The organism is Pseudomonas rubra, from assembly GCF_028656935.1.
GTDB lineage: Bacteria > Pseudomonadota > Gammaproteobacteria > Pseudomonadales > Pseudomonadaceae > Aquipseudomonas > Aquipseudomonas rubra.
In genome coordinates, this window is sequence record NZ_JAMDGZ010000023.1 from 1 (window position 1) to 56227 (window position 56227).

The following is a 56227-nucleotide window of genomic DNA, read 5'->3' on the forward strand; positions in this document are numbered from 1 at the left end:
ACACGGGGGGTGGAAAAAGTAAGCAAAACCGCTCGCTCAATCATCCGGCCCTGCGCTGCGCTCCGGGTTCCCTCCTTACGCACCGACTCCGGGGGCCGCGCCGAAGGGACATCCATGTCCCTCGGCGCTTTGCGGCCCATCCATGGGCCTCCACCCCCTCCATCGGTGCTCCACTCGGCCTCCTGAAATCGCGAAAAAATCAAAAGCCAGATCAACAGCACAATTCGCTTCGCTCTTGCTGGGTGAGGTCGCACACCACATTTGTGATCACACCGCGCTGTTGATCTTGATCTTGATCTGCAGCGACTTCAGTAGGCCGAGTGGAGCGCCGATGGAGGGGGTGGAGGGCCATGGATGGCCCGCAAAGCGCCAACGGGCCGGCAGCCTCGCCACATCAACTGGATAAGCACACATGCGCAGACCACCCCTGAGCCATCTTCATAGATCAGGATTAGAGATGTGTAGATACCGATGGCCATCGCGGGGCCCGCTCCCACAGGTTGCCGCTAGACGGGCTGCCGTCGGCTTTCAGACTCGGTTATACTCTCCGGCTTTTCTACAGAATACGCACGAGAGCTGCCCGCCCATGGAAATCCAACCGATCCTGAACACCATCAAGGACCTGACCGAGCGTTCCGAGTCCATTCGGGGGTATCTTTGACTACGATCACAAGCATGAGCGCCTGATCGAAGTTAACCGCGAGCTTGAAGACCCAAACGTCTGGAACAAGCCCGAATACGCCCAGGAACTGGGCCGCGAACGTTCTGCGCTGGCACAGATTGTCGAGACCCTGGATGAGATGTCCAGCGGTCTGGCCGATGCTCGTGATCTGCTCGACATGGCCGTTGAAGAAGACGATGAAGGCGCAGCGGACGATGTCGTCGCCGAGCTGGCTCGTCTTGAAGAAGGTCTGGCGAAGCTGGAATTCCGCCGTATGTTCAGCGGCGAGATGGACCCGAACAACGCCTATCTGGACATCCAGGCCGGTTCCGGCGGCACCGAAGCCCAGGACTGGGCCAACATCCTGCTGCGTATGTACCTGCGCTGGGCTTCCAAGCGTGGCTTCGACGCCACCATCATGGAGCTGTCCGAAGGTGACGTCGCCGGCATCAAGGGTGCCACCGTGCACATCAAGGGCGAGTACGCCTTTGGCTGGCTGCGCACCGAGATCGGCGTGCACCGCCTGGTACGCAAGAGCCCGTTCGACTCCGGCGCGCGCCGCCACACTTCGTTCTCGGCCGTGTTCGTGTCGCCCGAGATCGACGACAAGGTCGAGATCGAGATCAACCCGTCGGACCTGCGCATCGACACCTACCGCTCCTCGGGCGCCGGTGGTCAGCACGTAAACACCACCGACTCGGCGGTGCGTATCACCCACGTGCCGACCAACACCGTGGTCAGCTGCCAGAACGAACGCTCCCAGCACGCCAACAAAGACACCGCCATGAAAATGCTGCGGGCCAAGTTGTACGAGCTGGAAATGCAGAAGCGCAGTGCTGCCTCCCAGGCTCTGGAAGACAGCAAGTCGGACATCGGCTGGGGTCACCAGATCCGTTCGTACGTGCTCGACGCCTCGCGAATCAAGGACCTGCGCACCAACATCGAGCGCAGCGACTGCGACAAGGTGCTCGACGGTGATATCGACGAATACCTCGAGGCCAGCCTCAAGCAAGGCCTGTAAGGCGACCGGCCCGTTCCCAGAGGGAGCGGGTTTGTCCCGCGATCCCCTGCCACAGGCAGGGGAGACTGAATCCAGATGGAAAAAATGACGACATGAGCGACGTACAACTCGACCCGCAAGACCTGCAACAGGAAGAAAACAACCTGATCGCGCTGCGCAAGGAAAAACTTGCAGCCGAACGCGCCAAGGGTAATGCCTTCCCCAACGACTTCCGCCGTGACAGCTACTGCAACGACCTGCAGAAACAGTATGTCGACAAGACCAAGGAAGAGCTGGAAGCTGCAGCGATTCCGGTCAAGGTTGCCGGCCGCATCATGCTCAACCGTGGCTCGTTCATGGTGATCCAGGACATGACCGGGCGCATCCAGGTCTATGTCAACCGCAAGACCCTGCCTGAAGAAACCCTGGCTGCGGTCAAGACCTGGGACCTGGGCGACATCATTGCCGCCGAAGGTACCCTGGCTCGTTCCGGCAAGGGCGACCTGTACGTCGAGATGACCAGCGTGCGCCTGCTGACCAAGTCGCTGCGTCCGCTGCCGGACAAGCACCATGGCCTGACCGACACCGAACAGCGCTATCGCCAGCGCTACGTCGACCTGATGGTCAACGAAGAAACCCGTCACACCTTCCGCGTCCGCTCGCAGGTCATTGCGCACATCCGCAACTTCCTGATGGCCCGCGACTTCCTTGAAGTCGAGACGCCGATGCTGCAAACCATCCCTGGTGGCGCCGCGGCCAAGCCGTTCGAGACCCATCACAACGCGCTGGACATGCAGATGTTCCTGCGTATCGCCCCGGAGCTGTACCTCAAGCGTCTGGTGGTGGGTGGCTTCGAGAAAGTCTTCGAAATCAACCGCAACTTCCGTAACGAAGGCGTTTCGACCCGGCACAACCCCGAGTTCACCATGCTCGAGTTCTACCAGGCCCATGCTGACTACGAAGACAACATGGACCTGACCGAAGAGCTGTTCCGCGAACTGGCGCAACTGGTACTGGGCAGCACCGACGTGCCGTACGGTGAGAAGGTGTTCCACTTCGGCGAGCCGTTCGTGCGCCTGTCGGTGTTCGACTCGATCCTCAAGTACAACCCCGAGCTGACCGCTGACGATCTCAACGACATCGACAAGGCCCGCGCTATCGCCAAGAAGGCCGGTGCCAAAGTCCTTGGCTTTGAAGGCCTGGGCAAGCTGCAGGTGATGATTTTCGAAGAGCTGGTCGAGCACAAGCTGGAGCAGCCGCACTTCATCACCCAGTACCCGTTCGAAGTCTCGCCGCTGGCCCGTCGCAACGACGACAATCCGAACGTCACCGACCGCTTCGAGCTGTTCATCGGTGGCCGCGAGATCGCCAATGCCTACTCCGAGCTCAACGATGCCGAAGACCAGGCCGAGCGTTTCATGGCCCAGGTGGCCGACAAGGACGCCGGTGACGACGAAGCCATGCACTACGATGCCGACTTCGTCCGCGCCCTGGAGTACGGCATGCCGCCAACCGCCGGTGAAGGCATCGGCATCGACCGCCTGGTGATGCTGCTGACCAACTCGCCGTCGATTCGCGACGTGATCCTCTTCCCGCACATGCGCCCAGAGGCCTGAGTGAACTGAACAAGCCGCCTTCCGGGGCGGCTTTTTCATGCCTGCAAGAAATTCATTTATCGGATCCAAGTTTTGGGGTAGACCAGCAGTGACTCCCGCAATGACTCAACAAGGTGCCGCCGGCGTGGCTACAGCGGTGGCCGAAAGCGTGCAGTACCAGGGCCGCAAGGCCAGCCGTGAAGGCAGCGAGCTGCGCCGCCAGCAGATTCTCGACGCGGCCATGCGCATCGTCGTACGTGACGGGGTACGCGGGGTACGCCACCGCGCAGTGGCGGCCGAGGCCGGGGTGCCCTTGTCGGCCACCACCTATTACTTCAAAGACATCGAAGACCTGCTCACCGACACCTTCGCCCAGTACGTCGAACGCAGTGCCGCGTACCTGGCCAAACTCTGGGAGAACACCGAGGTGGTGCTGCGCCAGTTACTCGCCCAGGACGATGGCAGCTCGCAGTGGCGGGCGCGCCTGGCCGATGAAGTGGCGAAGATGACCTGCGACTATGTGCAGCGCCAGTTGCATAACCGCCGCGACTTTCTCATGGCCGAGCAGGCCTTTCGCCAGGAGGCGCTGTTGTGCCCGCGCCTGGCTGAACTGGTCAAGCTGCACGAGCAGATTCTGCTGCGCGGCGCGGTGCAGATCCTGCAAGTGGTAGGCTCGTGTCAGCCACAGCAAGATGCCCTGGTGTTGACGGCGATTATCGAGCAGATGGAATATCAGGGCCTGCTCGACGCTGAACAGGCCCAGGCTGAAGCGCCGAAGCTCGCTATTCTTACCCGGTACCTGCATCTGGTACTGGCGTCGGTGTAAGGCGCGAACCTATTTCAAGGAGAGGTTGATGAAAGCCAGAACCCTGCTGTTGGCATTGTCGTTCTTGCTGCTGGGCGGTTGTCTGGTCACCTTCAACGAGCCGATTCCCAGCAACGAGGCGGCGCCCCGGGTGCTGCTCGGCAAATGGACCAGCAAGGACGCCTGGGGCGAGCCGCTGACCCTGCAGATCAGCCGTAGCGGCGGCAATGCCTACAAGGCGGTGACCACCGGCAAGGACAAGAAGCGCGACGAGTACGCCTTCACCGTGTCCCGGCATGGCAATCGCTGGTACCTCTCGGCCGGAGTGCCCAAGCGTCTGGGCGGCAACTTCCTGATCGGCGGCTTCGACGTCATCGACGGCAAGCAGTTGGTGATCTACAACCTCGACGTCGAACAGGTCAACCAGGCCGTGCAGAAGAAAGAGCTCAGCGGCCGTAGCTACACGGTGCCAGAGGACAACGGCGATGGCGTGCTGATCGACAGTCCGGTGGAGCGGGTCATGGCCTACCTGGATGACCCGGCCAACTCCGACCTGTTCATCGAAGTGGCGCGCTTTACGCGGGCCGGCAAGTAATAGAACCAATCAAGGAGTGTAGGGTGGACGAGTACCAGCAGACGATACGTGCCCTGTCAGACCGCATTGTCCTGGCGCAAACGCCCATTCGCGTGCTCGATGCGGTGAAGTGGGACGACAGCATCCGCCACGGGTTTCTCAAGGCCAAGGGCAAGCAGATGCCGGCGGTTGACCGCGCCTACTATCAAGGCCGGCCGTTGTCGTTCGACTCGGCGGCGGTCAAGCTCGAGTTCCAGAACATCGAGCGCGACATCACCCGCCAGCTTGGCCAGTTCAACCCGGTCGGGCAGATCATGCGGCGCATGTGCAAGGAATACCGCATGGTGGTGCGCATGCTGGAGGCGCGCGGCACCGAGGATTTCGGCCTGATTTCCCAGGAGCTGTATGGCGCCGCCTCCGACGCCTTTCATGCCGGGGACCCGACCCTGGCCGACCTGGGCCTGATGCTCTCGGACTACCTGAACAACATCGATGGCCGTGGCGACCTCAAGGACGAACCGAAGAACCTCACCGCCAAGCAAGCGGTGGAGCTGCTTCAGGGCCGTCTGAACAAGGTGTTCAACGAGGCCGAGGACACCATCCGGGTGTTCGAGTCCGACGGTATCGTTGCCGACGCCGCCGCCGGTGCCGACTATATCAAGATCCGCGCCGACGCCATGTTCAACAGCCGTGATGTGCGCGCGCTGGAGGTGCATGAAGGCCTGGTGCACGTCGGTACCACGCTCAACGGCCTGAACCAGCCGATCTGCACCTTCCTGGCCAAGGGCCCGCCGTCATCGACCGTGACTCAGGAAGGCCTGGCGATTCTCATGGAGGTGATCGCCTTTGCCTCCTATCCCAGTCGCCTGCGCAAGTTGACCAACCGCACCCGCGCCATCCACATGGTCGAGGAGGGGGCGGACTTCATGCAGGTCTACGAGTTTTTCCGCGCCCAGGGCTTCGAGATGGCCGAGAGCTACGGCAACGCAAGCCGGGTGTTCCGTGGATCGGTGCCCAACGGCTTGCCGTTTACCAAGGACTTGTCCTACCTCAAGGGCTTTATCATGGTTTACAACTATATTCAGTTGGCCGTGCGCAAGGGCAAGCTCGAACAGATCCCCTTGTTGTTCTGCGGCAAGACCACCCTTGAAGACATGCGCACCTTGCGCCAACTGGTCGATGAAGGCCTGGTGGAACCGCCCAAGTACCTGCCGGAGCAGTTTCGCGACCTCAACGCGCTGTCGGCCTGGATGTGCTTCTCCAACTTCCTCAACCACCTGAGCCTGGACCGGATTGAAGCCGATTACTCGAACATTCTCTGATGCATGGCGCAGGCCCCTGGGCCTGCTGCTGGTGCTGCTGAGTCTGGGTGGTTGCAGTTCGCTGTTGTTCTATCCCGAGCCTGGCCAGCCGTTTACCCCCGAGAAAGCCAAGCTCGCGTACCGCGACATTCCCCTTACGGCGGCCGACGGCACCCGCCTGCACGGCTGGTGGCTGCCGGCCAAGGCCGGTGTCGAGGTCAAGGGCACGGTGCTGCACCTGCATGGCAATGGCGGCAACCTGGCCTGGCACCTGGGCGGCAGTTGGTGGTTGCCCGAGCAGGGCTACCAGGTGCTGTTGCTCGACTACCGTGGTTATGGCTTGTCCGAGGGCAAGCCCAAGCTGCCTGAGGTGTATCAGGACATCGCCGCCGCGCTGGACTGGCTGGACAACGCGCCCGAAGTGCAGGGCAAGCCACAGGTCCTGCTCGGCCAGAGCCTGGGTGGTTCGCTGGCCATCCACTACCTGGCCGAACATCCGCGCCAGGCCGAGCGTTTCAAAGCCATGGTCTTCGATGGAGTGCCGGCCAGCTATCGCCAGGTCGGGCGCTTTGCCTTGAGCAACTCGTGGATGACCTGGCCGCTGCAGGTGCCCTTGTCATGGCTGGTGCCCGATGGCGACAGTGCGATTCATTCGATCGCGCGGCTCAAGACTCCACCCAAGCTGTTCTTTCACAGCATCGATGATCCTATCGTGCCGCTGGTCAACGGCATCCAGTTGTATCAGGCTGCGCCACCGCCAAGGGTGTTGCAGTTGACCCGTGGCGGGCATGTGCAGACCTTTGCCGACAAGACCTGGCGCCAGGTCATGTTGCGCTTTCTGGACGACCCGAGCCATTTCAACGGGCTGCGGCGCCTGGCCGAAGTCCCCAATTACCCTGACGAGAAGTCGCAATGAGTGAAGAACGCAACGCCATCCCGCTGATCATTACCGGTGTCTGCAGCATCATCGGTACCGTAGGTGCCCTGTGGTACTACGGGTACCTGCATTTCGCCAAGCCGGAGGATGCCTTGCTGTTGTCCGACTTCACCATGCTCAAGACCATTCCGGGTGAGGATTACAAGATATCCCTGCAGCCGGCTACTCAGGTTGCGCAATGCGTTGATGGCGTACTGGTGTTGTTCGACACCGCGCAGAAGGGCCTGACCGGCGTACTGGTGAATAGCAAGAAGCAGGCGGTGCGCTGCCTGGGGCAGGAGACCCCGCAAGAAATCCAGGAGTAAAAGCATCGCGTCACACTGTGGGAGCTGGCTTGCCAGCGATGAGGCCCGCAAGCCAAACAAGAATCCCGCCATACTCGGCGGGATTCTTGTTACTGCACAGCAACCCTCAATTCAACTGGCTGACCGAGCGCGGCGCCACCGGCTGGTTGTCGTTGGAGATGGTCACTTCCACCCGACGGTTCTGCGCACGCCCCGAGTTGCTGGTGTTATCGGCAACCGGATACTCCTTGCCGTAACCCTGGGCAACGATCCGCGCCGGATCTACCCCCGCCCGTACCAGCGCCATGCGCACGGCAGCCGCGCGCCGCTCGGACAGCGACTGGTTGTAGTTGGCGCCGCCCTTGCTGTCGGTGTAACCCTCGACGATCACCTTGCGGTCAGGGTTTTCCTGGAGGAACTGCGCAAGCTTGGTGATGTTCGGGTAAGCGCTGCTCTTGAGGGTGGCCTTGTCGAAGTCGAACAGCACATCACCAAAGGTCACCAGGGTGCCACGGTCGGTCTGTTTGGCATTGAGGCTGTCCTGCAGCTTCTTGATCTGTGCATCGCGGGCATCGAGGCGGGCTTGGGCACGCTGGGCCGCAGCGTTTTTCAGGTTGCCTTCGGCGGTGCGCAGGGCAATGGTCTGCTTGGCCACTTCAACCCGCTGGTTGGTCAGGTAGGCGAGTTGGTCGACCTTCTTCTGATCCTCCTTGTCCATGTAGGCCTTGTCGGCCTTGTTCAGCCAATCCTGGGCCTCCTTGGTTTCAAGGGCTGCGACCTTGGTCGCCTGGGGGTTGCTCTGCAGGGCAGAGAAGTTGTTCCGGGCCGACTCCAGGTTGGCGTTCGGCTGCGTCGAGCAGGCGGCCAGGCCAATGCTCAGGGCCAGAAGGGCTGGGATCATCACGTGGTTACGCATAATGGTTCATCCTTTGATCGATGACGAATACACGGGGCGGTTGGCGGGCGTCATTCGACGCTGCGCATGCCTTCCTCACGCAGGTCCTGAACTCCCTGATGGGCGTCCTGCACGGCTTTCTCGGCCTTGGCCGCCAGGGCCTTGCGCTCGGCGACGCGGGCATCCCACTCGGCCTGCTCGGCCAGGCGCTTGGCGTCGTCGTAGTGCTTGTCGTGCAGGGCTATTTCCGCCTGTTTGAGCTTGTCCTGCGCGGCCTTCATTTCGACGGCGGCGAATTCGGTACCGCCAGCGCTGACAGCGGAATTGACCGCCGATTGCGTGACAGCGTACTGCTCGGTGGGAGGGTTACCGGCACAGCCGGCCAGGACCAGGCTGCTGCCCAGTGCCAGCGCGGCCAGCTTGAGCCCGCGCAGGTGGGTGGATGAAGGGGGTGAGGTACGGGTCTTCATGGTGGTCAGCTCCATTGGATCACTCCTGATGAACAACGAATTCCGTAACAGTCCATCGGCGCGACCGATCAGCTTCCGGGGCTGCTCTGACCCGGTTCTGAGTGGGTTTTGCCGTGATGGCTATTGGCTGTGACCGAAGGGTTTTTTGAATAGTTCAGAAAAAATCACCGCGTGGTTGCGGCTTTTTCTGACTGATCGGTCAGTTGGTTTTTCGTTGAACTTTCAGGCGTGCCCGCGGTTCGCGAGCGCCTGCGCAGGCGCCCGCAACGCGGCTGGAGGCGGGATCAATCAGGGCTTTTTGGCATCCCCGGTGCTGCTCATCGTGTGCAGGTAGCGGCGTGACAGCGCGAGAAAACGCGGGGTCGGGCCGATGTCTTCATACAGCGGGTCACCTTCTTCGTCGCTGGCAATCACTTGCGAGCCCTGGACATAGGGAAAGCTGGCTTCCAGCTCTTCAAGCGCTGCCCCCAGCAGTTCGCCGAGCAGTTCCTCGGGCTGGCGCTTGGGGTACATCTCGGCCAGGGCCGCCAGGCGCGCCGCCGCTTCCATGTCCAGGTGCAGGGCATGGCCGGTAGGGCTCAGCGAGCCTTTGGCGTGCTGTTCCCAGTGCCGGGCAAGATCACGGATTTTCATGATGTTCTCCTGTGTGCCTGCGTTGAGCTTAGTTCAGCCATGGCTCTGCCTTGAAGCGCAAGCGCGACTGCGGCACTCTGGACCCAGAGCGGTTTTCCCGAATGCCGGAGACAGGGCTGATGACTGATATCGATGTGCGCTTGCGTGAAGATGTTCATTTGTTGGGCGAGTTGTTGGGCGACACCGTGCGCGAACAGCATGGCGAAGCGTTTTTGCAGACCATCGAGGACATCCGCCGCAGTGCCAAGGCCGACCGCAGCGGCGCTGCCGAGCAACTGAGCTCGACCCTCAATGACCTGGCCGAAGAGCAACTGCTGCCCGTGGCCCGGGCCTTCAATCAGTTTCTCAACCTGGCCAACATCGCCGAGCAGTACCAACTGATTCGCCGTCGCGACGCCGGCCAGCCCGAGCCCTTCGAAGCCCGGGTGCTGCCCGAGCTGCTGGCGCGGCTCAAGGCCGCCGGGCACAGCGACGATGCCCTGGCCCGGCAACTGGGCAAGCTCAGTATCGAACTGGTGTTGACCGCCCACCCCACCGAAGTGGCGCGGCGTACCCTGATCCAGAAGTACGACGCCATAGCCGCGCAACTGGCGGCCCAGGATCACCGCGACCTGACGCCCGCCGAGCGCGAGCAGGTCCGCGAGCGCCTGCAGCGGCTGATCGCCGAAGCCTGGCACACCGAAGAAATTCGCCGCACCCGGCCGACCCCGGTGGATGAGGCCAAGTGGGGCTTTGCGGTGATCGAGCATTCGCTCTGGCAAGCCATCCCGCACCACTTGCGCAAGGTCGATAAAGCCTTGCACCAGGCCACCGGCCTGCACCTGCCACTGGCAGCGGCGCCGATCCGCTTTGCCTCATGGATGGGCGGCGACCGTGACGGCAACCCCAATGTCACCGCGCGCGTCACCCGCGAAGTGCTGTTGCTGGCGCGCTGGATGGCTGCTGACCTGTTTCTGCGCGATATCGATGCCCTGGCTGCGGAGCTGTCGATGCAACAGGCCAGTGAAGCGCTCAGAGCCCAGGTGGGCGAGTCAGCCGAGCCTTACCGGGCGTTGCTCAAGCCGTTGCGTGAACGCCTGCGGGTTACCCGGGCCTGGGCCCATGCTTCGTTGACGGCCGCGCAAGCACCTGCGCCCGAGGTGCTGCAAGACAACCGCGAGCTGTTCGAGCCCTTGCAGCTGTGCTTCGAGTCGTTGCACACCTGTGGCATGGGTGTGATTGCTGACGGCCCGCTGCTCGATTGCCTGCGCCGCGCCGTGACGTTCGGCCTGTTCCTGGTACGCCTGGACGTACGTCAGGACGCCGCGCGGCACACGGCGGCGCTGAGCGAAATCACCGAATACCTGGGCCTTGGCCGTTATGCCGAGTGGGATGAAGAGGCGCGGATCGCCTTCTTGCAGCAAGAGCTGAACAGTCGCCGGCCGTTGCTGCCAGGCCATTTCCAGCCCGAGGCTGACACCGCCGAAGTACTCGCCACCTGCCGTGAGATTGCCGCCGCACCGGCGGCTTCGCTAGGCTCCTACGTGATCTCCATGGCCGGCGCCGCTTCCGACGTGCTGGCGGTACAACTGTTGCTCAAAGAGGCTGGCGTGCTGCGGCCTATGCGCGTGGTGCCATTGTTCGAAACCCTGGCCGATCTGGACAACGCTGGTCCGGTGATGGCGCGCCTGCTCGGTCTGCCGGGATATCGCGCCGGCCTGCATGGCCCGCAGGAAGTGATGATCGGTTATTCCGACTCGGCCAAGGATGCCGGTACCACGGCTGCGGCCTGGGCCCAGTATCGCGCCCAGGAAACCCTGGTGCGAATCTGTCGCGAGCAGCAGGTCGAATTGCTGCTGTTCCACGGTCGTGGCGGTACCGTTGGCCGTGGCGGCGGCCCGGCCCATGCGGCGATCCTGTCGCAGCCACCGGGTTCGGTGGCCGGGCGCTTCCGTACCACCGAGCAGGGCGAGATGATCCGCTTCAAGTTTGGCTTGCCGGATATTGCCGAGCAAAATCTCAATCTCTACCTGGCGGCGGTGCTGGAAGCCACCTTGCTGCCACCGCCGCCGCCACAACCGTCCTGGCGTGAGCTGATGGACCAGTTGGCCGCCGATGGCGTCAAGGCTTATCGCGGTGTAGTGCGCGACAACCCCGAGTTCGTCGAGTATTTCCGCCAGTCCACCCCTGAACAGGAACTGGGCCGCTTGCCGCTGGGCAGTCGCCCGGCCAAGCGGCGTGCTGGCGGCATCGAAAGCCTGCGGGCGATCCCGTGGATTTTCGGTTGGACCCAGACCCGCCTGATGTTGCCGGCCTGGCTCGGCTGGGAAGCGGCATTGAACAACGCCCTGGCTCGTGGGCAGGGGCCCTTGCTGGCCGAGATGCGCGAGCAGTGGCCGTTTTTCCGCACACGCATCGACATGCTGGAAATGGTCCTGGCCAAGGCCGATGCCGATATTGCCCGCTCCTACGACGAACGTCTGGTGCAACCAGAACTGCGACCTTTGGGTGCACATTTGCGCGACCTATTGTCGCAGGCGTGCCAGGTGGTACTGGGGCTGACCGGGCAGCCGGTGCTACTGGCGCACAGCCCCGAGACCCTGGAATTCATCCGCCTGCGCAACACCTATCTGGACCCGCTGCATCTATTGCAGGCCGAACTTCTGGCGCGCTCGCGTGGGCGTGAAGCCGCTCTGGATAGCCCGTTGGAGCAGGCCTTGCTGGTGACCGTGGCCGGGATCGCGGCGGGGCTGCGCAACACCGGCTGAGTGCTGAAGCCGACCGCGCGCGGCTTGCCACATGATAGGCAGAGTGCTTGTAAAGCAACAGGTTGCGCCCGGCGCAACCTGTGCTCAAGACGGTTACTGTGCACGGGTTTATCCGACTTTCGAGCGCTTGTGTGGCTTGCGGGCGCTGTGTATCTTGAGCAGCCTTTTGATCGAAATTACGATCATCACCCAAATTCCGGGATTGGCCCTGTGTGGCAAACCCACTGATTTGCTTACAAAAAAATGAGGAGCACAAGATGCGCGTAATTCTGCTGGGAGCTCCCGGGGCCGGTAAAGGTACTCAGGCAAAGTTCATCACCGAGAAGTTCGGCATTCCACAGATTTCCACCGGCGATATGCTGCGTGCAGCGGTCAAGGCCGGCACCCCGTTGGGCCTGGAACTGAAAAAGGTCATGGATGCCGGCCAACTGGTCTCCGACGAGCTGATCATCAACCTGGTCAAGGAACGCATCGCCCAGCCTGACTGCGCCAACGGCTGCCTGTTCGACGGTTTCCCTCGCACCATTCCACAGGCTGAGGCCATGGTGGCTGCGGGTGTCGAGATTGATGCCGTGGTCGAGATCGCCGTCGACGACGAAGAGATCGTTGGTCGCATGGCCGGTCGCCGCGTGCACCTGGCTTCGGGTCGTACCTACCACATCCAGTACAACCCACCGAAGGTGCAAGGCAAGGATGACGTCACCGGCGAAGACCTGATCCAGCGCGATGACGACAAGGAAGAAACCGTGCGTCATCGCCTGTCGGTCTACCACGACCAAACCAAGCCACTGGTGGACTTCTACCAGAAGCTCTCGGCTGCCAACGCTGGCAAGCCGAAGTACAGCCACATCGAAGGCGTGGGCTCGGTTGATGCCATTACTGCCAAGGTCCTGGCCGCACTGAGCTGATCGACGTTCGGTAGTGCAGACAACGGCCCGCTTGCGGGCCGTTGTTGTTTATAATGCCGCTCTTTTTTCTTGCCCCTGGAAGCCCCGATGACCACCTTGCTGGCCCTCGATACCGCCACTGAAGCCTGCTCCGTCGCCCTGCTGCATGATGGCAAGGTTTCCAGCCACTATGAGGTGATCCCGCGTCTGCACGCGCAGAAGCTGCTGCCGATGATCCAGCAACTGCTGGCCGATGCCGGCGTCACCCTGCAACAGCTCGATGCCATCGCCTTTGGCCGCGGTCCGGGCGCCTTCACCGGCGTGCGCATTGCCATTGGCGTGGTCCAGGGCCTGGCCTTTGCCCTGGAACGTCCGGTATTGCCGGTGTCCAACCTGGCGGTGCTGGCCCAGCGTGCCCTGCGTGAGCAGGGCGTGCAGCAAGTGGCGGCGGCGATCGATGCACGCATGGACGAGGTCTACTGGGGTTGCTATCAGAACGTCGACGGTGAAATGCGCCTGCAAGGCCTTGAGGCAGTGCTGCCGCCGGAGCAGGTCGCCTTGCCAACCGGCGCCAGCGGCGACTGGTTCGGTGCTGGCACTGGCTGGGGCTATGCCGAGCGTCTGGCGGTCAAGGTCAGCGGTCAGGATGCCAGCCTGTTGCCCCACGCCCAGGACCTGCTGAGCCTGGCGACTTTCGCCTGGCAGCGTGGCGAAGCGATTGTGGCCGACCAGGCACAACCGGTGTACCTGCGCGACAAAGTTGCTACGCCGAAAGCGCGCTGAGTGCAGTTCGTCGGTTATTCCCAAGCCAAATAAAACCTTTTGCCCGATCTGTGGTCCAGTTATCAATCGGGCATTAGCGAAGGATCAGCGATGCTGCTAAATTGCCATCATTGTTCCTGAGTAGATCGCCATGCGTATCGACGGTTTTTCCTCACAGTCCTACCCCATCAAGCGAGCCCCGCGCAAAGCGCCGCTGCGTAGCGATGACGTGGACGATGAGGCACTGCCGGGCGAATTCGAAGTGCAGGCGCAAACCAGCGCCAGTCATGGGCAGGCGCGTACTGGCGGCTTGCCAGCGCGACCTCAGGACATGATTTTCCCGCGGGCGCGCAACAAGCGTACCGCCCATGCCCTGGCCAGCTACCTGGCCACTGCCGGTTTCGTCGACTGGGAGATGGAAGTGCTGGGGCTGGACCTGTACATTTGATGGATGAGTCTGTCCACACTACCCTATTTTGTCGGTTGTCCGTCCTGGAGTGAAAACGCCTGGCGCGACTACCTGTATCCGTCTGACGCTAAAACCAGCGACTTTCTAGGCCTCTACAGCCAGGTCTTCAATGCCGTAGAAGGCAACACCACTTTTTATGCCCGCCCGGCGCCAGCGACCATCGAACGCTGGGCGCAGGTGATGCCTGCGCATTTTCGTTTTACCGCCAAGTTTCCCGGTGATATCAGCCATAGCGGTGACCTGCACGGTCAGTTGGTCGCAGCCCAGGCCTTCATCGAGTTGCTCAAGCCCCTCGGAGCGCGCGTTGCGCCGTACTGGTTGCAGCTGCCCGCAAGCTTCGGCCCGGCGCGCCTCGGCGAGCTGATGAGTTTCATCGACGAGGCAGGCGTGCCGGTCGCTGTCGAAGTACGCAACGCGGCGTTCTTCAGCAAGGGCGATGAAGAGCGCCTGCTCAACCGTTTGCTGCTCGAGCGGGGCGTGGAACGAATCTGCCTGGATCCCCGGGCCCTGTTCAGTTGCACCTCGCGCAGCCCCGAGGTGCTCCACGCCCAGTCGAAAAAGCCGCGGGTGCCGCCACGTCCAACCGCCTTTACCCAGCACCCGCAGATCCGCTTCATCGGCCACCCCGAACTTGCGGCCAACGAGCCGTTCCTGTTGCCATGGCTGGACAAGGTCGCGGCCTGGATCGAGGAGGGGCGTAGCCCTTATGTTTTCCTGCATACTGCCGACAATCGTCAGGCCGCAGCGCTAGCCCGGCGTTTTCATCAGGGCCTGATGGAACGCCTGCCGGGGCTTGCGGCCTTGCCTGAACTGGACCGGACGCCTGAAGCCGAACAACTCGGCCTGCTCTAAGCGTCCTGCCGCCTGCCCGGAAGTCGTGATCATGGATATGCAAACCCTGCTCGCCGAAGCCTTCAAAGCCCTGCATGAGCGCGACGGCGCCTTCGTCATCCCCAACCCCTGGGATGCAGGCTCCGCCAAGTTGCTGGCCAGCCTCGGCTTCGAGGCGTTGTCGTTCGCGCAACTCAACCAATTGTTCAGGCGTTGATCGATAATGCGCAAAGGATTGCTCGCTGTACTGTGCCTGCTGTTGATAGCCCTAAGCGTCGCTGCCTGGCGTCTGCCCGATGCCTGGAACCCCTGGGCTGCGCTGGATGTCCGCCAGCCGCCGAATCTGCTCACGCCGTACAAGCTGAGCCGTCTGGAGGATGACCCGCAGTTGTGTGCGCAGGCGCTGGCGACCTCTGATCTACGTTACCGCAAGCAGGCCGACAGCCCGGCCAATGTCCCCTGCCCACTGGAAAACGTGGTGCGGGTCGAGGGCTCGTCGGTGCGCCTGAGTAGCAGTTTCGTTGCCAGTTGCCCGTTGGCGGTGGCCTATGCGCTGTTCGAGCGCCATGCGCTGCAACCGGCGGCGCAGCGTGCCTTTGCCCAGCCGGTGGTGCAGGTCGATCATTTGGGTAGTTTTGCCTGTCGCAACATGTACAACCGCAAGATTGGCCGTTTAAGCCAGCATGCCACGGCCAATGCATTGGATATTGCCGGCTTTCGCCTGGCCGATGGGCAGCGTATTCAGTTGCTCAAGGACTGGCCGGGGGAAGGCGTCAAAGCGAAGTTTCTAAAGGATGTGCACGCCAGCGCCTGCGACAGTTTCAATACCGTGCTGGGGCCCGACTACAACGCCGCGCACCGTAATCACTTTCACCTGGACATGGGCTTCTGGCAGATCTGCCGTTAACGATCAGGCCGCGACGCGCACGTTGTTCAGCACCACCGGGCGGGCCCAGCGGTTGTCGAAGTCCAACTGCGATTGCTGCACGGCCATGGTCGCTTCGTCGAAGGGCTCGGCAGCCTTGTCCAGCAGGTCCATGTCGAACTCGGCGATCGGCAGGTAGAGCGGCTTGGCCTGTGGTGCCGGGCCAGGCTCGGGCAGCGGATGGCCCTGGCTCATAACGGTTGGGCGAACCCAGGTGTTGCTGATGTCCAGTTGGCGCTGTTGCTCGATCAGTTCGGCGGCGCTGAAGGGCGGGGCGAGTTTTTCCAGCAGCTCAGGTTCGAACTCGGCAATCGGCAGGAACAGCGGTTCAGGCGGTGCCAGTTCGGTGTCCTGCACATCACACAGACGCTGGTTGTGGATCTGCGCCAGCACCTGAGCGCCACCCAGCGGCTCGCCGGTGACCTTGTCGAACTGCTCGGCGGCCACGCTGGTTGCCGCGCCTTCTTCACCTTGCTGCTCAGCCAGGGCGCGGGCAAAAAAATCCTGCCACAGGTGGCTGACGCCACCCAGTGCCTGGGTATTGTGCCGGCCATAGTCGCCGACGGGCGAGATATAACCTGAGTTGAGCTGAAGAATGTCGGTCATGGCAGTCGCAGAGGGTGCTGGTCTGGCAAAATAGCGAATACTTCGTATATCGGCCGCGGCCGACGATCATTTAATTTTTTTGAGTACAGGATTTGATGGTGGAGCAACTGGCGGACAGCGGCATCCGGGTCGAGGCGTTGACGGCCGATTTTCAGGCTAAGGCTTGCGAGTGGGCGCAGCGCCTGGCGTTGCCACTTAGCGACGACAGCGCAGGCTTTGCCGTGCAGGTCGGCGCCGACGGCCTGCAGATTCAGCAGTTGGGCCCGCACGCACCGGGGCCGGTGCGGGTGGATTTTGTCGAAGGCGCGGCGGCCCACCGGCGGGTGTTTGGCGGCGGTAGCGGGCAGATGATCGCCAAGGCAGTGGGTATCGCCCAGGGTGTACGCCCGCAGGTGCTCGACGCCACGGCGGGGTTGGGTAAGGACGCTTTCGTGCTGGCTAGCCTGGGCTGCCAGATGACCCTGATCGAGCGCCAGCCGCTGGTTGCCGCCTTGCTTGAAGACGGCCTGGCCCGCGCTCGCAGCGATGCCGAGGTCGGCCCGATCGTCGCGCGTATGCGCTTGCTCACCGGCAACGCCATCGAACACATGCACAACTGGCAGGGCGAGCCGCCTCAGGTGATCTACCTTGATCCGATGTTCCCGCACCGCGACAAGAGCGCGTTGGTGAAGAAAGAGATGCGCGTGTTCCGCCCGCTGGTCGGCGATGACCTCGATGCCCCGGCGCTGCTCGAAGCGGCCCTGGCCCTGGCCAGCCACCGGGTGGTGGTCAAGCGCCCGCGCAAGGCGCCGATCATCGACGGGCCCAAGCCCAGCCACTGCCTGGAAGGCAAATCCAGCCGCTACGATATCTACCCGAAAAAAGCCCTCAAGGCTTAAGGCCGGTAGGCGCGCATGAACAGCGCCACCACTTCCTGTACATGGGCCTCGGCGGCTTCGGCATCCAGCGCCGGGGCATAGCCGAGCAGCAGGCGGAAGTTGGCCGCGCCCTTGAGCAGGCAGAAGAAGTGTTCGGCGGCATTGGCCGGCTGTTCGATACGCAGGACCCCGCGTTCATCGACCTGGCGCAGCAGCGCCTCCATCTCATGCAGGACCCGCATCGGGCCTGCCTCGAAGAAGATCTGGCTGAGCTTCGGGTCCTGGTTGCCCAGGGCCATGATCAGCCGGTGCAGCTTGACCGACAGGTCGCTGCTGATCAGCGCCTGAAAACCTCGACCGATCTTGAGCAGCACCTGATCCAGCGGCACGCCCTCGGGCAGCTCGAAAATCAGTTCGGGCAACTGCGCGGTGCAGGTGGCCACGACGGCCGAGGAGAACAGCGTCTCCTTGTCGGTGAAGTGGCTGTAGACCGTGAGTTTTGACACACCTGCCGCTGTTGCGACTGCATCCATGCTGGTGTTGGCATAGCCAAGGGTGAGGAACAACGCTTTGGCAGCGTCAAGAATGGCCTGGCGTTTTGCCAGGTCCTTGGGCCGGCCGGGGCCGGGAGCAGCGGTGACGTTAGGCATGAGTGAAAAATTACAGATTCCAGTAAGTGCACATGGTACATCGCGACCGGCTTTTCGGCGGGCAAATATCGACGCGCTGCTCTCGGGAAAATATGGGATTTCTCGCGCAGTGCTGCTTCCCCGGTCCGGCTCCCTGATTTAATATACCCGTCAGTATAAATATTCAAAGCGCCATTCGCGAAAGGTCATTCATCATGTTGCGCCATGCCTTGCCCCTCGCTTTGCCCGTCGGTCTTGTGCTGTTGCTTGCTGCCTGTGGGCAGGAAAGTGCACCGCAGACTTCCCTTCGTCCCGCCATGGTGGTGCAGCCGCAGCCGGCCAGCGCCGCCGCCGACAGCTACCCCGGCGAGGTGCGTGCGCGCTTTGAGCCAGAGCTGGCTTTCCGGATTGGCGGCAAGGTCAGTAAACGCCTGGTCGAGGAAGGGCAGCGGGTCAAGGCCGAACAGGCGCTGGCCGAGCTTGATCCCCAGGATGTTCGCCTGCAACTGGAAGCCAGCCGCGCCCAACTGGCTGCGGCCGAAGCCAACCTGACCCTGGTCAAGGCCGAGCGCGACCGCTACAAGACCTTGCTTGACCGGCAAATGGTCAGCCATTCGCAATTCGACAATGCCGAAAACCTCTACCGCGCCGGCCTGGCCCGGCTCAAGCAGGTGCGCGCCGAGTTCGATGTGGCGGGCAACCAGGCCGAGTACGCGGTACTGCGTGCCTCCCAGGATGGCGTGATCGCCAAGCGCCAGGTCGAAGTCGGCCAGGTGGTGGCCGCCGGCCAGACCGTATTCACCCTGGCCGCCGACGGCGAGCGCGAGGTGCTGATCGGCCTGCCGGAGCAGAACTTCGGGCGTTTCAAAGTCGGCCAGACGGTGTCGGTGGAGCTCTGGTCGCAACCGGATCAACGCTTCAACGGTCGTATCCGCGAGCTGTCGCCGTCGGCTGATCCGCGCTCGCGGACCTTCGCCGCGCGGATTGCATTTACCGCTGGCAAGGTGCCAGCCGAGCTTGGCCAGAGTGCCCGGGTGTACATCCAGCACGCCGAGCAGGTGCCCCTGGCGGTGCCGCTCTCGGCCCTGACCGCCGAGAACGGCCAGACGTTTGTCTGGCGTGTCGATGCCAATAACACCCTCAAACGCGTTCCGGTGCGGGTGGGTGCCTATGGCGAAAATACCGTACCGGTGCTCGAAGGCCTGAATGCCTCGGACTGGGTAGTGGCTGCCGGCGTGCATGTGCTCCAGGAGGGGCAGCAGGTGCGTCCGGTAGATCGGTCCAATCGCGTGGTGAATCTGGCGGCCAAGGAGTAAGTCCCGATGGGTTTCAACCTTTCCGCCTGGGCCCTGCGCAATCGGCAGATCGTGCTGTTCCTGATGATTTTGCTCGCTGTGGTCGGCGCGCTGTCCTACACCAAGTTGGGGCAGAGCGAAGACCCACCCTTTACCTTCAAAGCCATGGTCATTCGCACCCTTTGGCCTGGCGCCAGTGCCGAGGAAGTCTCGCGCCAGGTGACCGAGCGCATCGAAAAGAAGCTTATGGAAACCGGCGAGTACGAGAAGATCGTCTCGTTCTCGCGGCCTGGTGAATCGCAGGTTACTTTCATGGCCCGCGACTCGATGCATTCGGCCGATATTCCCGAGCTCTGGTACCAGATCCGCAAGAAGGTCGCCGACATTCGTCATACCTTGCCGCAAGGTATTCAGGGGTCGTTTTTCAATGACGAGTTCGGTACCACTTTCGGCAATATCTACGCGCTGACCGGCGACGGCTTCGACTATGCGGTGCTCAAGGACTACGCCGACCGGGTACAGATCCAGTTGCAGCGGGTCAAGGACGTCGGCAAGGTCGAACTGCTCGGGCTGCAGGACGAGAAAATATGGATCGAGCTGTCCAACCTCAAGCTGGCCACCCTCGGCCTGCCGTTGGCGGCGGTGCAGCAGGCGCTGGAAGAGCAGAACGCAGTGAGCACCGCAGGCTTCTTCGAAACCCCGAGCGAGCGTTTGCAACTGCGGGTCAGCGGGCGCTTTACCACGGTCGAGCAGATCCAGCAGTTCCCGATCCGCGTGGCTGATCGCACCTTCCGCATCGGCGATGTGGCCGATGTGCGCCGCGGCTTCAACGACCCGCCCGCACCGCGTATGCGCTTCATGGGCGAAGATGCCATCGGCCTTGCGGTATCGATGAAGGCCGGCGGCGATATTCTGGTACTGGGCAAGGCCCTGGAGAGCGAGTTCGCCCGCATCGCCCACAACTTGCCGGCCGGCATGGAGCTGCGCAAGGTGTCTGATCAACCCGCTGCGGTGAAGACCGGCGTGGGTGAGTTCGTCCAGGTGCTGGTCGAGGCCCTGGCGATTGTTTTGCTGGTGAGTTTTTTCTCCTTAGGCATGCGTACCGGCCTGGTGGTGGCCCTGGCCATTCCGCTGGTGCTGGCGATGACCTTTGCCGCCATGTACTACTTCGGCATCGGCCTGCACAAGATCTCCCTCGGCGCGCTGGTGCTGGCCCTGGGCTTGCTGGTGGATGACGCGATCATTGCCGTAGAGATGATGGCGATCAAGATGGAGCAGGGCTTTGACCGGCTCAAGGCGGCCAGCTACGCCTGGACCAGCACCGCCTTCCCGATGCTGACCGGCACCCTGATCACCGCCGCAGGCTTCCTGCCGATTGCTACCGCGCAGTCCGGGACAGGTGAGTACACCCGCTCGATCTTCCAGGTGGTGACCATCGCCTTGCTCGCCTCGTGGATTGCTGCCGTGGTGTTTGTGCCCTATCTGGGCGAGCGCCTGCTGCCGGACCTGGCCAAGCTGCATGCGGCCAAGCACGGCACCGCCGAAGGTGGCCCGGACCCTTACGGCACACCGTTCTACCAGCGTGTCCGCCGTGTGGTCGGCTGGTGCGTGGAGCGGCGCAAGACGGTGATTGTGGCGACCATCGCGCTGTTCATCGGCAGTATTCTGTTGTTCCGCTTTGTGCCCCAGCAGTTCTTCCCGGCCTCCGGGCGCCTGGAGCTGATGGTTGACTTGAAACTTGCCGAAGGCGCCTCGCTGAGCAATACCGCCGAACAGGTCAAACGCCTGGAAGGCATGCTCAAGGAGCGCACCGGCATCGACAACTATGTGGCCTATGTCGGCACCGGTTCGCCGCGTTATTACCTGCCGCTGGACCAGCAACTGCCGGCGGCGAGTTTCGCCCAGTTCGTGGTGCTGGCAAAAACCATCGAGGAACGCGAGCAACTGCGCAGTTGGTTGATCACTACCCTGGATGAACAGTTCCCCGACCTGCGTTCACGGGTCACGCGCCTGGAAAACGGCCCGCCCGTGGGTTACCCGGTGCAGTTCCGGGTGACCGGCGAGCACATCGAGCAGGTCCGTGCCCTGGCCCGCAAGGTGGCCACCAAGGTCCGCGAGAACCCCCATGTGGTCAACGTCCACCTGGACTGGGAAGAGCCAAGCAAGGTGGTCTACCTGAACATCGACCAGGACCGCGCCCGTGCCCTGGGGGTGAGTACGGTGAACCTGGCCAAGTTCCTGCAAAGCTCGCTGACCGGTTCTGCGGTCAGCCAGTTCCGTGAGGACAACGAGCTGATCGAGATCCTCCTGCGCGGCACTCCCCAGGAGCGCAGCGAGCTTGCCAACCTGCCGAGTCTGGCGGTACCGACCGACAACGGCCAAAGCGTGGCCCTGTCGCAGGTGGCAACCCTGGAATACGGCTTTGAAGAAGGCGTGATCTGGCACCGCAACCGCCTGCCCAATGTCACCGTGCGCGCCGATATCTACGGCAAGGAACAACCGGTGACCCTGGTTCAGCAGATCCTCCCGACCCTGGACCCGGTGCGCGCCGAACTGCCTGATGGCTATTTGCTGGAAGTGGGCGGCACGGTGGAAGACTCCACCCGCGGGCAGAAATCGGTGAATGCTGGCGTGCCATTGTTCATCGTCGTGGTGCTGACCTTGCTGATGTTGCAGCTGCGCAGCTTCTCGCGCACGGTGATGGTGTTCCTTACCGCACCGCTGGGGCTGATCGGCGTGACCCTGTTCCTGCTGGTGTTCCGCCAGCCGTTCGGCTTTGTTGCGATGCTGGGGACCATTGCCCTGTCGGGGATGATCATGCGCAACTCGGTGATCCTGGTCGATCAGATCGAGCAGGACATTGCCGCCGGGCTGGATCGCTGGCAGGCGATTATCGAGGCGACAGTAAGGCGATTCCGGCCGATCGTGCTGACCGCGCTGGCGGCGGTACTGGCGATGATCCCGCTGTCACGCAGCGTGTTTTTCGGCCCGATGGCGGTGGCGATCATGGGCGGCTTGATCGTGGCGACGGCGTTGACCCTGTTGTTCCTGCCAGCGCTGTATGCGGCGTGGTTCAGGGTGAAGAAGGCCTGAGGGCCTCATCGCGGGGCAAGCCCGCTCCTACTGTAGGAGCGGGCTTGCCCCGCGATGCATTTAGAGCGCGCCAAACACCTTCTTGGCAATGCTGGTAGCTGCAGCCGCCGGGTTCTGGCGGATGGTTTCTTCCTGCTTGGCAATCATCTCGAACAGGCCGTTGAGCGCCTGTTCGGTCACGTAGCCTTCGACGTTGGCGTTCTTGGCATCCAGCACACCCAGGGTCGCCGCCTGGCCGGCAAAGCTGTTGTATTGCTGGGCCAGGCCGACCTGATCGGTGGCCTTTTTGACGATCGGCAGGAACTTGGCGCGGATCTGCTCGCGGCTGGTCTTGCTCAGGTACTGGGTAGCCGAGTCGTTACCACCGCTGAGGATGCCCTTGGCATCGTCCACGGTCATCTTCTTCACGGCATCGACCAACAGTGCCTGGGCTTGTGGCACGGCGGCTTCGGCAGCCTTGTTCATGCTGGCTTCCAGTTGATCCACCTGAGCACCCATGCCGAAGGTCTTCATCTTCTTGGCCACTTTGCCAAGGTTGCCCGGCAATTCGATACGCACATCCGGGTTGTTGCTGAAACCACCCGGAGTGCCCAGTTGCTTCACTGCAACCTGGGCACCTTGGGTCAACGCATCTTTCAGGCCGGAAGAGGCATCTTTTTGCGAAAGATCGCCCAGCGACAGTGCCAGGGCACTGGCGGACAGCAGCAGGCCGGCGCACAGGCCGGTGAAGGTTAGAGCAGGGCGGAACATGGCAGCATCCTTATGCGAAGGAAAAACAATCAATCAACGAACGGCATCGACTTTGATCTGCAGCGGTTGCGGATCGTTGCCATCAAGCTGTACGCCATGGTGTTCGGTGTTGATGAACAGCAGCTTGCCGTCCAGTTCAATCCGCGCGCTGATCGCATAGCGGTGGCCGGGCTTGACCTGGGCCGGGTCGTAGCTCAAATGAAAGGGCAGCGGAACATTGCCTTTGACCGGGCCGCTCTGGCTGGCCAGGGTGATTGCCGGGGCGTCCATCAGCGAGACGTCCTGCAGGGCGACGCTGAGGGTCGCGGCGGGTGGTAGGGCCATGCGCTGCAAGTAGAAGACTTCGCCATCCAGACTGGCTTTGCCGCTGGGCGCAGATGTGGAACAGGCTGCGAGCAGGGAGGCGCAACACAGCATAAAGAGTTTTTTCATGGATTCTCCGTAGTCCGTACGTTTGCCAGGTGGGCAAGCGTACGGACTTTAACGGATTTTTCAGCGAACTTGTTTCAGTAGCATGGTCACATCGCCTTCAGAGCCATCCAGCACGACGGTTTGAGCATCGGTATTGGTCAGCAGGAGCTTGCCTTGGTGTTCAATCCGCGCCTGCAGGGCATAGGTATTGCGTTCATCCACCAGGTGGCTGTCGTAATGTAACTGCATGTTGAATGAGGTGGCGCGTCGGGCAGCAATCAGGGTCTGCTCGGCAAGCATGATAGCCGGGGCGTCTACCTGGGAAACATCAGCCAGGTTGAGGCTGACCTTGACGCCTTCGGGTAAGCCCAGGCGAGTTGCCGCAAACAGCAGGGTGACATTGAGGGTATTGAAATCAGTGTTGCTCATCGCAGGTATCTCCAGGAGGGTTGAATGCACGCGCATCCTGAGCCTCCTGGGGTTTACCGGGCAGGGAGAAGGATTACACCGTGGCAGGCTCCTGGCTGTCTTCGCGGTGCAAGGCCACCTGGCGAATCGACAAGCGCACTTCCGCTGACAGCACGCGCTTGGCTGCGCCTTCGGCCAGTTCGCTGAGTTTTTCGTGGTAGCCCAGCTTGCCGTTGGCGTCCGGGTGCAATACCCCTTGCTCGATCTGGGTCTGGATAAAGTGACGGAACAGGGTCTTGTCGAAGAACTCCGGCGCGTTCAGGCCATGCAGGATCGACAGGCGCTGGGCCATGATCACGCACAGGTCTTCCAGCGCTTCGGCGCTCAGGGTGTGCTGGCCGCTGTTGAGCAGCAGGGCAGTGGCCATGTAGAAACGCTGCAGGGTCTGGGTGATGGCCCGGGCCAGCAGGGTCAACAGCACGAACTGCCGCGAGCTCGGCGCCGGGCGCAGGTACACGCCGTTTTCGAAGCGCAGCAAGCCTTGTTCGACAAAGGCTTCCAGCCACTGGTCGATGATCGCGTCCAGTTCTTCAAGCTCCCAGCGAATGAACAGCTCCGACTGCAAGTACGGGTACAGGGCACGGGTGTACTGCAGGATCAGCTCGCGGCTCATCCGTGAACTGCTCTGGAAGAAACTCGCCAACAGGGCCGGCAGGGCGAAGATGTGCAGTACGTTGTTGCGGTAGTACGTCATCAGGACGGCGTTTTGCTCGTCCAGGTAGAGGATCTTGCCCAATGCATCGCTCTGCTCGGCCAGCAGGTCCATGCCCTTGACGTGGCTGATCAGGGCCAGGCCGTCGCCCTCCGGCAGGGTGGTGTGTGGCGAGTAGGGCACCTTGCGCAGCAGTACCAGGTACAGGTCCAGTACCCGCGCCAGGGCGCGTTCATCCAGGGCCAGGCGGCTGGTGGAAAGCAGCGCCAGGGCCACTAGGTTGACCGGGTTGATCGCCGCAGCCTCATTCAGGTGTTGGGCTACTTTCTCGCCCAGGCGCGAAGTGGTCTCGTTGAGCCAGGCTGGGCGGAATTGCGGGCCATGTTCCTGCTCGCGCCAGCCCGGTTGCTGCTGGTCGAGGAAGGCGCCGAGGCGGATCGGCTCGCCAAAGTTGACCGCCACCTGGCCAAAGCGTTGTTTGAGTGCACCGACGACCTTGAAGATGTCGAAGATCGACTCTTTCTTCTTGCTCGCCCCGCGCAGTTCGCCCAGGTAAGTGCGGCCTTCCAGGACCCGTTCATAACCGATGTACACCGGCACGAAGACGATCGGCGTGCGCGATGAGCGCAAGTAACTGCGCAGGGTAATCGCCAGCATGCCGGTTTTTGGCTGGAGCATGCGTCCGGTGCGCGAGCGACCGCCTTCGACGAAGTACTCGACCGGGAAGCCCTTGGTAAAGAGAGTGTGCAGGTACTCGTTGAACACTGCGGTGTACAGCGGGTTGCCCTTGAACGTTCGGCGCATGAAGAACGCCCCGCCCCGGCGCAGTAGGCCGCCGATCACCGGCATGTTGAGGTTGATCCCGGCGGCAATGTGCGGCGGGGTCAGGCCGTTGCGAAACAGCAGGTAGGACAGCAGCAGGTAGTCGATATGGCTGCGGTGGCAGGGTACGTAGATCACTTCGTGGCCCGGGGCAATGCCCTGTACCTGCTCGATATGGTTGACCTTGATGCCGTCGTAGATCTTGTTCCAGAACCAGCTGAGCACGACTTCAAGGAAGCGGATCGCGGTGTAGGTGTAGTCCGAGGCGATCTCGTTGCCGTAGCGCAGGGCCTGGGCTTCGGCTTTGGCCAGGGGGATCTTCTCGCGCTCGGCTTCATCAAGGATGGCCTGGCGTACCAGCGGGTCGTGAACCAGGCCCTTGACCAGGTTACGCCGGTGAGAGATGTCCGGGCCGATAACGGCGGTCTTGAGGTTGCGAAAGTGCACGCGTAGCAGGCGCTGGGCCATGCGCACGGTGCGCGCGTGGCCTTTGTTGTGTTGCACCAGCTCGCGCAGGTGGATCGGTGCCGAGAACTGCACGCGGGTCTTGCGCCCGAGGATCAGCACGGTGAGCAAGCGGCGCAGACGCCCGGTAACCGCCCAACTGTCGGCAAACAACAGTTTCCAGGGGCTGGATTCGCTGGCAGGCGACTGTCCCCAAAACACGCTGACGGGAATGATCTGCGCGTCTTCTTCCGCGTGCTGGCTTACAGCGTTGACCAGCCGTGCCAGGGTCGGTGGTGCGCCACGTTTGTCCTGGCGGCCGAGCCAGTCGGGCTCGGGAGTCAGGTAGAAGAACGCGGCGGGCTCGTGCAGCGTGCCGACGGCCACGGGCAGCACCGGGCGTGGCAGCCCGGCTTTGGTGCACTCGCGATCAAGCACGACCAGGTCGGTCAGCGATGGCGATTGCAGGGCATAGAACACCGGCCGGCTACGGTCCAGGTTCAGAGTGAAGGACGACTGGTTGATGGTCTCGGAGCGAACCCACAGGTACAACAGGCGACGCAAGGCGCCGAAAATCAGGCGGCGCAAGGGGGAACGGGTCATACGGAGTGTGCTCTGGATGAGATTTTCGAGTAATTGCTCAGGGCGTTAGTGTGCCGTATCTGCGCAAGTTCAGCAAAAAGCGCCCCGGTCATGAAAAATAATTTAAGTGTGGCATATACTCGGTCCGCCGCTTGCAGGAGCTTTGCGCAAGCTGCGCCCGCAGAGGGTGGTGACCCCTTTGCAAGCAAGGCGATTCCAAAATAAAAATCCGGAGTAGTTCAGATGTCGTCTCGTGAGACTGGAAGTGTGAAGTGGTTCAATGACGCCAAAGGGTATGGCTTCATTCAGCGTGAAGATGGCGCCGATGTGTTCGTTCACTACCGCGCTATCCGGGGTGAGGGGCATCGCACCCTGATCGAGGGGCAACAGGTCGAATACAACCTGACCCAAGGGCAGAAAGGCCTGCAGGCTGAAGATGTAGTCGGCCTGTAACGCTTAAAGCCCCAAGCTGCAAGCTGACCGTGCCAGGCTTGTAGCTTGAGGTTTATGGTGTGTGGTTATTGAGTGCGCCAGGTGATTTCTTCTTCACCGTCGGCACTGATGCGGATCCAGCGATCGGCATCTTCTTCACCTTCTTCCTCGACCCAGCTGCCCGGTGCGCAGCGCACTTCGACGTTCAGCGCGGCGAAGGCGGCGCGGGCGCATTCGATGTCGTCAGCCCAGGGTGTCTGGTCGCTTTCCAGGTAAAGACTGTTCCATTTACCCACAGCCTTCGGTAACCAGGTAACCGGAATGTTACCGGCCTTGCACTTGTAGGTCTGGCCTTTCTGTTGCCAGTCGCTGCACGGGCCGAGTGCTTCACCGAGCCAGGCAGCAATCTGCTTGTGATCGACATCAGCGTCTTTCAGGTAAATCTCGATATCGGGTTGGCGCATAGGGGCTCCGGGTACGCTCAGTCTTGGCGCACAAAATAATCGTAACGCATCGATACCGTGACCTCGAAAGGTTCGGCCTGTTCGATGACACGCGCGCGTTTTTCGGCACTGGCACGCCAGCCATGGGGGGTCATGGCCAGTAGGTCGGCGCGGGCCTTGCTGTCGGCAAGGCTCAGGCGGAACACGAGGGTTTCGCTGTGGGCGTGCTGCATGCCCGCGGGCACCAGTGCCAGATGCTTGTCGTCGGCATAGTCGCGCACTTCATCGTAGAGCTTGTGGCGCAATTCGATCAGGTGCTCGCTGGTCGGGCCAACGCGCATCAGGCCGCCGCCAGGGCTCAGCAGGCGCAGAGCCTCTTGCCAGTCCAGGGGGCTGAAGACACTGGCCAGGAACTGGCAACTGGCATCGGCCAGCGGCACCCTGGCCATGCTTGCCACCAGCCAAGTCAGCGCCGGGTCGCGCTTGCAGGCACGCTTGACCGCTTCGCGGGAAATATCCAGGGCGTAACCGTCGGCTTGCGGCAACGCTTGGGCGATTTGCGCGGTGTAGTAACCCTCGCCACAGCCGATGTCCAGCCAGCGCGCGGGTGCGCGTTCGGCGGCAAGTTCGGCCAGGCGTCGGGCTACAGGCGCGTAATGGCCAGCGTTGAGAAAGTCGCGACGCGCCTCGACCATGGCCTGGTTGTCGCCCGGGTCACGGCTGTTCTTGTGCTGCACCGGCAACAGGTTCAGGTAACCCTGGCGGGCACGGTCGAAGCGATGGCCGGCGGTGCAGGTGACGCCGTTGTCGACGGTGCTGAGGGCGGCGCCGCAGATCGGGCAGGTCAGCATCAGGCAAGCAACCGGGTCAGGGTCTGGTAGTAGATTTCGGTCAGCACATCGAGGTCGCTGGCCAGGATCCGCTCGTTGACCTGGTGAATGGTGGCGTTGACCGGGCCCAGCTCGACCACCTGGGTGCCCAGGGTGGCGATGAAGCGCCCATCGGAGGTGCCGCCGCTGGTCGAGGCCTGGGTTTCACGGCCGGTAACCGCCTTGATGCTGGCCGCGACCGCGTCGAGCAAATCGCCCGGTTCGGTGAGGAACGGCAGGCCCGACAGCGCCCAGTCCACGTGCCAGTCCAACTGGTGCTTGTCGAGAATGGCGGCAACCCGCTGCTGCAGGCCTTCGACCGTCGACTCGGTAGAGAAACGGAAGTTGAACAGCGCAGTCAACTCGCCCGGTACCACGTTGGTGGCGCCGGTGCCGGAGTTGAGGTTGGAGATCTGGAAGCTGGTGGGCGGGAAGAACGCATTGCCTTCGTCCCAGTGCTCGGCTGCCAGCTCCGCCAGGGCCGGGGCGGCCAGGTGGATCGGATTTTTCGCCAGGTGCGGGTAGGCGACATGGCCCTGGACGCCGCGCACGGTGAGCTTGGCGCCGAGGGAGCCGCGACGACCGTTCTTGACCACGTCACCGACCAGCGTAGTGCTCGAGGGTTCGCCGACGATGCACCAGTCCAGGCGCTCGTTGCGGGCGGCCAGTCGCTCGATCACGGCCTTGGTGCCGTGGTGGGCGGGGCCTTCCTCGTCACTGGTGATCAGGAAGGCAACTTTGCCACGATGGTTCGGGTAGTCCGCGACGAAGCGCTCGGTGGCAACCACCATGGCTGCCAGGCTGCCCTTCATGTCGGCCGCGCCACGCCCGCAGAGCATGCCGTCGGCATCGATCAGGGCGTCGAACGGATCATTCTGCCAGGCCTGTACCGGGCCGGTCGGGACCACGTCGGTGTGGCCGGCGAAGCACAACACCGGACCTTCCTGGCTGCCATGGGTGGCCCAGAAATTGTCGACGTCTTCGATCCGCATCGGTTCAAGCATGAAGCCAGCATCGCCCAGGCGTTGCATCATCTGTTTCTGGCAGTCGAAGTCCAGCGGGGTAACCGATGGACGGCGAATCAGGTCGCAGGCCAGTTCAAGGGTAGGCGAGAGGTCGGCTGGGGCCGTCATGGGGAACTCCGGGGCAAGGCAGGGCACGAATTCGAGGGGGGTTATCTTATAGCAAAAGCGGGGGCTGAGGACCTTGGATCTGTGCTGTTTGTCAGGGCCTCATCGCTGGCAAGCCAGCTCCCACAGGTATGTGGGAGCTGGCTTGCCAGCGATGGGCTGCAAAGCAGCCTGGGGGTCAGGAGACCTGGGCTGGCTGCGCGGCGTCCACAGGCTTGGGCAGCGACGACAGCATGGCCATGATCAGCGCCGCCAGGTACGGCAGCGACTGCACCAGCAGCATGGTTACCCAGAAGCGCATGTCGTTGCTCGGCAGGCCCTGGACCAGGTAGATCCCGGCCGCCGCGCCCCACAGCAGCAACATGATGAACAGCTCCTCACGGGCTTCGGACAGCGCCACCAGCAGGCCATGGCTGTCGGCGTTCTTTGGCGTGCGGAAGAACGGGATGCTGCTGGTGAAGAAGCCATATAGCACGGCCTTGGCAATGGTGTGCGACAAGGCAAGGCCGGCCAGGGCCGCGGCGAAGGCGTCCTTGAGGTTCACACCTACCGCGCGGCGGTAGAGGAACACGATCTTGCCAACCTTGAACACGAACAGTGCCAGCGGCGGAATCGCGAAGATCAGCAGCGGCGGGTCGACCCGTTGCGGCACGATGATCATTGCCGCCGACCACAGCAGGGCGCCGACGGTGAAGAAAATGTTCATGCCATCGGCGATCCACGGCAACCAACCGGCAAGGAAGTGGTAGCGCTGGCCACGGGTCAGCTCCGAGTCCTTGCCGCGCAAGAGGCTCGCGGCGTGGCGCTTGATGATCTGGATGGCGCCATAGGCCCAGCGGAAGCGCTGCTTCTTGAAGTCGATGAAGGTGTCGGGCATCAGGCCCTTGCCATAGCTCTCGTGGGAATATGCGGCCGAGTAGCCTTTCTCGAACACCCGCAGGCCAAGCTCGGCGTCTTCACAGATACACCAGTCGGCCCAGCCCAGCTCTTCGAGCACCGAGCGCCGGGTCATGGTCATGGTGCCGTGCTGAATGATGGCGTCGCGGTCGTTGCGGGTGACCATGCCGATATGGAAGAAGCCCTTGTACTCGCTGTAACACAGCTTCTTGAAGGTACTTTCGTACTGATCACGGTAGTCCTGGGGCGATTGCACCACGGCGATTTTCGGATCGGCGAAGTGCGGCACCATGTGCTTGAGCCAGTTGCGGTCGACGCAGTAGTCCGAGTCGATCACCGCGATCACTTCAGCATCCTTGGCGGTATGCGGGATCAGGTAGTTCAGCGCACCACCCTTGAAGCCGGCCAGGGGTGCGACATGGAAGAACTTGAAGCGCTCGCCGAGCATCTCGCAGTGAGCCTTGATCGGCTCCCAGACCGCCGGGTCCTTGGTGTTGTTGTCGATGATCAGGACTTCGTAGTCCGGATAATCCAGCGCCGCCAGGGCATTGAGGGTCTGCTTGACCATCTCCGGCGGCTCGTTGTAGCACGGCACGTGCACCGAGACCTTCGGCCGGTAGGCGGCGTCGGCCTGCACTGGCAGGAACTCCCGGCGGCGCTTGTGAATCCACACCGCTTCCGCCAGTTCATGGGCCTCGGTCAGCAGTACGATAAACACGCCGAGGGCACCCAGGGCGAGCAAGAAGCCCACGGTCAGGCTGAACCAGGTGCTGTATTGCTGGCTGTAGTCGTAGCCGATCCACACCAGTACCGAGCCGCAGAGAAAGGCGATGAAGGTCAGGAAGGTTCGCCCGCGCTGGCGCAGGGCCGAGCCGTCGATCAGCAGCAGGGTCAGTGAAAGCATCGCCAGTACCACCGAACCGACCGCCAGCACGCGCCACTGCGGAATGGCTACCACCGGGCCTTCGAAGTTGAATTTCTGTTGGCGGGCGGCGTTGAATACGCCCCAGTAGGCGCCTACCGAACCTTCGTCGCTGGCCTTCCACGGCTGGTCGTAGGCTTCGATGACAAAGTAGTTGTAACCCTGGCGGTTGAGCTTGTTGACCAGGGTACGCAGGTAGATGGCCTGGTCGGCCTGGGTGGCCTCGGCGCCGCCACGCATGCGGCCGTTGCTCGGCCAGCCGACTTCCGACAGCAGCAAGGGTTTGCGCGGGAATTGTTGCTTGAGGTCGCGGGCGCGGTCCAGCACGAACTGGCCGGCATCCTTCATCGGGATGAATTCCCAGTACGGCAAGATGTGCGCAGCCACAAGGTCCGCGTGCTTGGCCAGCTCTGGATTCTCTTTCCAGATGTGCCACTGCTCACTGGTGGTCACCGGCACCTTGACCGCCGCGCGCACCCGGTCCATGTACTGGATCAAGGCTTCTGGGGTGATCTCCTTGCGAAACAGCGCTTCGTTGCCGACCATCACCCGCACGACACTGCGCGAGCTGTTGGCCAGTTCGATGGCTTTGGCGATTTCTCGCTCGTTGCGCTCAAGGTCCGGGCTGATCCACACCCCCAGGGTTACGCGCAGGCCGAACTCTTCGGCCAGGCGCGGAATCTCTGCCTGGGTGCCTTCCACCGTATAGATGCGGATGCTGTCGGTCAGCTTGCTGAGCTGCTCCAGGTCCTGGCGCAGTTCATCCTCGCTGGGGTACTGGCCCTTCTGCGGGCTCTCGCCCAGGCGGAACGGCGAGTAGGAGAAACCGGAAATCTGCTCCGGCCAGTTGGGGGCGGAAACCGGGCGGTTGATCAGCGCCCAGAACCCGGTGAATAGCGCGGCGATTGCCATGACTATGACCAGGTTGATACCAAATTTACGCGATGACATAGATAGTTGGGGTTCCGAAAGGTGGAACGGGCTGGCGCCCGAGGGCGCGAATCCTGTGTGCTTCCTGCCCAGGCAGCGTGGGAACAGGTTGGCGCAGAAGATTGGATTGGCTTCAGCGCTTGAAGTTCTCAGCCCGTACTTTTGTCGTCCAAGTCTTTGGATTGCATAGGACATTAAAGCAGGATTACAACTACCTTGACCAATCCACGGCTCAGGCGTTGGTCGCCCGTGGGATGCCATTACGCCGCAAGGGGCCTATAATATGCGCCGGTTTTTTCGGGGTTGGGCCATGAGTACAGAAGATCCACGCTTTGCCGGTGTTGCCCGGTTATACGGTGACAACGGCCTGCAGCGCCTGCGCGAGGCCCATGTGGCGATCGTCGGCATCGGCGGGGGCGGCTCCTGGGCGGCCGAAGCCATGGCCCGTAGCGGCGTGGGCGAAATTTCCCTGTTCGATCTCGATGATGTTTGCGTCAGCAACACCAACCGGCAGTTGCATGCCCAGGAAGGCAATATTGGCCGGGCCAAGGCCGAGGTGATGGCCGAGCGCCTGCGGGCGATCAACCCGGCGTGCAAGGTGCATGCGGTGGTCGACTTCGTCACCAAGGAGACCCTGCCCGAGTACATCGGCGAGCATATCGACTGCGTCATCGACTGCATCGACAGTGTCATGGCCAAGGCGGCACTGATCGGTTGGTGCAAGCGGCACAAAGTGACCATTATCAGTACCGGTGGCGCCGGCGGGCAGATCGACCCGACCCAGATCCGCGTCGCCGACCTGAACAAGACCTTCAACGATCCGCTGGCCTCGCGGGTGCGTTCCACCCTGCGCCGTGACTATGGGTTTTCCCGCACGGTGACCCGTAATTACAGCGTGCCGTGTGTGTTTTCCACCGAACAGCTGCGCTACCCCAAGGGCGACGGCAGCGTCTGCCTGCAGAAGAGTTTCGTTGGCGAAGGGGTCAAGCTGGACTGCTCCGGCGGTTTTGGCGCGGTGATGATGGTCACTGCAACCTTTGGCATGGTCGCCGCCAGCAAGGCGGTGGAGAAGCTGGTGGCTGGCGCCCGTCGCCCGTCCGAGCGCAAGGCTCAGGCGTCGGCGGCGAGTTGAGCCATGCGTTGCAGCACGGCATTCAAGCCGTTGCTGCGTGATGGCGAGAGCTGGCGGCCCAGGCCCAACTGATTGAACCAGGCGGGCAGGTCCAGTTGCTTGAGCTCGGCGCTGGACAAGCCTTCGACCCGCACCAGCAGCAGCGCCAGCAAGCCACGGATGATCCGTGCGTCACTGGCGCCCTTGAAGCGCCACTGGCCATCCTGTTGCTCGGCCACCAGCCAGACCTGGCTTTCGCAGCCGTGCACACGGTTGGGCTCGGACTTTTCCTCTTCGCTCAAGGGCGCCAGGCGCTCGCCCCATTGCATCAACAGCCGTGCGCGCTGTTCCCAGCCAGCGGCTTGTTCGAAGGCGTCCAGAGCTTGCTGCGCGGCTATCGGTGGGCTCATCGCAGCAACTCCAGGGCCTGGTCCAAGGCTTCAAAGAAACGCTGCAGGTCGTCGGAGTCGTTGTACAGTCCCAGGGACACGCGGATCGCGCCGTCCAGGCCGAGGCTTTTCAACAACGGCATGGCACAGTGATGACCGGCGCGCACGGCAATGCCCTGCTCGGTGAGCATATGGGCCAGATCAGCGTTGTGCACGCCGTCGATCACGAAGCTGGCCAGGGCCACGTGCGGTTGGCCGAGCAGGCGGATGCCTTCGCGATCGTTCAGACCGCGCAGCAGATGGCGGTGCAGGCCGGCTTCATGCTCGGCGACAGCGTTGGCATCGAGCCCGGCCAGGTAGTCCAGGCTGGCGCCCAGACCGATCACGCTGGCAATTGGCGGGGTGCCGGCTTCGAAACCCAGTGGCGCCGGGCGAAAGCTTGCGCTGTGGTAGTCGGCGACTTGCACCATCTCGCCGCCGAACTGCCAGTGGCGCAGGCGCGCCAGGGCTTCGGGGCGGCCGTAGAGCACGCCGACACCGTCCGGGCCATACAGCTTGTGGCTGGAAAATACATAGAAATCGCAGCCCAATTGGCGTACATCGTGGCGGCCGTGGACCACCCCCTGGGCGCCATCGACCACGGTCAGCGCGCCTTGGGCCTGGGCGTGAGCCAGCAGCGGCTCCAGCGGCTGCCAGGCGCCGAGTACGTTGGATAGCTGGCTGAGCGCCAGCACCCGGGTGCGCGGGCCAATCAGTTGCAGGGCGATGTTGAGGTCGATCAGGCCGCGACTGTCCAGGGGCAGGACCACCAGCTTGAGGCCGCGGCGCTGCGCCAGCTGTTGCCAGGGCAACAGGTTGGCATGGTGCTCCAGGGCGCTGATGGCAATCTCGTCACCGGCCTCGAACAGTGGCTCAAGCCCGTAGGCGAGCAGGTTCAGGGCCGAGGTGGCGCCATGGGTGAAGACAATGTGTTGCGGGTCGGCGGCATTCAGCCAGCCGGCGACTTTTTCCCGGCTGCGTTCGAAGGCCTGGGTTGCCAGGGCGCCGGGCAGGTGCTGGGCACGGTGCACATTGGCAGCACCATGGCCGTAATAGTGGCTCAGGGCATCGAGCAGGACTTGCGGTTTTTGCGTGGTAGCGGCGCTGTCCAGGTAGGTCTGGTACTGCCGTTGCAGGGCGTCGATGGCTGGAAAGTCAGCGCGCCAGGGAGAGGGCTGGAACATGATGATCGGACCTGAAAATCGGGCCTGGCGTTAGGCCAGACCCGATGGTACCACTTAGTTGTGGGCGTGCAGCGCTTCGTTCAGCTCGATGGCCGACTTGTGGGTTTTGCACTCCACGGCGCCATTGAGCGAGTTGCGGCGGAACAGCAGGTCGGTCTGGCCAGCCAGGTCGCGGGCCTTGACCACCTTGACCAGCTGGTTGTTCTCGTCCAGCAGGTTCACCTTGGTGCCGGCGGTGATGTACAGGCCGGCTTCGACGGTGTTGCGGTCGCCCAGCGGGATGCCGATACCGGCGTTAGCGCCGATCAGGCAGCCTTCGCCGACCTTGATGACGATGTTGCCGCCACCGGACAGGGTGCCCATGGTCGAGCAACCGCCGCCCAGGTCCGAGCCCTTGCCGACGAAGACGCCCGCCGAGACGCGGCCTTCGATCATGCCCGGGCCTTCGGTGCCAGCGTTAAAGTTGACGAAGCCTTCGTGCATGATGGTGGTGCCTTCGCCGATGTAGGCGCCCAGGCGCACGCGGGCGCTGTCAGCGATACGCACGCCGGCAGGGACTACGTAGTCGGTCATCTTCGGGAACTTGTCTACCGAGAATACTTCCAGCAGTTCGCCCTTGAGGCGCGCTTCGAGTTGCTGTTCGGCAAGCTCTGCCAGGTCGACGGCGCCCTGGCTGGTCCAGGCCACGTTCGGCAGCAGCGGGAAGATGCCAGTCAGGTTCAGGCCGTGCGGCTTGATCAGACGGTGCGAGAGCAGGTGCAGTTTCAGGTAGGCTTCCGGCGTGGACGTCAGGGCGGCGTCTTCGGCCAGCAAGGTGGCCACCAGTGGCTTGTTGCTTTCGGCCAGGCGGGTCAGCAGCGCGGCTTGCGCAGCATCGACTCCCTTGAGGGCTTCGGCCAGCTGGGCGGCCTGGCTGGTGCTGAAGGCGATCGCCTGGTTGCCGCCTTCATAACCCAGAACCGGGGCGATGGCCGCGACCAGTTCGGCAGCCGGGTTGACCAGCGGTTGCGCGTAGAACACTTCCAGCCAGGCGCCTTGACGGTTCTGGGTGCCGACACCGAAGGCCAGGCTGAACAGGGTAGTGGACATGCAGTTACCTCTTGCGAAATTGAATGAAAGCTCGGCGCCGGGTTACTGAAGGGCGGCCGCGTACAGATCAGGCTTGAAGCCGACCAGGGTCCGCTCCCCGAGATCGAGCACGGGGCGCTTGATCATCGACGGTTGGGCCAGCATCAGTTCGATGGCTTTGCCCTGGTCGAGATCGGCCTTCTGGGCGTCTTCGAGTTTGCGGAAGGTGGTGCCAGCACGGTTGAGGACTGTTTGCCAGCCATGCTCATCGCACCAGCGCTCAAGGCTCGCACGGTCGATGCCCTGGGTCTTGTAGTCGTGGAAATCGTAGCCCAGGCCTTGGACTTCAAGCCAGGTGCGGGCTTTCTTCATGGTGTCACAGGCCTTGATTCCATAAAGGTGCAATGGCGTGTCGCGTTTGGTCATGTCTTGCCCCTCCTGGGAAAAAATGGTGAAGGATTATGCCACGGTCCACGGCTTTGGGTTGGCGCCACCCAGTCTCTTTGTAGCATTGTGTTACAGCTTCTGTGCAGTTCTGCGACTTTTGTGCAGCGGTGCGCCGGCAGCCTAAGCGGCTAATATGTCGTTTCAATGGCAGTGCCGCGCCCAGGCCAGCATCGGCTATTGAAAGCGTTTGAATTGAACAGGACTCGCTGCATGCAATCAGCCTACACCGTGCTCATCCTGCTGATGCTGGTGAGTGTTTCCAAACTGGTCGGGCGCATGATCCCGTTGCCGTTGCCGTTGGTGCAGATCGCTGCAGGTGCCTTGCTGGCGTGGCCGACTCTGGGCCTGCACGTAGCCCTGGACCCGGAACTGTTTCTGTTCTTGTTCCTGCCGCCATTGCTGTTTTCCGATGGCTGGCGGATGCCAAAACGTGACTTCTGGCGGCTGCGGGGGCCGATCCTGACCCTGGCCGTCGGCCTGGTGTTGTTTACCGTGGTCGGTGCCGGTTATTTCATTCACTGGATCCTGCCCAGTATTCCGCTGCCGGTGGCCTTTGCCCTGGCTGCTGTACTGTCGCCGACCGATGCCGTGGCGGTTTCGGCCATTGCCCAGGACCGCCTGCCGACGCCCTTGATGCACATGCTCCAGGGGGAGGCGCTGATGAACGACGCCTCGGGCCTGGTGACCTTCAAGTTCGCCCTGGTGGCGGCGATTACCGGCGTGTTTTCTCTGGCCGAAGCCAGCCTGACCTTTGTCCTGGTCGCGGTGGGCGGCCTAGCCATTGGTGTGGCCCTGAGCTGGCTGGTCGGGCGTCTGCGCGCCTGGATGATCGCCCGCGGCTGGGATGACCCGGCCACCCATGTAGTGTTCATGTTGCTGCTGCCGTTTGCCGCTTATGTGCTGGCCGAGCGCCTGGGCGCCTCCGGCATTCTTTCGGCGGTGGCGGCGGGGATGATGCAGAGCTGGCTCGACCTGCTGCCTCGGCAGACCAGCACGCGCCTGCTCAATCGTAGCGTTTGGTCGCTGCTGGAGTTCGCTTTCAATGGCCTGATCTTCCTGCTGCTGGGCTTGCAGTTGCCCGACATCATCAAGGCGGTGACCAGCCACGAAGCCTCGCTGTGGCCGACCTTGCTGTGGCGCTGCCTGGATGTGGTGGCGATCTTCGCGGTGCTGCTGGCGTTGCGCTTTATCTGGGTGCAGAGCATCTGGCGCTTGATTGGCGTGATCCGTCGCTGGCGCGGCAAGGAGAGCCTGGTGCCGGTGGCTAACGCCCGTTCCTGCTGGTTGTTGACCGTCGGCGGCGTACGTGGGGCAGTGACCCTGGCCGGTGTCATGTCGGTGCCGCTGTTGATCAGTGCCGGCAAGGATTTCCCTGAGCGCGATTTGCTGATTTTCATCGCTGCCGGGGTGATTCTGTTGTCGCTGGTGTCAGCGTGCATTGCCTTGCCGCTGTTGTTGCGTGGTGTCAGCAAGAGCCCTGACGACGCCCTGCGCCAGGAGGCCCAGGATACCTGGCGACGCACCGCCGAGGCGGCGATTCACGCCCTGGAAGCTGAAGATCTGACCGAAGCCGGTACCGCGCTGGATGCTTCCCAGGCGGCGTTGGCGGCTGAGCTCAAGGCGCGGTTGATGGCCGAGTACCGGCATCAGCTCGATACCTTCAACGACAGCGCCGAAGCCCAGGCCCTGGCGGCGCAGATGGACCAGCTGGAGCGGCGCTTGCGCCTGCGCGCGCTGCGAGCCCAGCGCCTGGAGCTGTACAACCTGCATCGCCAGCACCAGATCGGTGATGACGTGGTGCGTCAGGTGCTGGGGGAGCTGGACATGAGTGAGGCGAATCTGGGGCCGGTAAAGTAATTGGCCGGGCCGGGCAAATGAAGAAGTATGCAGTTTATGTAGTCATTGTCTGAAGACTGTATGGGGTGCATTGGTTCCCCGGCTTTGCCCCGATAGGCTTCTTTTCAACGCTGTTTCATTGAAAAGAAGGGGACTGTCTTTTGATATTTCGATTCCGCCACGGATTGGCACTGGCTCTGCTGATGGTCGGTATTGGGCTGTTCTTTGCCAGCACCCACTTCCCTGTGTTCAAGGATGCCGAACGCATCGCGGGTTTCGGCGTGTACGACGCCTCCGCCGATTACCGAGCGGCAAGCGCGCTGTTCAAGCAAGCCGTGCGCGAAGAGCTCGGCGCAAAACTCAGGCTGGAGGGGGACGCTGCCTGCGCCGTGCTGCTGGCCTTGTGGCTATGGCTGTTGCCTGTGACCCGTGTTGGCGGCGCCTGGGTGCTGAAGGTGGCAAGTCGCAGGCGGATGTTTGCCTATGGGCTGACCCTGGTGGTAGGTGCCCCGGTGCTGTGGGCGGATAGTGCCCTGCGTGATTACGATCGAGGATTGTACCCGCACTGGGCAGACAGCATGGGCATCGAGCTGTTCTATGCGCTGGCGCTCGGGCTGCTTCTGTTGCTCCTGCTGGCACCCTTTCTGATCAGTGTCGGGCGCGGCTTTGGCGGTGGTCGGCAGTGCCGCTTGCTGGCGCCGTTTTCCCGCTGGCAGGTGCTGGCGCTACACAAGCTTGCAGCCGCTATCTTGCTGTTGACGGTTCTGGCTTGGGCCGCGGCTTCGCTGCTTGCAGGCGACTATGTGGGGGTGGCGTTGGCCCTGACCCTGGTGTTGTTCTTTCTTAACTACCTTTATGGCAGTTGAATAAATCGCGGGGCAAGCCCGCTCCCACAGTGGGAGCGGCGGTGCGACGCCTCGACTTGCCCCGCGATGGGGTCGAAGTTACTTCTGCAGGAACGTGCGAATCCGCTCGGCCGCCTCGACACACTCGGCCAATGGCGCCACCAGCGCCATGCGCACACGCCCGGCGCCCGGATTGACGCCATCCACCTCGCGGGACAGGTACGAACCCGGCACCACGGTTACGTGCTGGGCTTGGAACAGATCGCGGGTGAACACCGCGTCATCGCCTGGCACCTTGGCCCACAGGTAGAAACCACCGTCCGGGCGCTGTACATCGAGCACCGGGGCGAGGATTTCCAGCACAGCATCGAACTTCTCGCGGTACAGGTCGCGGTTGGCCAGTACGTGTTGTTCATCGTTCCAGGCAGCAATGCTCGCCAGTTGGGTTTGTACCGGCATGGCGCAGCCGTGGTAGGTGCGGTAGAGCAGGAACGGCTTGATGATCTCGGCGTCGCCAGCCACGAAGCCTGAGCGCAGGCCCGGCAGGTTGGAGCGTTTGGACAGGCTGTGGAACACCACGCAACGCTTGAAATCGCTGCGGCCCAGCTCCACGCAGGCGCTGAGCAAGCCGGGTGGCGGGCTTTGCTCGTCGAAGTACAGCTCGCTGTAGCACTCGTCGGCAGCGATCACGAAGTCGTACTGGTCGGCCAGGGCGATCAGCTTTTTCAGGGTATCCATTGGCACCAGGGCGCCGGTGGGGTTGCCTGGTGAGCAGAGGAACAGGATCTGGCAGCGTTGCCAGGTTTGCGCTGAAACGGCGTCGAAGTCCGGGTTGAAACCGTTGCTGTCCAGGCACGGCAGGTAGTGCGGGGTCGCACCGGCCAGTAGCGCTGCGCCTTCGTAGATCTGGTAGAACGGGTTGGGGCTGATCACCAGGCCATCGTCGCTGCGATTGACCACCGCCTGGGTGAAGGCGAACAGCGCTTCGCGGGTGCCGTTGACCGGCAGCACGTGCTTGTCGGCATCCAGCCAGCCGGCCGGTACACCAAAGCGCTGCTCGCACCAGCGGGTGATGGCCTGGCGCAGGGCCGGCAGGCCTACGGTGCTCGGGTATACCGCCATTTGCTGGAGGCTGTCAGCCAGGGCCTGGGCGACGAACGCCGGCGATTCATGCTTGGGCTCACCGATCGACAAGGCAATGGCGCGTTTGTCCGCCGCAGGCGTGACGCTACCGAGCAGCGCGCGAAGTTTCTCGAACGGGTAGGGCTGAAGCTGGTTCAAAGCGTTGTTCATCGGCGCAAGGTCTCGTCAAACGGTCATATGGTCAGGCGGGTCAAAGGCACCCCGGTCGCCTGGTCGACACGCAGTTGCTCGACGATCGCATCCTGCAGGCGGCTGCACAGCTGCGGGTCGGACAGGGGCTGGTTGTCGGCGTCGGTAATGAAGAACACGTCTTCGACCCGCTCGCCCAGGGTGGCAATCTTGGCATTTTGCAGCGACAGGTCGAACTCCAGGAAAATCTTGCCGATCCGCGCCAGCAAGCCGGGGCGGTCGGGGGCGCTGAGTTCGAGGATGGTCACCGGGCGCTGGGCATCGTTATGGATGGTCACCTGCGGGGCGAAGGTAAAGTGCTTGAGCTGGCGCGGCACCCGGCGCTGGATGATGGTCGGGTAGTCGTCGGGATTGCGCAGGGCATCGGTCAGTCCGTCGCGAATCTGCTTGACCCGCACGGGATTGTCGCCGATCGAGCCGCCATCGTTGTCGAGCACGATATAGGTGTCGAGGGTGAACTGGCTGCTCGAGGTGATGATCCGGGCGTCATGGATGTTCAGGTTGAGCTGGTCCATGGCCGCTACGGTCACAGCAAAGAAGTCGTGCTGGTCGGGGGCATAGATGAAGATCTGCGTGCCGCCCTCGAACTCACGCTGGGTGGTTTCCTTGATCAGCACCAGCGGCCCGCCATCTGCCGGCTGCTGGAGGATGGCGTCGCTGTGCCAGGCCACGTCGGCGGCCGTATGGCGCAGGAAGTAGTCATCCCCCAGTTGCGACCACAGTTGCTCGACGTCGTCCGGGTCGGTGCCTTCGCGAATGAGGATGTCCAGGGCTGCGGTCTGGGTCTGGCGGATCTGTTCTTCGCGATCCAGCGGGTTTTCCAGGCCGCGGCGCAGGGCACGCTTGGTCTCGGTGTAGAGCTGGCGCAGCAGGCTGGCGCGCCAGGAGTTCCACAGGCTCGGGTTGGTGGCGTTGATATCGGCCACGGTCAGCACGTAGAGGTAGTCCAGGCGGGTTTCATCACCCACCAGCAGGGCGAAATCGTAAATCACCTGCGGATCGGAGAGGTCCTTGCGCTGGGCGGTGGTCGACATCACCAGGTGATGCTGGACCAGCCAGACGATCAGGCGGCTGTCCCAGTTGGGTAGCTGGTGACGCAGGCCGAACGCCTGGGCGTCTATCGCACCCAGCTCGGAGTGGTCGCCCTGGCGGCCCTTGCCGATGTCATGGTAAAGGCCGGCCAGGTAGATCAGCTCCGGCTTGGGCAGGCGGCCCATGAGCTTGCTGGCCAGCGGGAACTTCTCCGATACCGGCGTGTACTGCAGCTTGCGCAGGTGCTTGATCAGGTTGAGGGTGTGCGCGTCGACCGTATAGATGTGGAACAGGTCATGCTGCATCTGCCCGATGATCAGGCCGAACTCCGGCAGGTAGCGGCCGAGGATGCCGTAACGGTTCATCCGCCGCAGGTTGCGGTGGATGCCGATCTCGCACTTGAACAGCTCGATAAACAGGCTGGTGTTGCGGATATCGTTGCGGAACTCGTCGTCGATCAGGTGCCGGTGTTCGCGCAGCAGGCGGATGGTGTCGGCGCGCACCCCCTTGATTTCCGGGTGCTGGGCCATCAGCACGAAAATCTCCAGCATGGCGAACGGTGTGCGCTTGAAGACGTTGGTGCGCACCGCTTCGATATAGCCGTCGTGCACCTGGAAGCGCGGATTCAGGGGCTGGGTGCTACCGCTGTCGTCCTCCAGGATGACTTCTTCGAAGTGCTGGATGATCAGGTCGCTGAGCTCGGCGATGCTCATGACTACCCGATAGTACTGCTGCATGAATTGTTCGATGGCGCGCTTGGGGTTCTCGTCGCCAAAACCAAGCAGGGCGGCGATGCTGCGCTGGTGGTCGAACAGCAAGCGGTCTTCGGCGCGCCCGGCGAGCATGTGCAGGGCATAGCGCACTTTCCACAGGAACTCCTGGGACGAGGCCAGCAGGTTGTTCTCGCTTTCCAGCAGGAAGCCTTCGCCGGCCAGGGCGTGCAGGTTGAGGGTGCCGTACTGGCGGCGGGCGATCCACAGGACCGTCTGGATGTCGCGCAGGCCCCCGGGCGAGCCCTTGACGTTGGGCTCCAGGTTGTACTCGGTGTCGTTGTACTTGTGGTGCCGGGCCTTTTGCTCGGCGCGCTTGGCCAGGAAGAATTCCTTGCTCGGCCACATATGGGCGGTGCTGGTGACCTCGAGCATGCGCTGGCGCAGGTGCTCGGGGCCGGCGATGGTGCGGCTCTCCATGAGGTTGGTGACAACCGTCAGGTCGGCGCGGGCTTGTTCGGCGCATTCTTCGACCGAGCGTACGCTTTGACCCACTTCCAGGCCGATATCCCAAAGCAGGGTCAGAAAGCGTTCGATCGAGTCACGAAAAACCTCGTGATCGGCGCTGTCGAGCAGGATCAGCAGGTCGATGTCGGAATAGGGGTGCAGTTCGCCGCGCCCATAACCACCGGTGGCGATCAGGGCGATGTCGGCGTCTTTGCTCCAGGTGAACTGGTTCCAGGCCTGTTGCAGGATGTTGTCGACGCACCAGGCGCGGTCTTCGATCAGCCGGCGGATCTCGCGACCGCTGCGAAAGCGGTTGTCGAGCACCTCGCCGGCCTGGCGGATGGCTTTCTTGAAGGCAGCGATGGGGCTTGCCTTGAGGGCCAGTTCCGCCTGGAACTGGCCGCGATCGAACAGCTCGGGATCCACCTGGGGCATCGAGGGGGTTTCCTGTAGGTCAGGCCGATGTGCGAGGAATGGTGTCGTCTTTGCGTAGGGTGAAGATCTCGTAACCGGTCGCGGTCACCACCAGAGTGTGTTCCCACTGGGCCGAGAGCTTGCGGTCCTTGGTGATGGCGGTCCAGCCGTCGCCCAGTACCTTGGTGTCGGCGCGGCCCTGGTTGATCATCGGCTCGATGGTGAAGGTCATGCCTTCTTTTAGCTCTATGCCAGTGCCAGCGCGGCCGTAGTGGAGGATCTGCGGCTCTTCGTGGAACACCTTGCCAATGCCGTGGCCGCAGAATTCGCGCACCACCGAGAAGCCGTTCTTTTCGGCGTGCTTCTGGATCACTTCACCGATATCGCCCAGGCGGCAGCCCGGCTTGACCAGTTCGATGGCCTTGTACATGCATTCCTGGGTGATCTGGGACAGGCGCTCGGCCCAGACTGGCACATTGCCGACGTGGAACATGCGGCTGGTGTCACCGTGGTAGCCGTCCTTGATCACCGTGACGTCGATGTTCAGGGTGTCGCCATCCTTGAGCGGCTTGTCGCCCGGGATGCCGTGGCAGACCACATGGTTGACCGAGGTACAGATCGACTTGGGGAAGCCCTTGTAGTTGAGCGGCGCCGGGATGGCCTTCTGGGTGTTGACGATATAGTCGTGGCACAGGCGGTCGAGTTCTTCGGTGGTGACACCGGGCTTGACGTGCTCTTCGATCATCTCCAGGACTTCGGCGGCCAGGCGGCCGGCGATGCGCATCTTTTCGATGTCTTCGGCGGTTTTGATGGTAACGGTCATTGCAGGCTCTCTACGGCGCAGCGAGGCGCTAATAATCTGGGGAAAGGCCGGATTCTAACAGAGCCGGGCGCGGTTCAGGCGGCCATGGCGCTGATACAGCCTTTATATAGGGGCCATTCTGGCGCCAATGGGCGGCATGTGCAAAAGCCTGTGCGGTTCGATGGTAATTCGGGTTTCGTTTGGCGGGCGTGTGTGGTATAAAATTCGCCGCTTTGCCGGGGATAGCCTCTGCAAGCACTAAACCCACACACGTGTCGACACGATGGCCTGGGTGCCTTCGATCTACGGATCGCGGGTTGGTCATTGGGATACGTGGAGGCCCAACCCGACTTATCAAGGAACTATCATGTCCCAAGTCAACATGCGCGATATGCTGAAGGCCGGTGTGCACTTCGGTCACCAAACCCGTTACTGGAACCCGAAAATGGGTAAATACATTTTCGGCGCGCGCAACAAGATTCACATCATCAACCTTGAAAAAACCCTGCCAATGTTCAACGAGGCACTGACCTTCGTAGAGCGTCTGGCCCAGGGCAAAAACAAGATTCTGTTCGTCGGCACCAAGCGTTCGGCTGGCAAGATCGTTGCTGAAGAAGCAGCACGTTGCGGATCGCCTTACGTCGATCACCGCTGGTTGGGCGGCATGCTGACCAACTACAAAACCATCCGCGCTTCGATCAAGCGCCTGCGCGACCTGGAAACCCAGGCCGAAGACGGCACTTTCACCAAGCTGACCAAGAAAGAAGCGCTGATGCGCTCCCGTGATCTGGAAAAACTGGATCGCAGCCTGGGTGGTATCAAGGACATGGGCGGCCTGCCTGATGCCCTGTTCGTGATCGACGTTGACCACGAGCGCATTGCAATCACCGAAGCCAACAAGCTGGGTATTCCGGTCATCGGCGTTGTCGATACCAACTCCAGCCCGGAAGGTGTTGACTACATCATCCCAGGTAACGATGACGCCATCCGCGCTATCCAGCTGTACATGGGTTCGATGGCCGACGCCGTTATCCGTGGTCGCAACAACGTTGCTGGCGGTACCGAAGTGTACGCCGAAGAAGCAGCACCAGCTGCTGAGTAATTGACGCCTGGCGTCTACTCGGCACGCGAAAAGGGGGCTTTGCCCCCTTTTTGCCACCTTGAAATCCTCTTGTCAGCATCGCCGTTGCAATCTTGTTACCGCATGAGTGCTGATGAGTGGATTTACAGAATTGAACGCCCGTCAAGTATCGGGTGGAATGGTTGAAAACCTATCCAAGAGGAATTTGAAATGGCAGCAATTACTGCAGCGCTGGTCAAAGAACTGCGCGAGCGTACCGGCGAAGGCATGATGGATTGCAAGAAAGCCCTGGAAAAGGCTGACGGCGACATCGAAAAAGCGATCGACGACATGCGTGCTTCGGGCGCCATCAAGGCCGCCAAAAAGGCTGGCAACGTTGCCGCTGAAGGCGCCATTGCCATCAAGGCCGACGACAAGTCCGCCGTTCTGCTGGAAGTCAACTCGCAGACCGACTTCCTGGCGCTGCAAGATGACTTCAAAAACTTCGTCGCTGAAAGCGTTGAACAGGCTTTCGCCGAGAAGCTGAGCGATGCCGCTCCGCTGATCGCTTCCCGTGAAGCGGCTCGTGAAGCCCTGGTTGCCAAGGTTGGTGAGAACGTCAACATCCGTCGCCTGGTGCGCGTTGAAGGTGACGTTGTCGGCACCTACCTGCACGGCAACAAGATCGGTGTTGCTGTTGTCCTGAAGGGCGGCGACGTCCAGCTGGCCAAAGAAATTGCCATGCACGTGGCTGCCAGCAACCCAGAGTTCCTGAATCCATCGGAAGTCTCCGCTGAAGCAATCGAGCGCGAGAAGGCTGTATTCATGCAGCTGAACGAAGAGAAGATGAAAGGCAAGCCTGAGAACATCGTCGCCAACATGATCGACGGTCGTATCAAGAAGTTCCTGGCCGAAGCTTCGCTGGTCGAGCAAGCCTTCGTCATGAACCCGGAAGTCAAGGTCGGCGAGCTGGCCAAGAAAGCCGGTGCTGAAATCGTTTCCTTCACCTACTTCAAAGTAGGCGAGGGCATCGAGAAGCCAGTCGACAACTTCGCTGAAGAAGTTGCCGCACAGCTGGCTGCTGCCAAGCAGTAAGACAGACTCACCTCTGTCGCCCCCAAGAGGCTGCCCGCTTACGCGCGCAGCCTCTTTGTCAAAGCGCGAGCGGTTTACGAGACCGCTTGGCGCTGGCGCAGTCGCTGCGCCACGCTACAGTTAGCAGGCTGAAAACAGCCCGCCCAGATTTTTATACAAACGCCGCAGGAGAGATTCGCAATGGCTCAGCAGGGCAGTGGTTATCAAGCTCGCTATAAACGCATTCTACTCAAGCTTAGCGGCGAGGCCCTGATGGGCTCGGAAGAGTTCGGGATCGACCCCAAGGTCCTGGATCGCATGGCGCTGGAAGTCGGCCAACTGGTCGGCATTGGTGTTCAGGTAGGCTTGGTGATCGGTGGTGGCAACCTGTTCCGTGGCGCGGCGCTCAGTGCAGCCGGCATGGACCGCGTCACTGGCGACCACATGGGCATGCTGGCGACCGTCATGAACGCCCTGGCCATGCGCGATGCGCTGGAGCGGGCGAACATCACCGCGATCGTCATGTCGGCAATTTCCATGGTAGGCGTTACCGATCACTATGATCGTCGCAAAGCCATGCGTCACCTGAACGCCAAAGAAGTTGTGATCTTTGCTGCCGGTACCGGCAACCCGTTCTTCACTACCGACTCCGCAGCCTGCCTGCGTGCCATCGAAATCGATGCTGATGTGGTATTGAAGGCAACCAAGGTCGATGGTGTATACACTGCAGATCCATTCAAAGACCCGCATGCCGAGAAGTTCGATCATCTGACCTACGATGAAGTACTGGATCGCAAGCTGGGCGTGATGGACCTGACGGCAATCTGCCTGTGCCGCGACCACAAGATGCCTCTGCGCGTCTTCAACATGAACAAGCCCGGCGCCCTGCTGAACATCGTGCATGGCGGCGCTGAAGGAACTCTGATCGAGGAAGTTCAAAAATGATCAACGAAATCAAGAAGGACGCGCAAGAGCGCATGCAGAAGTCGCTGGAATCCCTGGCGCACGCCTTTAGCCGCATTCGTACCGGCCAGGCGCACCCTAGCATTCTGGAAGGCGTCATGGTGCCTTACTACGGTGCCGATACGCCGATCAAGCAAGTGGCCAGTATCACCGTGAAAGATGCGCGTACCCTGCAGGTCGTGGCATTCGAGCGCAACATGCTGGGCGCTGTCGACAAGGCAATCGGCAGTGCGGGCCTGAACCTCAATCCGACCAACCTGGGCGAATTGCTGCTGATTTCCATGCCGGCCCTGACTGAGGAGACCCGCAAGGGCTTCACCAAGCAGGCGCGTGACGCTGCTGAAGACGGTCGTATTGCCGTGCGCAACATCCGTCGTGATGCGCTGAGCCAGCTCAAGGATCTGGTCAAGGAGAAGGAAATCAGCGAAGACGACGAGCGTCGCGCCGCTGACGACATCCAGAAGCTGACCGACAAGTTCGTGGCCGAGATCGAAGTTGCCGTCAAGCAGAAAGAAAAGGACCTGATGGCCGTTTAAGGGCCGGGACTTTTTTTAATGGAAAAGACCAAGCAAGGTGTGTCCCCGACGGTGCCGCGCCATGTCGCGATCATCATGGATGGGAATAATCGCTGGGCGAAGAAGCGTCTGTTGCCCGGTGTAGCCGGGCACAAGGCCGGTGTGGATGCGGTGCGCGCGGTCATCGAGGTGTGCGCCGAGGCCAAGGTCGAGGTGCTGACCCTGTTCGCCTTCTCCAGTGAAAACTGGCAGCGCCCGGCCGAAGAGGTCGGGGCGTTGATGGAGCTGTTCTTCTCGGCCTTGCGCCGGGAAGCCAAGCGACTCAACGACAACAACATCAGCCTGCGTATCATCGGTGATCGCTCACGCTTCCACCCTGAGCTGCAGGCCGCCATGCGCGAGGCCGAAGCGCTGACCGCAGGCGCTAACCGTTTTATCCTGCAGATCGCCGCCAACTATGGCGGTCAGTGGGATATCGCCCAGGCCGCCCAACGCCTCGCGCGTGAAGTCCAGGCCGGTCACCTGCGCCCGGAGGACATCACCCCCGAGCTGCTGCAGACCTGCCTGGCCACGGGTGACCTGCCGCTGCCCGATCTGTGCATTCGTACCGGTGGCGAGCGTCGCATCAGCAACTTCCTGTTGTGGCAACTGGCCTACGCCGAGTTGTACTTTTCCGACCTGTTCTGGCCGGACTTCAAACACGAGGCCATGCGCAACGCGCTGGCCGATTTCGCTTCGCGCCAGCGCCGCTTCGGGAAAACCAGCGAGCAGGTTGAAGCTGGAGCCCGTGCTTAATGCTTAAACAACGCATTATTACTGCGCTGATCCTGTTGCCGATCGCCCTGGGTGGTTTCTTCCTGTTGAGCGGTGTTGATTTCGCCCTGTTCATCGGTGTGGTGGTTACCCTGGGTGCCTGGGAGTGGGCGCGCCTGGCCGGCCTGGTCGCGCAAACCCTGCGGGTCGCCTACGCGGCGGTAGTCGCCGGGTTGCTGATGCTGCTCTACCTGATGCAAGAGCTGGCGCCCTGGGTGCTGGGGGCTTCGGTACTGTGGTGGGGGCTGGCAACCTGGTTGGTGCTGACCTATCCGCGCAGCAGCGAGCTGTGGGCCAGTGCTGCCTGTCGCCTGCTGATCGGCCTGCTGATCCTGCTGCCGGCCTGGCAAGGCCTGGTGCTTCTCAAACAATGGCCGCTGGGCAACTGGCTGATCATGGCGGTGATGGTGCTGGTTTGGGGGGCGGACATCGGTGCGTACTTCTCCGGCCGCGCCTTCGGCAAGCGCAAGCTGGCCCCGCAGGTCAGCCCGGGCAAGAGCTGGGAGGGCGTCTATGGCGGCCTGGCCCTGAGCCTGGTGATCACTGCGGCAGTGGGCCTGTACCGCGACTGGAGCGTTGGCGAGTTGATGCTCGGCCTGTTCGGCGCCGCCGTCGTGGTGCTGGTCTCTGTGGTCGGCGACCTGACCGAAAGCATGTTCAAGCGTCGCTCGGGGATCAAGGACAGCAGTAACTTGCTGCCTGGCCACGGTGGCGTACTGGATCGCATCGACAGCCTCACAGCGGCGATCCCGGTATTTGCGGTACTGCTCTGGGCAGCCAATTGGGGCGTGATGTGAGCGGCGTGCAGCGTATTACCGTACTGGGTGCAACCGGCTCGATCGGCCTGAGTACCCTCGATGTGATTGCCCGTCATCCACAGCGCTACCAGGTGTTCGCCCTGAGCGGCTACTCGCGCCTGCAAGAGCTGTTGGCCCTGTGTGTGCGCCACGTCCCGGCGTTTGCCGTGGTGCCCACCGCCGATGCTGCGCAGCAGTTGCGTGAGGGCCTGCGCGGTGCAGGTTTGCGCACTGAGGTGCTGGTCGGCGAAGAGGGCTTGTGCCAGGTGGCCGCTGCTGCCGAGGTCGATGCGGTCATGGCCGCGATCGTCGGTGCTGCGGGCCTGCGCCCAACCCTGGCGGCGGTCGAGGCAGGCAAGAAGGTGTTACTCGCCAACAAGGAAGCGCTGGTGATGTCTGGCGCCTTGTTCATGCAGGCAGTTCGGCGCAGTGGCGCGGTGCTGCTGCCGATCGACAGCGAGCACAACGCGATCTTCCAGTGCCTGCCGGGTGATTATTCCCGTGGCCTGGACCAGGTTGGCGTGCGCCGCATTCTGTTGACCGCCTCGGGTGGGCCGTTTCGCGAAACACCGATGGCCGAGCTCATGGATGTCAGTCCGGAGCAGGCTTGCGCCCACCCGAACTGGTCCATGGGGCGCAAGATCTCGGTCGACTCGGCCAGCATGATGAACAAGGGGCTGGAGCTGATCGAGGCCTGCTGGCTGTTCGACGCCCAGCCTGGTCAGGTCGAGGTAGTGGTGCACCCACAAAGCGTGATTCACTCGCTGGTCGATTATGTCGACGGTTCGGTGCTGGCCCAGTTGGGCAATCCGGATATGCGCACGCCGATCGCCAGTGCCCTGGCCTGGCCGGAACGTATCGATTCGGGTGTGGCGCCACTGGACCTGTTCGCGGTTGCGCGCCTGGACTTCAAGGCGCCGGATGAGCAGCGTTTCCCTTGCCTGCGTTTGGCCCGTGAGGCCGCCGAGGCGGGTAACAGCGCGCCGGCCATGCTCAATGCGGCCAATGAAGTGGCGGTGGAGGCTTTTCTCCAGCGGCGCATCCGCTTCCCAGAGATCGCGAGTATCATCGAACAAGTGCTCGATCAGGAGCCGGTGGTTGCAGTCGAGTCGCTCGATGCGGTGTTTGTCGCCGATCAGCGCGCGCGCCAACTGGCCGGACAATGGTTGGCTCATCACGGCCGCTGAGGTCTGGCGCTTTAGTGCGTCGGGCCCGGTGCCGCTGAACGTCATTCGGAGAAAGACATGAGTGCGCTCTACATGATTATCGGCACCCTGGTGGCATTGGGTGTGCTGGTCACCTTTCACGAATTCGGCCACTTCTGGGTGGCCCGGCGTTGCGGCGTCAAGGTTTTGCGTTTTTCCGTAGGTTTTGGCCCGGCGTTGCTGCGCTGGCATGACCGCTACGGCACCGAGTTCGTGGTCGCGGCCATTCCGTTGGGCGGTTATGTGAAGATGCTCGACGAGCGTGAAGGTGAAGTGCCTCGCGATCAGGCCGATCAATCCTTCAACCGCAAGAGTGTGCGTCAGCGTATTGCGATCGTTGCTGCGGGGCCGGTGGCCAACTTTCTTCTGGCCATTTTCTTCTTCTGGATCCTGGCCATGGTCGGTACCCAGCAGGAGCGCCCGGTCATCGGTGGGGTTGAGGCCGGCAGTATCGCCGAAGTGGCCGGGCTCAAAGCCGGTCAGGAAATTGTTTCGATTGATGGCAAGCCAACCAGTGGCTGGGCTGCGGTCAATCTGCAGCTCATCCGCCGCCTGGGCGAGAGCGGCCAGTTGCACATCAGTGTGCGTGAAGAGGGTGCGACGGTCGACAGCCCTCATGTGCTGACCCTGAACAACTGGCTCAAGGGTGCCGACGAGCCGGATCCGATCCGTTCGCTGGGCTTGCGCCTTTGGCGCCCGGCGTTGCCGCCGGTGCTGGCCGAACTTGATCCAAAAGGTCCGGCCCAGGCGGCAGGGCTTAAGACCGGCGACCGCCTGCTGACCCTGGATGGCCAGGCGTTGAATGACTGGCAGCAGGTGGTTGATACCGTGCGCGGTCGTGCGGGCAGCAAGATCGTCTTGGGTATCGAGCGTGACGGTGCGCCACTGCAACTGCCGGTCATTCTGGCCAGTCGCGGTGAAGGTGATTCGGCCAAAGGTTACCTGGGGGCGGGGGTCAAGGCGGTGAAGTGGCCGGATGCCATGCTTCGCGAGGTCAGCTACGGGCCGCTGGAGGCCGTAGGGGAGGGGGTTTCCCGGACCTGGAGCATGAGTGTTCTGACCCTCGAATCGCTGAAGAAAATGCTGTTCGGCGAGCTCTCGGTAAAAAACTTGAGCGGACCGATAACCATTGCTAAAGTGGCGGGCGCTTCGGCCCAGTCCGGCGTTGGAGATTTCCTGAATTTCCTCGCCTACCTGAGCATTAGCCTGGGGGTTCTTAACTTGCTGCCCATTCCTGTACTGGATGGGGGGCATTTGCTGTTCTACCTGATTGAGTGGGTGCGTGGTCGTCCGCTCTCGGATCGGGTGCAAGGTTGGGGGGTCCAGATCGGTATCAGTTTGGTAGTCGGGGTGATGTTGCTTGCCCTGATCAACGATTTGGGTCGACTGTAACGCTTCGCTCAATTGCGAACCTGTCGCGTCCCGCGACGGGTCGTTTATTGCCAGTTGGAATAAGAAAGGACTTCATGAAACGTCTGCTGCTAACTGCGGTTCTCGCCGTACTGATGATCGCTGAAGTTCACGCCGAGTCCTTCACCATCTCCGATATTCGTGTCAATGGTCTGCAGCGGGTTTCCGCGGGCAGCGTTTTTGGTGCCTTGCCATTGAACGTCGGCGATGAGGCCGATGACCGGCGCTTGGTGGAATCCACCCGGTCCCTGTTCAAGACCGGTTTCTTCCAGGACATCCAACTGAGCCGGGACGGCAACGTCCTGATCATTACCGTGGTCGAGCGTCCTTCGGTGTCGAGCATCGAGATCGAAGGCAACAAGGCCATCAGCACCGAAGACCTGATGAAAGGCCTGAAGCAGTCCGGTCTGTCCGAAGGTGAAATCTTCCAGCGTGCCACCCTTGAAGGTGTACGTAACGAGCTGCAACGCCAGTATGTCGCCCAAGGCCGCTACTCGGCCGAGGTTGACACCGAAGTGGTGCCGCAGCCGCGCAACCGTGTGGGCCTGAAGATCAAGATCAACGAAGGCACCGTTGCCGCGATCCAGCATATCAACGTGGTCGGCAACACCGTCTTCCCTGATGAAGACCTGATCGGCCTGTTCGAGCTCAAGACCACCAACTGGCTGTCGTTCTTCAAGAACGATGACAAGTACGCCCGCGAAAAACTTTCCGGCGACCTGGAACGTCTGCGTTCCTACTACCTGGACCGCGGCTACATCAACATGGACATCGCTTCCACCCAGGTGTCGATCACCCCGGACAAGAAGCACGTCTACATCACCGTCAACGTCAACGAAGGAGAGAAGTACACCGTTCGTGACGTCAAACTCTCCGGTGACCTCAAGGTGCCTGAGGACCAGGTCAAGTCGCTGCTGCTGGTGCAGCCGGGCCAGGTGTTCTCGCGCAAGGTGATGACCACCACGTCCGAGCTGATCACCCGCCGTCTGGGTAACGAAGGCTACACCTTCGCCAACGTCAACGGCGTGCCACAGCCGCACGATGACGATCACACTGTCGATATCACCTTCGTGGTCGACCCAGGCAAGCGTGCCTATGTCAACCGCATCAACTTCCGCGGCAACACCAAGTCCGAAGACGAAGTGCTGCGCCGCGAAATGCGCCAGATGGAAGGCGGCTGGGCTTCGACCTACCTGATCGACCAGTCCAAGACCCGTCTGGAGCGCCTGGGCTTCTTCAAGGAAGTCAACGTCGAAACCCCGGCCGTACCGGGTACCGACGACCAGGTCGACGTCAACTACAGCGTCGAAGAGCAAGCCTCCGGTTCGATCACCGCGAGCGTCGGTTTCGCCCAGAGTGCGGGCCTGATCCTCGGTGGTTCGATCAGCCAGAACAACTTCCTGGGTACCGGTAACAAGGTGTCCCTCGGCCTGACCCGTAGTGAGTACCAGAGCCGCTACAACTTCGGCTACGTAGATCCCTACTGGACTGCCGACGGCGTCAGCCTGGGCTACAACGCCTTCTATCGCACCACCGACTACGATGACCTCGACGTCGACGTGGCCAGCTATGCGGTCGACAGTCTGGGTGCCGGTGTCAGCGTCGGCTACCCGATCAGCGAAACCTCGCGCTTGACCTTTGGCCTGACCGTACAGCAGGACGAGATCAAGACCGGCAAGTACACCGTTGATGAGATCTTCAAGTTTGTCAACGATGAAGGCGACAAGTACCTGAACTTCAAGGCGTCGGCCGGCTGGTCCGAGTCGACCCTGAACAAGGGTGTACTGGCTACTCGTGGTCACTCGCAAAGCCTGGTGCTGGAAGCCACCACCCCGGGTAGCGACCTGTCGTTCTTCAAGCTGGATTACCGTGGCCAGCTGTTCAAGCCGATTACCAACGATTACACCCTGCGCCTGCACACCGAGCTGGGCTATGGTGACGGGTTTGGCGGTACTTCCGGCCTACCGTTCTACGAGAACTACTACGCCGGTGGTTTCAACTCGGTACGTGGTTTCAAGGACAGCAGCCTGGGTCCACGCAGCACCCCGAGCCGTGGTGCAGCTGTGACCGGTAACCAAGGCACTATCGCCGACCCGGATCAGGATCCGCTGCCGTTCGGTGGTAACGTCCTCGTTCAGGGCGGTATGGAACTGCTGTTCCCGCTGCCGTTCGTCAAGGATCAGCGCTCGCTGCGCACCTCGGTCTTCTGGGATGTGGGTAACGTTTTCGACACCAACTGCGGTTCCAAGCCGGACTGCGAGAAGGTCGGCCTGTCGGGCTTGGCCAGTTCCGTCGGCCTGGGCGTAACCTGGATTACCGCACTCGGTCCGCTGAGCTTCAGCCTGGCAATGCCGATCAAGAAGCCAGACGAAGCCGATACCCAGGTGTTCCAATTCTCTCTGGGTCAGACCTTCTAAGGTCTGCCCCTTGCTAACGACAACGGATTCTGTAGGAGTGCATCGTGCGTAAGTTGACTCAACTGGCAGTACTGGCTGCGACCCTGATCGCAACCCCGGCTTTCGCCGAAATGAAGGTAGCGGTGCTGAACTATCAAATGGCCCTGCTCGAGTCGGATGCGGCGAAGAAGTACGCCGTCGATGCCGAGAAGAAGTTTGGTCCGCAACTGACCAAGCTGAAAAACCTGGAAAGCAGCGCCAAGGGCATCGCCGACCGCATTCGTGCCGGTGGTGACAAGATGGCTCAGCCTGAGCGCGAGCGCCTGGAGCTGGAATACAAGCAGAAAGCCCGTGACTTCCAGTTCCAGTCCAAGGAACTGAACGAGTCCAAGGCCGTAGCTGACCGCGAGATGCTCAAGCAACTGAAGCCAAAACTCGACGGCGCGGTTGAAGAAGTGATCAAGAAAGGCGGTTTCGACCTGGTTCTCGAGCGTGGCGCGGTCATTGATGTCAAACCTCAGTACGACATCACCCGCCAGGTCATCGAGCGTATGAATCAGTCCCGTTGATCATGACCGTGACCATGAAACTCGGCCAGCTGGCCGAGTTCCTCGGCGCCACCCTGAGTGGCCCCGAGGAGCTGGAAATCACTGGCCTGGCGACCCTTCAGGAAGCCGGGCCGGGGCAGTTGAGCTTCCTCGCCAACCCGCAGTACCGCAAGTACCTGGGCGAAAGCCACGCGGCAGCGATTCTGCTCAAGGCAGATGACGCCGAAGGTTTTGCCGGCAATGCGCTGATCGTTCCCGACCCGTACCTTGCCTATGCGCGCATCTCCCACCTGTTCGATCCGAAGCCCAAGGCTGTAGCGGGAGTCCATCCCAGCGCCGTGGTAGCCAGCGATGCCCAGGTGGATGTCAGCGCCAGCATCGGTGCTTGCGCGGTGATCGAGAGCGGTGCGCAGATTGGCCCGGGCGTAACCATCGGTGCTCAGTGCTTCGTCGGCGCCCGTTGCGTGATCGGTGAGGGCGGTTGGTTGGCCCCGCGAGTAACCCTGTACCACGATGTGCGCATCGGCAAGCGCGTGGTCATCCAGTCCGGCGCGGTGATCGGGGGTGAAGGCTTCGGCTTTGCCAACGAGAAGGGCGTTTGGCAGAAGATCGCCCAGATCGGTGGCGTGAGCATCGGTGACGATGTCGAGATCGGGGTCAACACTGCAGTTGACCGCGGTGCCCTGGCCGACACCCGCATCGGTGACGGGGTCAAACTCGACAATCAGATTCAGATCGCCCATAACGTGCAGATCGGCGATCATACAGCGATGGCGGCGTGCGTCGGTATTTCCGGCAGTACCAAGATCGGCAAGCATTGCACCATCGCCGGCGGTGTCGGCATGGTTGGTCACATTGATGTCTGCGACAACGTTTTCGTATCTGGCATGACCATGGTCACCCGCTCGATTACCGAGCCGGGCGCTTATTCTTCCGGTACGGCGATGCAACCGCTGGCTGAGTGGCGCAAGAGTGCCGCACGAATTCGCCAGTTGGATGAGATGTCAAAACGCCTTCAACAGCTGGAAAAGCGTATCGCCGCCGTGACCTCCGGCGATAATGCTTCATCAGAAGGCTGATACCATTTCCTGATCAAGCGTGAGCAGCCCTAGACTGTCTCTTTGATTTGCTAAAGGAGCGCCGTGTGAAAACCGGCGCTCCCTATCTTTACTACAGGCTTCCCCCCGAAATGATGGACATCAACGAGATTCGCGAATACCTGCCTCACCGTTACCCGTTCCTGTTGGTGGACCGGGTTGTGGAACTGGACGTCGAGGCTCAGCGCATTCGTGCCTACAAGAATGTCAGCATCAACGAACCTTTCTTCAATGGTCACTTCCCGGCGCACCCGATCATGCCGGGCGTGCTGATCATCGAAGCCATGGCCCAGGCGGCCGGTATCCTTGGCTTCAAGATGCTCGACGTGAAACCTGCGGACGGTACCCTGTACTACTTCGTCGGTTCCGACAAACTGCGCTTCCGCCAGCCCGTGCTGCCAGGTGACCAGTTGATCCTCGAGGCCAAGTTCATCAGTTGCAAGCGCCAGATCTGGAAGTTCGCGTGCCAGGCGTCGGTCGACGGCAAGCCGGTATGCTCGGCCGAGATCATCTGCGCGGAACGTAAACTATGAGTTTGATTGACCCTCGGGCAATCATCGACCCCTCGGCAAAGCTTGCCGACGGTGTCGAGGTAGGCCCTTGGTCGATCATCGGTGCCGGGGTA

The 56227-nt window shown here is 62.0% G+C and carries 53 protein-coding genes and 1 pseudogene (1 of these 54 cut by a window edge); 34 read left to right on the forward strand and 20 right to left on the reverse strand.

The window, feature by feature from the left end; translation table 11 throughout:
* The first annotated feature begins 586 nt into the window (after positions 1-586).
* The 7 genes from prfB to M5G17_RS12565 all read left to right on the forward strand — a co-directional run bounded on the left by prfB (position 587) and on the right by M5G17_RS12565 (position 7178).
* A protein-coding gene (prfB, locus tag M5G17_RS12535) for a peptide chain release factor 2 (RefSeq protein WP_273893228.1) occupies positions 587-1682 on the forward strand; the annotation gives its coding sequence in 2 pieces (ribosomal slippage) (positions 587-658 and positions 660-1682; 1095 coding nt in all).
* Positions 1683-1774: 92 nt separating this feature from the next.
* Entirely contained in the window at positions 1775-3277 is a 1503-nt protein-coding gene (lysS, locus tag M5G17_RS12540; RefSeq protein WP_273893229.1) for a lysine--tRNA ligase, read from the forward strand.
* A 100-nt stretch (positions 3278-3377) separates the two neighbouring features.
* Positions 3378-4082, forward strand: a complete 705-nt coding sequence (locus M5G17_RS12545) for a TetR/AcrR family transcriptional regulator (RefSeq protein ID WP_273893230.1) — start codon at positions 3378-3380, stop codon at positions 4080-4082.
* 28 nt (positions 4083-4110) lie between these two features.
* On the forward strand, positions 4111-4656 hold the full coding sequence (locus M5G17_RS12550) for a hypothetical protein (RefSeq protein ID WP_273893231.1): 546 nt from the start codon (positions 4111-4113) through the stop codon (positions 4654-4656).
* Positions 4657-4679: 23 nt separating this feature from the next.
* Positions 4680-5957 carry a flavohemoglobin expression-modulating QEGLA motif protein gene (locus tag M5G17_RS12555; protein WP_273893232.1) on the forward strand — a complete coding sequence of 426 codons (1278 nt, stop codon included), beginning with the start codon at positions 4680-4682 and terminating at the stop codon, positions 5955-5957.
* Positions 5929-6852: an alpha/beta hydrolase gene (locus M5G17_RS12560; protein WP_273893233.1), complete on the forward strand. Its 924-nt coding sequence runs from the start codon at positions 5929-5931 to the stop codon at positions 6850-6852. The genes M5G17_RS12555 and M5G17_RS12560 overlap by 29 nt, the downstream gene beginning before the upstream one ends.
* Complete coding sequence (locus tag M5G17_RS12565; RefSeq protein WP_273893234.1) at positions 6849-7178, forward strand: PA3694 family proteiin; 330 nt, start codon at positions 6849-6851, stop codon at positions 7176-7178. The genes M5G17_RS12560 and M5G17_RS12565 overlap by 4 nt, the downstream gene beginning before the upstream one ends.
* Before the next feature lie 106 nt (positions 7179-7284).
* On the opposite strand, the gene lptF is transcribed toward M5G17_RS12565, so the two are convergent.
* From lptF to M5G17_RS12580, 3 genes are all read right to left on the reverse strand, one after another.
* Complete coding sequence (gene lptF / locus M5G17_RS12570) at positions 7285-8073, reverse strand: lipotoxin F family OmpA-related lipoprotein LptF (RefSeq protein WP_273893235.1); 789 nt, start codon at positions 8071-8073, stop codon at positions 7285-7287.
* Between the two features lie 50 nt (positions 8074-8123).
* Entirely contained in the window at positions 8124-8537 is a 414-nt protein-coding gene (locus tag M5G17_RS12575) for a DUF4398 domain-containing protein (RefSeq protein ID WP_273893236.1), read from the reverse strand.
* 273 nt (positions 8538-8810) lie between these two features.
* Positions 8811-9155: a pilin assembly protein gene (locus M5G17_RS12580; protein ID WP_273893237.1), complete on the reverse strand. Its 345-nt coding sequence runs from the start codon at positions 9153-9155 to the stop codon at positions 8811-8813.
* Positions 9156-9274: 119 nt separating this feature from the next.
* Here M5G17_RS12580 and ppc point away from each other — a divergent pair, with 119 nt between their 5' ends.
* The 7 genes and pseudogenes from ppc (at position 9275) to M5G17_RS12615 (ending at position 15758) form a co-directional block, all read left to right on the forward strand.
* The gene (ppc, locus tag M5G17_RS12585; protein WP_273893238.1) at positions 9275-11902 is read left to right on the forward strand and encodes a phosphoenolpyruvate carboxylase; all 2628 of its coding nucleotides are present in this window, start codon (positions 9275-9277) and stop codon (positions 11900-11902) included.
* A gap of 257 nt (positions 11903-12159) precedes the next feature.
* A complete protein-coding gene (gene adk, locus M5G17_RS12590; protein WP_273893239.1) occupies positions 12160-12810 on the forward strand; it encodes an adenylate kinase in 651 nt (216 codons plus the stop codon).
* An 87-nt stretch (positions 12811-12897) separates the two neighbouring features.
* Complete coding sequence (gene tsaB / locus M5G17_RS12595; protein WP_273893240.1) at positions 12898-13572, forward strand: tRNA (adenosine(37)-N6)-threonylcarbamoyltransferase complex dimerization subunit type 1 TsaB; 675 nt, start codon at positions 12898-12900, stop codon at positions 13570-13572.
* A 130-nt stretch (positions 13573-13702) separates the two neighbouring features.
* Positions 13703-13999, forward strand: a complete 297-nt coding sequence (locus M5G17_RS12600) for a hypothetical protein (RefSeq protein ID WP_273893241.1) — start codon at positions 13703-13705, stop codon at positions 13997-13999.
* A gap of 3 nt (positions 14000-14002) precedes the next feature.
* The gene (locus M5G17_RS12605; protein ID WP_273893242.1) at positions 14003-14872 is read left to right on the forward strand and encodes a DUF72 domain-containing protein; all 870 of its coding nucleotides are present in this window, start codon (positions 14003-14005) and stop codon (positions 14870-14872) included.
* Between the two features lie 31 nt (positions 14873-14903).
* Positions 14904-15035: pseudogene (locus tag M5G17_RS12610) on the forward strand (isocitrate lyase/phosphoenolpyruvate mutase family protein); the annotation flags it as partial.
* Between the two features lie 39 nt (positions 15036-15074).
* Complete coding sequence (locus tag M5G17_RS12615; protein WP_273893243.1) at positions 15075-15758, forward strand: extensin-like domain-containing protein; 684 nt, start codon at positions 15075-15077, stop codon at positions 15756-15758.
* Between the two features lie 3 nt (positions 15759-15761).
* Here M5G17_RS12615 and M5G17_RS12620 read toward each other — a convergent pair whose 3' ends face one another.
* Complete coding sequence (locus tag M5G17_RS12620; RefSeq protein ID WP_273893244.1) at positions 15762-16382, reverse strand: energy transducer TonB; 621 nt, start codon at positions 16380-16382, stop codon at positions 15762-15764.
* Positions 16383-16477: 95 nt separating this feature from the next.
* Between M5G17_RS12620 and M5G17_RS12625 the strand changes: the two genes are divergently transcribed.
* Positions 16478-17260 carry a class I SAM-dependent methyltransferase gene (locus M5G17_RS12625; RefSeq protein WP_273893245.1) on the forward strand — a complete coding sequence of 261 codons (783 nt, stop codon included), beginning with the start codon at positions 16478-16480 and terminating at the stop codon, positions 17258-17260.
* On the opposite strand, the gene M5G17_RS12630 is transcribed toward M5G17_RS12625, so the two are convergent.
* Positions 17257-17889, reverse strand: a complete 633-nt coding sequence (locus M5G17_RS12630; protein WP_273893246.1) for a TetR/AcrR family transcriptional regulator — start codon at positions 17887-17889, stop codon at positions 17257-17259. The genes M5G17_RS12625 and M5G17_RS12630 overlap by 4 nt on opposite strands.
* Positions 17890-18083: 194 nt before the next feature.
* Between M5G17_RS12630 and M5G17_RS12635 the strand changes: the two genes are divergently transcribed.
* Together M5G17_RS12635 and M5G17_RS12640 are read left to right on the forward strand one after the other, a co-directional pair.
* Positions 18084-19184 (forward strand): efflux RND transporter periplasmic adaptor subunit, encoded by a 1101-nt coding sequence (locus M5G17_RS12635; RefSeq protein WP_273893247.1) that lies wholly within the window; start codon positions 18084-18086, stop codon positions 19182-19184.
* Positions 19185-19190: 6 nt separating this feature from the next.
* On the forward strand, positions 19191-22256 hold the full coding sequence (locus M5G17_RS12640; RefSeq protein WP_273893248.1) for an efflux RND transporter permease subunit: 3066 nt from the start codon (positions 19191-19193) through the stop codon (positions 22254-22256).
* Positions 22257-22316: 60 nt separating this feature from the next.
* Here M5G17_RS12640 and M5G17_RS12645 read toward each other — a convergent pair whose 3' ends face one another.
* The 4 genes from M5G17_RS12645 to plsB all read right to left on the reverse strand — a co-directional run bounded on the left by M5G17_RS12645 (position 22317) and on the right by plsB (position 26406).
* Entirely contained in the window at positions 22317-23006 is a 690-nt protein-coding gene (locus M5G17_RS12645) for a DUF4197 domain-containing protein (protein WP_273893249.1), read from the reverse strand.
* A 33-nt stretch (positions 23007-23039) separates the two neighbouring features.
* Positions 23040-23438, reverse strand: a complete 399-nt coding sequence (locus M5G17_RS12650; protein WP_273893250.1) for a YbaY family lipoprotein — start codon at positions 23436-23438, stop codon at positions 23040-23042.
* 60 nt (positions 23439-23498) lie between these two features.
* A complete protein-coding gene (locus tag M5G17_RS12655) occupies positions 23499-23846 on the reverse strand; it encodes a YbaY family lipoprotein (RefSeq protein ID WP_273893251.1) in 348 nt (115 codons plus the stop codon).
* Between the two features lie 73 nt (positions 23847-23919).
* Entirely contained in the window at positions 23920-26406 is a 2487-nt protein-coding gene (gene plsB, locus M5G17_RS12660) for a glycerol-3-phosphate 1-O-acyltransferase PlsB (RefSeq protein WP_273893252.1), read from the reverse strand.
* A gap of 222 nt (positions 26407-26628) precedes the next feature.
* Between plsB and M5G17_RS12665 the strand changes: the two genes are divergently transcribed.
* Complete coding sequence (locus M5G17_RS12665; RefSeq protein ID WP_130263438.1) at positions 26629-26838, forward strand: cold-shock protein; 210 nt, start codon at positions 26629-26631, stop codon at positions 26836-26838.
* Between the two features lie 65 nt (positions 26839-26903).
* Here M5G17_RS12665 and M5G17_RS12670 read toward each other — a convergent pair whose 3' ends face one another.
* From M5G17_RS12670 to M5G17_RS12685, 4 genes are all read right to left on the reverse strand, one after another.
* Entirely contained in the window at positions 26904-27281 is a 378-nt protein-coding gene (locus M5G17_RS12670; protein WP_273893254.1) for a hypothetical protein, read from the reverse strand.
* A 17-nt stretch (positions 27282-27298) separates the two neighbouring features.
* Positions 27299-28111 carry a putative RNA methyltransferase gene (locus tag M5G17_RS12675; protein WP_273893255.1) on the reverse strand — a complete coding sequence of 271 codons (813 nt, stop codon included), beginning with the start codon at positions 28109-28111 and terminating at the stop codon, positions 27299-27301.
* Positions 28111-29262 (reverse strand): succinyl-diaminopimelate desuccinylase, encoded by a 1152-nt coding sequence (gene dapE / locus M5G17_RS12680; RefSeq protein WP_273893256.1) that lies wholly within the window; start codon positions 29260-29262, stop codon positions 28111-28113. Before dapE ends, M5G17_RS12675 begins: the two co-directional genes overlap by 1 nt.
* A 175-nt stretch (positions 29263-29437) precedes the next feature.
* Positions 29438-32029 carry a glycosyltransferase gene (locus M5G17_RS12685; RefSeq protein WP_273893257.1) on the reverse strand — a complete coding sequence of 864 codons (2592 nt, stop codon included), beginning with the start codon at positions 32027-32029 and terminating at the stop codon, positions 29438-29440.
* Positions 32030-32318: 289 nt separating this feature from the next.
* Between M5G17_RS12685 and tcdA the strand changes: the two genes are divergently transcribed.
* The gene (tcdA, locus tag M5G17_RS12690) at positions 32319-33140 is read left to right on the forward strand and encodes a tRNA cyclic N6-threonylcarbamoyladenosine(37) synthase TcdA (RefSeq protein WP_273893258.1); all 822 of its coding nucleotides are present in this window, start codon (positions 32319-32321) and stop codon (positions 33138-33140) included.
* Here tcdA and M5G17_RS12695 read toward each other — a convergent pair.
* The 4 genes from M5G17_RS12695 to M5G17_RS12710 are packed head-to-tail and all read right to left on the reverse strand — an operon-like array spanning position 33119 to position 36225.
* Positions 33119-33529, reverse strand: coding sequence for a SufE family protein (locus tag M5G17_RS12695; RefSeq protein WP_273893259.1), 411 nt, complete (start codon positions 33527-33529; stop codon positions 33119-33121). The genes tcdA and M5G17_RS12695 overlap by 22 nt on opposite strands.
* The gene (locus M5G17_RS12700; protein WP_273893260.1) at positions 33526-34731 is read right to left on the reverse strand and encodes an aminotransferase class V-fold PLP-dependent enzyme; all 1206 of its coding nucleotides are present in this window, start codon (positions 34729-34731) and stop codon (positions 33526-33528) included. The genes M5G17_RS12695 and M5G17_RS12700 overlap by 4 nt, the downstream gene beginning before the upstream one ends.
* Positions 34732-34785: 54 nt before the next feature.
* Positions 34786-35820 (reverse strand): 2,3,4,5-tetrahydropyridine-2,6-dicarboxylate N-succinyltransferase, encoded by a 1035-nt coding sequence (gene dapD, locus M5G17_RS12705; RefSeq protein WP_273893261.1) that lies wholly within the window; start codon positions 35818-35820, stop codon positions 34786-34788.
* Positions 35821-35862: 42 nt separating this feature from the next.
* A complete protein-coding gene (locus M5G17_RS12710) occupies positions 35863-36225 on the reverse strand; it encodes an ArsC family reductase (RefSeq protein ID WP_273893262.1) in 363 nt (120 codons plus the stop codon).
* 231 nt (positions 36226-36456) lie between these two features.
* Here M5G17_RS12710 and M5G17_RS12715 point away from each other — a divergent pair, with 231 nt between their 5' ends.
* The gene (locus M5G17_RS12715; RefSeq protein ID WP_273893263.1) at positions 36457-38103 is read left to right on the forward strand and encodes a Na+/H+ antiporter; all 1647 of its coding nucleotides are present in this window, start codon (positions 36457-36459) and stop codon (positions 38101-38103) included.
* Between the two features lie 140 nt (positions 38104-38243).
* Complete coding sequence (locus M5G17_RS12720) at positions 38244-38948, forward strand: hypothetical protein (RefSeq protein WP_273893264.1); 705 nt, start codon at positions 38244-38246, stop codon at positions 38946-38948.
* A gap of 78 nt (positions 38949-39026) precedes the next feature.
* Here M5G17_RS12720 and dapC read toward each other — a convergent pair whose 3' ends face one another.
* From dapC to map, 3 genes are read right to left on the reverse strand one after another with little or no spacing between them, the layout of a single operon-like run.
* Positions 39027-40220, reverse strand: coding sequence for a succinyldiaminopimelate transaminase (gene dapC / locus M5G17_RS12725; protein ID WP_273893265.1), 1194 nt, complete (start codon positions 40218-40220; stop codon positions 39027-39029).
* Between the two features lie 23 nt (positions 40221-40243).
* Positions 40244-42943, reverse strand: coding sequence for a [protein-PII] uridylyltransferase (locus M5G17_RS12730; RefSeq protein WP_273893266.1), 2700 nt, complete (start codon positions 42941-42943; stop codon positions 40244-40246).
* Positions 42944-42962: 19 nt separating this feature from the next.
* Entirely contained in the window at positions 42963-43745 is a 783-nt protein-coding gene (gene map, locus M5G17_RS12735) for a type I methionyl aminopeptidase (protein WP_273893267.1), read from the reverse strand.
* Between the two features lie 346 nt (positions 43746-44091).
* Here map and rpsB point away from each other — a divergent pair, with 346 nt between their 5' ends.
* From rpsB to lpxA, 13 genes are all read left to right on the forward strand, one after another.
* Positions 44092-44826, forward strand: coding sequence for a 30S ribosomal protein S2 (gene rpsB / locus M5G17_RS12740; RefSeq protein WP_273893268.1), 735 nt, complete (start codon positions 44092-44094; stop codon positions 44824-44826).
* Between the two features lie 189 nt (positions 44827-45015).
* Positions 45016-45879, forward strand: a complete 864-nt coding sequence (gene tsf / locus M5G17_RS12745; protein WP_273893269.1) for a translation elongation factor Ts — start codon at positions 45016-45018, stop codon at positions 45877-45879.
* A 180-nt stretch (positions 45880-46059) separates the two neighbouring features.
* Positions 46060-46803 carry a UMP kinase gene (gene pyrH / locus M5G17_RS12750; protein ID WP_016392310.1) on the forward strand — a complete coding sequence of 248 codons (744 nt, stop codon included), beginning with the start codon at positions 46060-46062 and terminating at the stop codon, positions 46801-46803.
* Complete coding sequence (frr, locus tag M5G17_RS12755) at positions 46800-47357, forward strand: ribosome recycling factor (RefSeq protein ID WP_273893270.1); 558 nt, start codon at positions 46800-46802, stop codon at positions 47355-47357. The genes pyrH and frr overlap by 4 nt, the downstream gene beginning before the upstream one ends.
* A gap of 18 nt (positions 47358-47375) precedes the next feature.
* Positions 47376-48131, forward strand: a complete 756-nt coding sequence (gene uppS / locus M5G17_RS12760; protein ID WP_273893271.1) for a polyprenyl diphosphate synthase — start codon at positions 47376-47378, stop codon at positions 48129-48131.
* Positions 48131-48946: a phosphatidate cytidylyltransferase gene (locus tag M5G17_RS12765; protein ID WP_273893272.1), complete on the forward strand. Its 816-nt coding sequence runs from the start codon at positions 48131-48133 to the stop codon at positions 48944-48946. The genes uppS and M5G17_RS12765 overlap by 1 nt, the downstream gene beginning before the upstream one ends.
* Complete coding sequence (gene ispC, locus M5G17_RS12770) at positions 48943-50133, forward strand: 1-deoxy-D-xylulose-5-phosphate reductoisomerase (protein ID WP_273893274.1); 1191 nt, start codon at positions 48943-48945, stop codon at positions 50131-50133. Before M5G17_RS12765 ends, ispC begins: the two co-directional genes overlap by 4 nt.
* A 57-nt stretch (positions 50134-50190) precedes the next feature.
* Positions 50191-51543 carry a sigma E protease regulator RseP gene (rseP, locus tag M5G17_RS12775; RefSeq protein WP_273893275.1) on the forward strand — a complete coding sequence of 451 codons (1353 nt, stop codon included), beginning with the start codon at positions 50191-50193 and terminating at the stop codon, positions 51541-51543.
* Between the two features lie 74 nt (positions 51544-51617).
* Positions 51618-53978, forward strand: a complete 2361-nt coding sequence (gene bamA, locus M5G17_RS12780) for an outer membrane protein assembly factor BamA (protein WP_273893276.1) — start codon at positions 51618-51620, stop codon at positions 53976-53978.
* Between the two features lie 44 nt (positions 53979-54022).
* Positions 54023-54526 carry an OmpH/Skp family outer membrane protein gene (locus M5G17_RS12785; RefSeq protein ID WP_038996736.1) on the forward strand — a complete coding sequence of 168 codons (504 nt, stop codon included), beginning with the start codon at positions 54023-54025 and terminating at the stop codon, positions 54524-54526.
* A 2-nt stretch (positions 54527-54528) separates the two neighbouring features.
* Entirely contained in the window at positions 54529-55584 is a 1056-nt protein-coding gene (lpxD, locus tag M5G17_RS12790; protein WP_420793366.1) for a UDP-3-O-(3-hydroxymyristoyl)glucosamine N-acyltransferase, read from the forward strand.
* Positions 55585-55694: 110 nt separating this feature from the next.
* Entirely contained in the window at positions 55695-56135 is a 441-nt protein-coding gene (fabZ, locus tag M5G17_RS12795) for a 3-hydroxyacyl-ACP dehydratase FabZ (RefSeq protein WP_130263462.1), read from the forward strand.
* Positions 56132-56227, forward strand: the start of a protein-coding gene (lpxA, locus tag M5G17_RS12800; RefSeq protein WP_273893278.1) for an acyl-ACP--UDP-N-acetylglucosamine O-acyltransferase. The gene runs 681 nt beyond the window's last position; the window shows 96 of its 777 coding nt (coding positions 1-96); the start codon lies at positions 56132-56134; its stop codon lies beyond the right edge, outside the window. Before fabZ ends, lpxA begins: the two co-directional genes overlap by 4 nt.

Bases quoted from the DNA above. Each gene is read 5' to 3' on its own strand.
- lysS (WP_273893229.1), top strand. From the start codon at position 1,775: ATGAGCGACGTACAACTCGACCCGCAAGACCTGCAACAGGAAGAAAAC.
- M5G17_RS12545 (WP_273893230.1), top strand. From the start codon at position 3,378: ATGACTCAACAAGGTGCCGCCGGCGTGGCTACAGCGGTGGCCGAAAGC.
- M5G17_RS12550 (WP_273893231.1), top strand. From the start codon at position 4,111: ATGAAAGCCAGAACCCTGCTGTTGGCATTGTCGTTCTTGCTGCTGGGC.
- M5G17_RS12565 (WP_273893234.1), top strand. From the start codon at position 6,849: ATGAGTGAAGAACGCAACGCCATCCCGCTGATCATTACCGGTGTCTGC.
- lptF (WP_273893235.1), bottom strand. From the start codon at position 8,073: ATGCGTAACCACGTGATGATCCCAGCCCTTCTGGCCCTGAGCATTGGC.
- M5G17_RS12575 (WP_273893236.1), bottom strand. From the start codon at position 8,537: ATGGAGCTGACCACCATGAAGACCCGTACCTCACCCCCTTCATCCACC.
- M5G17_RS12580 (WP_273893237.1), bottom strand. From the start codon at position 9,155: ATGAAAATCCGTGATCTTGCCCGGCACTGGGAACAGCACGCCAAAGGC.
- ppc (WP_273893238.1), top strand. From the start codon at position 9,275: ATGACTGATATCGATGTGCGCTTGCGTGAAGATGTTCATTTGTTGGGC.
- adk (WP_273893239.1), top strand. From the start codon at position 12,160: ATGCGCGTAATTCTGCTGGGAGCTCCCGGGGCCGGTAAAGGTACTCAG.
- tsaB (WP_273893240.1), top strand. From the start codon at position 12,898: ATGACCACCTTGCTGGCCCTCGATACCGCCACTGAAGCCTGCTCCGTC.
- M5G17_RS12600 (WP_273893241.1), top strand. From the start codon at position 13,703: ATGCGTATCGACGGTTTTTCCTCACAGTCCTACCCCATCAAGCGAGCC.
- M5G17_RS12605 (WP_273893242.1), top strand. From the start codon at position 14,003: ATGAGTCTGTCCACACTACCCTATTTTGTCGGTTGTCCGTCCTGGAGT.
- M5G17_RS12615 (WP_273893243.1), top strand. From the start codon at position 15,075: ATGCGCAAAGGATTGCTCGCTGTACTGTGCCTGCTGTTGATAGCCCTA.
- M5G17_RS12620 (WP_273893244.1), bottom strand. From the start codon at position 16,382: ATGACCGACATTCTTCAGCTCAACTCAGGTTATATCTCGCCCGTCGGC.
- M5G17_RS12625 (WP_273893245.1), top strand. From the start codon at position 16,478: ATGGTGGAGCAACTGGCGGACAGCGGCATCCGGGTCGAGGCGTTGACG.
- M5G17_RS12630 (WP_273893246.1), bottom strand. From the start codon at position 17,889: ATGCCTAACGTCACCGCTGCTCCCGGCCCCGGCCGGCCCAAGGACCTG.
- M5G17_RS12635 (WP_273893247.1), top strand. From the start codon at position 18,084: ATGTTGCGCCATGCCTTGCCCCTCGCTTTGCCCGTCGGTCTTGTGCTG.
- M5G17_RS12640 (WP_273893248.1), top strand. From the start codon at position 19,191: ATGGGTTTCAACCTTTCCGCCTGGGCCCTGCGCAATCGGCAGATCGTG.
- M5G17_RS12645 (WP_273893249.1), bottom strand. From the start codon at position 23,006: ATGTTCCGCCCTGCTCTAACCTTCACCGGCCTGTGCGCCGGCCTGCTG.
- M5G17_RS12650 (WP_273893250.1), bottom strand. From the start codon at position 23,438: ATGAAAAAACTCTTTATGCTGTGTTGCGCCTCCCTGCTCGCAGCCTGT.
- M5G17_RS12655 (WP_273893251.1), bottom strand. From the start codon at position 23,846: ATGAGCAACACTGATTTCAATACCCTCAATGTCACCCTGCTGTTTGCG.
- plsB (WP_273893252.1), bottom strand. From the start codon at position 26,406: ATGACCCGTTCCCCCTTGCGCCGCCTGATTTTCGGCGCCTTGCGTCGC.
- M5G17_RS12665 (WP_130263438.1), top strand. From the start codon at position 26,629: ATGTCGTCTCGTGAGACTGGAAGTGTGAAGTGGTTCAATGACGCCAAA.
- M5G17_RS12670 (WP_273893254.1), bottom strand. From the start codon at position 27,281: ATGCGCCAACCCGATATCGAGATTTACCTGAAAGACGCTGATGTCGAT.
- M5G17_RS12675 (WP_273893255.1), bottom strand. From the start codon at position 28,111: ATGCTGACCTGCCCGATCTGCGGCGCCGCCCTCAGCACCGTCGACAAC.
- dapE (WP_273893256.1), bottom strand. From the start codon at position 29,262: ATGACGGCCCCAGCCGACCTCTCGCCTACCCTTGAACTGGCCTGCGAC.
- M5G17_RS12685 (WP_273893257.1), bottom strand. From the start codon at position 32,029: ATGTCATCGCGTAAATTTGGTATCAACCTGGTCATAGTCATGGCAATC.
- tcdA (WP_273893258.1), top strand. From the start codon at position 32,319: ATGAGTACAGAAGATCCACGCTTTGCCGGTGTTGCCCGGTTATACGGT.
- M5G17_RS12695 (WP_273893259.1), bottom strand. From the start codon at position 33,529: ATGAGCCCACCGATAGCCGCGCAGCAAGCTCTGGACGCCTTCGAACAA.
- M5G17_RS12700 (WP_273893260.1), bottom strand. From the start codon at position 34,731: ATGTTCCAGCCCTCTCCCTGGCGCGCTGACTTTCCAGCCATCGACGCC.
- dapD (WP_273893261.1), bottom strand. From the start codon at position 35,820: ATGTCCACTACCCTGTTCAGCCTGGCCTTCGGTGTCGGCACCCAGAAC.
- M5G17_RS12710 (WP_273893262.1), bottom strand. From the start codon at position 36,225: ATGACCAAACGCGACACGCCATTGCACCTTTATGGAATCAAGGCCTGT.
- M5G17_RS12715 (WP_273893263.1), top strand. From the start codon at position 36,457: ATGCAATCAGCCTACACCGTGCTCATCCTGCTGATGCTGGTGAGTGTT.
- dapC (WP_273893265.1), bottom strand. From the start codon at position 40,220: ATGAACAACGCTTTGAACCAGCTTCAGCCCTACCCGTTCGAGAAACTT.
- M5G17_RS12730 (WP_273893266.1), bottom strand. From the start codon at position 42,943: ATGCCCCAGGTGGATCCCGAGCTGTTCGATCGCGGCCAGTTCCAGGCG.
- map (WP_273893267.1), bottom strand. From the start codon at position 43,745: ATGACCGTTACCATCAAAACCGCCGAAGACATCGAAAAGATGCGCATC.
- rpsB (WP_273893268.1), top strand. From the start codon at position 44,092: ATGTCCCAAGTCAACATGCGCGATATGCTGAAGGCCGGTGTGCACTTC.
- tsf (WP_273893269.1), top strand. From the start codon at position 45,016: ATGGCAGCAATTACTGCAGCGCTGGTCAAAGAACTGCGCGAGCGTACC.
- pyrH (WP_016392310.1), top strand. From the start codon at position 46,060: ATGGCTCAGCAGGGCAGTGGTTATCAAGCTCGCTATAAACGCATTCTA.
- frr (WP_273893270.1), top strand. From the start codon at position 46,800: ATGATCAACGAAATCAAGAAGGACGCGCAAGAGCGCATGCAGAAGTCG.
- uppS (WP_273893271.1), top strand. From the start codon at position 47,376: ATGGAAAAGACCAAGCAAGGTGTGTCCCCGACGGTGCCGCGCCATGTC.
- M5G17_RS12765 (WP_273893272.1), top strand. From the start codon at position 48,131: ATGCTTAAACAACGCATTATTACTGCGCTGATCCTGTTGCCGATCGCC.
- rseP (WP_273893275.1), top strand. From the start codon at position 50,191: ATGAGTGCGCTCTACATGATTATCGGCACCCTGGTGGCATTGGGTGTG.
- bamA (WP_273893276.1), top strand. From the start codon at position 51,618: ATGAAACGTCTGCTGCTAACTGCGGTTCTCGCCGTACTGATGATCGCT.
- lpxD (WP_420793366.1), top strand. From the start codon at position 54,529: ATGACCGTGACCATGAAACTCGGCCAGCTGGCCGAGTTCCTCGGCGCC.
- fabZ (WP_130263462.1), top strand. From the start codon at position 55,695: ATGATGGACATCAACGAGATTCGCGAATACCTGCCTCACCGTTACCCG.